Source organism: Rhodobacteraceae bacterium LMO-JJ12, from assembly GCA_021555075.1.
Lineage (GTDB): Bacteria > Pseudomonadota > Alphaproteobacteria > Rhodobacterales > Rhodobacteraceae > JAKGBX01.
Genome location: JAKGBX010000002.1, coordinates 419,623 through 477,293 on the forward strand (window position 1 = coordinate 419,623; position 57,671 = coordinate 477,293).

Sequence of the window (57,671 nt, forward strand, 5' to 3'; positions counted from 1 at the left end):
GCGGGCTGATGCTTTGGACCGAGTTTGATTTACCTTGGCAAATGCAGCGCACAACGCTGGCAGCTCACATGGTGATCTCATTGGTCTTGTTCCCGCTGTTCGTTCTGCCGTTCTGGCTGGGCCATCGTGAAATCCTGGCTCGCTCGAACAAGACTTTCTTGCGCCGCACCGGTGTAATAATCGAATACAGCTTGCTGATGACCACCCTTAGCGGGGTCTATCTGGTGTTTTTTGGCAATCGAGGCAATCTGGCTGGGCAGTTTGCGTATTGGGCGCATTTGCTGCCGGCGCTGCCGATGACCCTTCTTATCCTGCGCCACGCGTTGCGCTGGTCACTGCTCAAAAGCCTCAAATGGGCAACGGCCTTGATGTTGGCCCTGATCGCGCTGACAGGAGCGGGACTGGCTGCTGAGGAAAGCGGATCTTTGGCGGGGCACGAGGGGGTCTTGTTCAGCGCAAACAACGTAGCTGGCTCGGTGTCATGGGTTGACCAAAAGACGGGCACGCGGTTGGGCGAGATGCAGATCGGGGGTGATCTTCGGCGTCTGGCCTTGGGCAAAGATGGGCTGTTGGCCGTGACTGACTCCGCAGGTGGACGTGTCGTCTTTGTCGACTGGAAAAAGCAGGAGATCGTCAAAGATATTGCGGTTGGCTTGCGCCCTGTTGGTATCGTTTATGACCGGCGCAACGATCTGTTCTGGACCGCCTTGTTCGAAGCCCATGAGCTTGTCGCTGTGCATCCTGACAATGGTGTTCTTTACCGGATCCCAAGTGAAGAAACACCTCGGGGATTGGCGCTTTTGTCTGATGGGCGACTGCTGGTCAGCCATGCGATGGTTGGCAAGGTTTCTATCCACGATACAACGACACGTCCGCCGCGCATGATCGCGACGATAGATATGGCCGAGACGCAGGACAAAGACGAATTTGTCTCGCAAGGTGTGCCGCGGCTGTTGGATGATATTGCTGTCAGTCCAGATGAAAGGCAGGCGTGGTTGCCGCATGTCTTGTGGAATTTCGATCATCTGTTTCAATTCCAATCTACGATCTTTCCGGCGATTTCGGTCTTGAGCCTATCGCCGGGACATGAGGCGGAACAGGTCGAACAACGCAAACAGCTTTTTCAACAGATTAACCTAAGGGACCCGGTTCAAACCCGGTTTGACGGATCGCCGAAGACCATCATTGTCTCCAACCCGCTTGATGCTCAGTTTTCCAAGGATGGCACCCGCGTCTATGTGACGATGGCCGGAAGCGAGGATCTTGTTACCTTTGAAAGCAATGGTGTCGGCAATGCCATCCAGATTCTGCGCCACCTGCCAGGCACCAATCCGCGCGGGTTGGTGGTTTCCGAAGAAGAGGCGTTTGTGCAAAATGCAATGAGCCTTGACCTTACGCGGCTCTCTTTGAACGGAGAGCCGAGAGTGGATCAGGCGCGGTTTGCAAATCTGGTGGCAAGCGATCCAATCGCCCCGGCCCTTCGCAGGGGCATGATCTTGTTTCACGCAGGCAACACCGATCACCCGAAAGATTTTCCTATGACCGGGGACTATTGGATGAGTTGTCAGAGTTGTCATGTAGACGGGTTCAACTTTACCAATAGCTACCTGTTTGAGGACACCAAGATTGACAAGTACCGCTATGCGCGGGTGGGCCATGGTAATCTGGGAAGCATGATCGCAGGCAACTTTGTCGGCGATTATATTCAGATCGTTCAAGGCACACAGGGCGGCCTGGGTCATGATGGCGAAGGCTCAGCCCCCTATGTTGATAGTGAAGACCCACCCGCCGAAGTGGCTGAGATGATGGTCGACCTGCATGAATTTGTGACGGCCAAGGGCAACTTGCCGCTTGTTTCCAGCTGGCTTCGCCTCGATGATGATCGCGGCACCGTACACGAGTCAGAATGGACAAATTCGGCTGCTTGTGCCGAATGCCATTCCGACATGTTTGATCAATGGGCCGATAGCCTGCATCGGTTGATGGGGGATTCAAACCCTTATTACAAAGTGACAGAAGACATTGCCGCCGCCGAAGAGGGCGAGGAGTTCAGGACATGGTGCATGGGGTGTCATCACCCTCAGGGCCTGTTGTCCGGTCTGACGGCGACTTCGAATAATGGGCATATGTTCGAACAAGGCGGGACTTCCTTGTTCGACGCTTTAGGCAAAGGTGTGCCTGATCTTGATGAGGGTACCGGGTGCTTATTTTGTCATCGTATTACAAAGCTTGAAAATGCCTTGGGCAAGACCGCTGGAGCAAATGCCAGTTTTACCGTGAACATCAAGGATCGTGAAACCTATGTGTTCGAGAACAGCCAGCAAGAAATTCTGAACTGGCTTGGCAATCACGGTATCAATGCCAAACCTGAGGCCCATGCGACCTCGTATAGTCAGGATTTCTATTCAGACAGCAAGCTTAGCAGTTCATGCCACAATGAATTTGCACCGGGCACGGGTGCCTTGATCGTCGACACCTACAGCGAATGGGAGCGTTCCAGCTATAATGTCCCTGAGAAGCCCGACCAGCACCGCTCATGCATTGACTGTCATATGCATGCGGATGTCTCGCGGATCGGTGAGGATATTCCGGGGGTGTCAACGGATGGCGGCCGAGTGAAAAAGAACGTGGTCACACATCAATTCACCGGTGCAAACTACCGTCTGGTCGGCCTGCGCAACCCTGAATTGGAGCGCATGACCGTCGAGCTTTTGCGTACAGCGGCAAAGCTGGACATCAGCCTGACAGAGGCTGGCAAGCTTAACGCGCGCGTTCGCAATACCGGGGCTGGCCATGCGCTTCCTACAGGGGTTGCGGATTTCCGTCAGGTCTGGCTGGACGTTACGGTGACTGATGCGACGGGGCAGGTGGTTCTGGAAAGCGGGAAGATGGATGAAGCCGGTGTTGTCGATCATGACGCGCGTTTCTTCCGCAAGGTCTTTGGTGACCGATATGGCGATCCGGTCGGTTTCAGGTTCTGGCGCTATGAACGTATGATTGAGGATACGAAAATCCCTGCTAATGGTCACCGCGATGAAGTCTTTGACCTGCCTGCGAATACGACGCTTCCGTTAACCGCAACGGTTAGGTTGATGTTCCGCACCTATCCGCAATTTGTGACTGACTTGGTGCAGGAGCAATACCCCGAACTGCCTGACCCCGAGCCCGTCTTAATGACGCAACAAACCGTCGAACTGCCCCAATAACCCATCGCGAAAGCAGGACATCTTATGAATATCAAATCCACCCTGATCGGACTGGCCCTGACCGTTGCTTCGGTTTTGCCAGCGGGCGCCGAAAGCTACGAAATCGACCAACTGATTGACCTGACAGCACTCACGCCTGAAGATGTCTATCGGTTTTCGCCCAGCTATTTGTGGATCGAACCTGGCGACAGTATCAAATTCTTGAACTCGACCGGAAACCATACCGTGACAGCGATTGAAGGCATGTGGCCAGATGGTGCAGCTCTTGTGAACATCGAACACAAACCTGAAGCGGAGGTCACATTCGAAAAACCCGGGATCTATGGTTTTAGATGCAAAGTACATGGGCGCCATGGGATGTATGCGCTGATTGTGGTGGGGTCACCTGAGCCAAATATCGACAGTTTGGACATGACCGGTATCGGCGGTTTGGGTCAGCGCATCTTCGCAGAACTCCTGCAGAAAATGAATGAGGATGCTAATAGCAAGGGGCAATAGAAACGCTGCATTGAGCGGCTTGCCCGCCGCCCCTTCGACCATTTGCGCTAAGCGCCCTGCGTTAGGCCCACACGACTGCAAAGCTCGATGATGCGGTCTTCGCCACGTAAGCCATCCAAAACGATCCGGATCGTAGCGTCGGAGGAATACTGCTTCCGCGTGGCGCACTTGATGACGTCGACGATCTTCTCGCAGGGCGTCAGTGCCGTGATGCGCTGGGCAGCGCAATGCTCTCCGCATCTGTGAATATTGATTTGTTCGTGTTAGTTCAGGGGGGAGATCATTGCTGATTAAGCACTTGGTTCTAAGGTCGCCCCACCAAATCGCGATTTGTTCAATCTCGTGGCGCTGATTAGTTAAGCAGAGAAGGAATGAGCGGTCTTTGACGACCAATTCGGCCTTTCTTGAAGCAACATTTCTGGTAATTCAGTTTTATGGACATCATTCTGATCACGACGATTATTGCCTCATTGTTCCTGCTTATCGGAGCCGCTGAGCCGCTGGCGAACCGTCTGCGTTTGCCTTATGCCGTGATTATTGCCTGCCTTGGAATTATCGTCGGTGTGGCGGCAACCTTTTTCTTGCGCACTGAACTTACCGATGCGCTCAATCCGGTGGCCGAGGCAATTCTGGCGCTGCCGATACGTTCAAATGTGTTCCTCTACGTTTTTTTGCCGACATTGGTGTTTCAGGTCACGCTTGGGCTGAACTTGCGGCGCATGGTGGATGATTGGGTTCCGATCTTGGTGCTGGCAGTTGTGGCTGTTTTCGTCGCGACATTCGTAATTGGCTATGCGTTGGCGGTGTTCAGTCCGTTGTCACTGGCGGCTGCTCTGCTGGTTGGGGCGATTGTTTCGACCACTGACCCATCGGCCGTTGTCAGCATCTTCCGCTCGATCTCGGCACCACGGAGGTTGGCGCGTATCATCGAGGGCGAAAGCCTGCTAAATGATGCCGCAGCTATCGCCCTAGCGGCACTGTTCATGGAATTCGTCAAGGCGGGGGTTCCCGACCCTTCGGTACAGGGCGCCCTGGCGCGGTTTCCTATGCTGCTCGCGGGCGGTGTATTTGTCGGCTGGTTTGCAGCGCGTATTGCAATCTGGATCATGGCGCTGTTCAGCCGTTACGAACAGGCGGTCATCTCGGTGTCGATTGCCTTGCCTTATCTCGCCTATATAATCGCGGAACAGATCGTAGGCGCATCAGGGGTCATTGCCGTGGTCGTGGCGGCGATGACGTTGCAATTGGTCGGGCCGGGGCGTTTGCCGCCGACGACTTGGCAAAACCTGCGTGAGGTCTGGGACCTTCTAGCGCATTGGTCGGGGGCGCTGATCTTTATCTTGGCGGCGTTGTTGATCCCACGGATGCTGGAAACGGTGCAATTGACCGACCTGGGGTTGATCATGGTGGTGGTTGTCGCTGCGATTGTGGCGCGGGCGATTATTCTCTATGGGTTGTTGCCGTTGCTCACGCTGCTGCGTCTTTCGCCGGTGGTTGAACAGCCATACCGCGTGGCGATTATGTGGGGCGGGCTGCGCGGGGCGGTTACGCTATCGCTGGCGCTGGCTGTCACCGAAAGCTATCTCATTCCGCCTGATGTGAAACGGTTGGTGGGGATCCTTGCCACCGGGTTTACCTTGTTCACGTTGCTGGTACAGGGAACGACGCTGCGCTGGATCATCGGTAGGTTGGGGCTTGATAAACTCTCGCCGCTTGATAACGCGCTCTACAATCAGGTGATCGCAGTCGCGCTGCAAACGGTGCGCGAAGATCTGGCGACGGTGACCGAGAACTATGAACTTACCAAGGAGACCGTGCGCGCTGAGGCAAAACGATTTGGTGAGCGCTTGGAACTTGCGGTCAAATCTGCCGAGGCCAACACCGAAATCCTTGATCGTGACCGCGTTACGCTTGGGCTGATTGCGCTGGCCAGTGCCGAGCGCGACGCCATTCTCGCCCGGTTTCTTGACAGAACCATTTCATCGACCCTGTCCGAGCGGATGCTGTCAGAGGCAGATGGGTTGATCGAAGGAGCGCGGTTTGACGGGCGTAGCGGCTATAAGAATGCGGCCAAACGCAGCATCGGTTTCAGCTTTTGGCTCAGACCCGCAATTTTTCTGCACAACAGGTTACGGTTTTCGATCCCGCTGGCGCGGATCACTGCGGCACGTTTTGGATTGTTGTTGGCGCAGCGGTTGATCCTGCGGGATTTGCACGGGTTTATTGATGGACGTATCCGTCGCATCCACGGGCGGCGGGTTGCCGAATTGCTGCATTCTATGTTGGATCGGCGTATTGAGCGGGTCGAGCAGGCGCTCGAGGGGCTCAGACTGCAATATCCGGGCTATGCCGAGGAAATGGAGCGCCGCTTCATTTATCGCACGGGGTTGCGTCTGGAAGAGCGAGAGTATGATGCATTGCTGGAGGACGGTTTAATCGGCGAAGAGGTCCACAGCGCGCTAATGCTTGATATCGTGGCACGCAGAGATCGCGCGGAGAAGGCGCCGTTGCTGGATCTAATGCTGCAAAAAGTTGAGCTGGTGCGCCAGTTCCCGTTGTTTGCCGATATGGATGAGGCGGTCTTGAACAGACTGTCCCGTTCGCTGGTGACCCGCTACGTCAACCCCGGAGAACGGATCCTGCGCCGCGATAGCATCTCACATAACGTCTATTTCGTAGCGTCCGGTGCTGTCGAGCTTGAGGTGGCCGGGCAGACATGGCGGTTGGGTCGTGGCGAGATGTTTGGTCAGATGGGTGTGCTGATGCGCCGCCCGCAGCGCACTGACGTACACGCCATTGCGCCGTCGACCTTGCTTGTGCTCGACGAAGAACGGTTCTTTCGGCTTCTCAGGAGGAGTGAAACCCTTCAATCCGCCGTGCGCGATAGCGCGGTCCGGCGTGGTATCCCGACGGAGCAGCTTTTTGCCAACATCCAGGCACACGGCAGCTAACGCGATTTGATCAAAGTCACGTGTGTCAGGATCGGGAAATCCGGTGGTACCAGTGGTAGTTTGCCCAAGCACAGCCGCCGCGTGCGAAGCGGATGAGCGACCACGCGATGCGTAGAGCAGGGAAACAGCGCATCTGACCTGACGACTGTGGGGCTTAAGGTCTTTGGCTTACTCTGGGGTGCAGGAATTGAGGAATGTCAGTACTGGCCATTCATCCTGACGCAGAGCCGTCTTTCGCACCCAGCCGTTTCGTTCGCCAAATCGCGCCCGGCACCAGATTCCATCGGATGTCGAAGTGCAGAAGTTCACCTTGAGGCATGCACCAGTCGGCAGCGTGCCAACGACAGGGGCATTCGACCTGGGCTGATCTCGGACGTTGAGGTTGACGATGATACCCACCGATCCGTAAGTGCCACCTTCTTCGGTCATGGCAGGCTTGCGCAGTTCGGCCGGGTCGGCGCATTTCTGTGACATTCCAACATAGATACAGCGGTGGCGTCCGATTGCAGCAGCGATCTTTTGCGTGCTCTCATCGCCCTGCGCGCGTTCGAGGACCAGACCCCGTTCAGTCGCGTCAAGTTCGCCAGTTATACGGTTCTGGCTTCCGCCAAGGGTCGCAACCCGCGTACCGGCAGAATCATAAAATCCCAACTGGCCCTTATGGATATCCCAGCCTTTGACGCCGGCCAGCGGTGTGGAGCAGTTCTTCGTCGTGATGGCGAGTTTGCCACCGGTTTCCGGCGCGGCACTTTCCAACGACATGGCGCAGGTCATCCCGTCGGCACCATATTGCGGATCAAAAGCGAACCACTGACCTGAAAATGCCTTGATGAATGCCGCCTGGTCCTGGGCATGAGCAAAAGAGCCCAGGAGTAGAGTCACAATCGTTGATACCAACAATCTGAATTGCCGCATTATGGTCTTCCTCTCAAAATTTGGAATCAATCCTGTGGGCCGAGAGCGGTTCGGGCGCGCCCAATAACCGTTCCATCCGCCGTAAGGGTCATTTCTATGGTAATGCGCGCCTCGGGCCCGGCCGAAAAACCGGTCTTGGCAACAACATCGCGACTGTTCTGCGAGACCGTGATTTCGCGCGATTGGCGGGTGGCTATAGAACCGGACGTATCGTGTTTATCAATTGTCATCTCCGCCATGACGGTTCCCGGAGCCAACCCCGTGACAACTCCCGTTACGGTCATGCCACTTTCGTTGGGCGTCAGTTCAATCAAAGGAACAGCCATCTGCGCGGTTGCCATGGACGGCAACAATGCGGCTAAGGCAACGGCCCGGAGCATCGGAGGTCTCATCGCGAATCTCCTCCCCGATGCAGCCTATCGCGAGATCTGGGTGATGGTAACGCTGCCAGCGTTCGAGAAAACCTGCGCTGGTGCTACTGAAGTGCCTGATGTGACGCCTAGGTTATTGCCGATCTGATTCCATTGCACTGTCGTGTCCTGACCAGAGACTTGCAACGTGTATTCATTGTCGTTGCCTTTCTGATAAAGCGTGCCGGAATTGTTCGACCCGGTAACTTTGACCGTTCCCTCGTTGCGCTCACCAATCTGGAACAGGGCACCGCTATTGCCGCCCTCGGCGACATCCAACGTGCCGATATTACCGAACCCTTGCTGATCGAGAATAATCGAGGCCGAGCTTCCCCCCATGATCGACGCCAAATTGGTCGGGTCAGTTAGCCCAAGGTCGGAATTGAACTGGTTCAGCTGCACTCTGGCACCATTTCCCCGGAGCGTGATCCTGGCCTCGTTGTCACCACCGATTTGCGTGGCGGGGGTGAGTCCCAAGGACGTGTCGCCAGCGACGATTGAATTATTCGCCTCGGACTGATCGACGAACAGGGTATTGCCTAGCCCGGCGTTTGTGGATTGTTGTTCGATGAAAACGATATTCCCATCTCCGGCACTTGCAGGAACAACGCAGGCTAGGGAAACACACATACCAGCAGCTACGAGCCCGGAAACGCGATTGGTGCTACACGACATAACAATCTCCCTGACTACAATTGTCGTTTCAGATAAACTCTTACCATGAAGTTTGAGAAATGGCCAAAGCATTTCCGGTTCCGTTCTGTGTGAAACTTGCCCGATTGCCATAACCGGCCTGCGCGACGGCTGCGGTGTTCCCAAAACCGGTAATTGCACCACTCAAGAAGTTGCCCTGTCCGGCCTGCAACGCCGAGAACAAGTTGGAATTTCCGTCAATGTCTAGCACGATTTCGTTGTCGAGACCGGTTTGCGAGACGATACCGGGGCGCCCAAACCCGGAAAACATGACTGGATCGCCCCACAGGTCACCCAGGCCACCGTTGTGATCCCCCAGAATTCTCAGTTGCAGAGAGTTGCCAAACGAATCTGACGAACCGCTTAATACCGGTGTTTCGATAAGAATATTGTTTTCTATTCCCGAATTCACAAGTTGCAAATCATTGCTGAATTCCGGATTGGCGTGAGCCGATGTTGCACCAACGAGTATAAACGCAGCCAACCCTTTGGCGGCTAAACGATGAAAGCCACTAATATGCCTGTTTGCCATTCTTCTGCCCTCTTTGATTTGGCGGAAGTAATTGAGCCTCCGCGCCAATCAAGGTGAGGGAAAGGAATGGCGAAAGTGTGAACTGGAAAAGATAATTCCGGGCCGCTTTCTTGACGTGGCCTGGGCAGGTGGCGAATTAACCCAGTGTCTCTCCGGGCTCTGCCGATGGTGGCGGCGATGCGGCTGCAGGAGCCTGCTGTTGGTTACCCGAGGGTGACAGCCGCCGTTCGCGCGTTTGGGGGCGTGAACGCACGCGAGGCCGGGTTACGACCACTGCGGCGGCGCTTTTTGTGTCAGGGCGTGCCACGCGTGTCGCGTTGGCTGGAATGACCCCGTCGTATTTTTCCGCCCGGTAGCGGGCAACCAGAGAGTTGCCTGCGGCCTTGTCCGCAAACGACCAGACGCCCAGTTCGCTGCCTTCGATCACCAATGCCAGAACGGCCTTTTCGATGGCTTGCTGAACGGCAATATATTTTCCCTCATTGGCACTATACCCGGCTTCCATCTCAAGCAGTTTGTCCAGTTCGATATACCGGAAGATGCTGCCTTGCAGGACCGATGAGGCAATGGATTTCTGGGTTGTCACGCTGGTCAGTACTTCGCCGGTTTCCGTCGACACTGCACGCAAGGAGACTGTGACCGTATCCAGCTTCCATTCGGTATTGCTGCCGATGCCCAAGAACCGCGCGCCAAAGCCGCCCGTCTGCTGGTTAGAATCATAACCGACGATCCCACCCTGAAGGACGATTCCGGAATGGCTTAGCGGCCCAAGGGCATTAGGATTGATCTGGTTTTCGCCACGATAAAGACGGCGCATTTCCGTGACGATTTGCCGTTCGCGGATCAAATCTTCAAGGCCGGAACGGTCCAAGACTGAGAACCAACGTCTCTCACCGGCATCCTGCAACGCCTTGATAAGCATAGACGATCCACCTTGAGTGACGGCGCGCGAAAGGGATTGCACAGTATCGCGTTCCTTGAACTGGCCTGTCAGGTCGGGGAAATCATAGACTGCAACCTTGATGCGGGCGGAGGGCGGCGGCAGTTCGCGCAGCGCTCTGTTTTGGGTTGTCATGTCAATGATGGTCGGATTGGCCGTTTCGAGGAACTTTACTCCCATGTCGGCACAGCCGACCAGAAATAAGGTCGCCATGACCGGTACGATACGGCGAAACACGCCAGACTTTGCCCTGAATCTATTGCCCATACTGCCTGTCTACCTCTGCCCGTTTTCGCGCCTGTTATGCGTCGAATAATTTCTGTCAGCTACCACTTGTCACCAATTGTGGCACGACAATTTCGGTTACCGTTCCGTCCAGCGAATCAACGATGACGAGTCGGATGGTATCGAGCGTGCGTTCAAACGAAACCGTTGTGGTGCCGAAGGTCACATTGCCTGATTCTTGTGGATTGGTGCCGAAGATCGCCTCGGTCACCTGGCCTGCGAGAGCCGATAGAAGTCGCCCTTCAAGCTGGCGGACGAACAATTCGGCGTCGGAACTGCCGCTATCGCCGCCCGAGTCGCTGCCGGTCGAGCCAAAGCCTTGGTTGGCATCTCTGGCGGTTGCATCGCGCTGCGCGTTTGCCAGCCCCAACAGATGCGACGAGTTCAGGGGATTGCCGCCAAAGGACGGGTTGGTCGGCGTGTAGACAAGGTCACGCGCGTACACGGGCGCTGAAAGCACCCCGAATAATAGCGTAGCGGCTATGTATCTGACCATCATGTTGTCCTCCTGCCGAATTGATATGCGGCTGAATTGTGTCGAAGCAATACGTTTAACGCCCAGTATCGCAATTGGAAAAGGAAAGAATAGGGCAACTATGAAGAAAACACCCGACGGAAGCGATTTTTTCTGAACCTGTTGTCTTGACACAACTGATAGCGATCATTTGCGGCATTAGGGATACTCATTCGGGGTACTAAGGTGGACCCGTCTAAAAAACCTATTTTGTGTTCGGTTTTTGCGCGTTTTTGCGCGTGGCCTTGTTTTGATTCGGCGCCCCCGGAATCGAAGCAAACCCGCTTTTGGTGACTTATGGGATGAAAACTACCGGATAGCGAGAGTTGTTTTTGGGAGTTTCAGAGTCTGGTTTCTGCTGGGCCGCAGCACAATAGATTGAAAATATTAATGAATAGTTACTGTTTGCTGTCGCGAAACAGTCCATTTTGTGTCCTGAATGTGATGTTCGTTGCAAATTGCGTTCATTTAGTGGAAAATTTGCGAGATCGTAGTCTGCTGCTTTGATGTCTCGGGAAGGGGCGTGGCTGTAAGTCCAAGATCGTTTGTTGATTTCCGGGGGAGTGAGCGACACCGGAGGTTGCCTTGATTTGCTGCTCGAGTCTTTAAGAGAGGGAAATGATTTCATGAAGAATGTCTATTCAGCGCTGATTGCCACCACGGCGCTTGGTCTTTCGATGTCGATGGCTCAGGCCGGAGACAACAATGCGGCCTATCTCAACCAGGATGGCGCCGACAACAGTGCCTCGATCGACCAGTCTGGGTATTCGAACGATGCAGGGGATTCCTCGCGCATAATGCTGCAGGATGGCGACGACAACTCCATCAGCATCCTTCAAAACAATCCCGACAGCACTAAAGGTGGGGCCGAGATTGGCACGGGTGGCAACTACGGTCAGCATAATGATGGCGTCGACCAGTTGGGTAACCGCAACGTACTCAGCGTGAACCAGAAGTATGGTTCGGGAATCTACGAAGTTCAGCAGGATTCGATCGGTGCCGCCTCGACGCCGACCCTGACCACGAACTCTGTGAATGCGACCCAGCAGGGCAATATGCGGGTGAACCAAATCCATCAGACCTACACCGGCGACGGCACGACTGATGCGGGCAACTCGATCACGATCTCGCAGATCGGGGGCCAGTTTCAGCTTAGCTATGTGGGCGACAGCAACGGTTTTCAATTCCTCGACCGGGGTCTGTTCCAGACCGGTTCGGGCAACAGCATGGACATTACGCAAACAGGCCCAGGCCACGCGTTGATCCGTGGCATACAGACCGGCAAGGGTAACACCGCGACCACCACACAGACCGGTGCGGGCAACCGCATTAACACGATTGACCAGAACTCGCTGTCAGGCGCCACCGGCAACACCGCCAGAATTGTTCAGAGCGGAGCGAATAACGGCGTCGGGGGCCTTTCTTCGGGCAGCTTTGCTGAGATGTCAGGTGCAGATTCGTCGGTCGTCCGTCAGGTTGGCGGCGGCAACGATGTCGACTATGCGGCCTTCGGTAATGGCAATCAGTTCGGGTTCGACCAGAACGGTACGGACAATACGGTCGGTCTCATCACGGTGACTGGCGACGACAACGAGCTGGGTGTCAAACAGGACGGTACGGCAAACGTTTTGGACCTCGGCGTGATTACCGGGGACCGCAACAACGTTGGCGTCCGTCAGGATGGCACCAACCATGCCCAGATTACTCTGACCAACTTCAGCGATGACAACCAGGTCTGGGTCGATCAGATCGGTGCTAATACCGCCGCCAAAATCACCATAGACGGTGATTCCAATCTTGCCCGGCTCGAGCAGAACGGCACCAATAGCGCTGACATTAATATCACCGGCGATTTCAACAACAACTCCGGCACGACCAATTGGGATGGCGTCGCGGCGAACGTTCTGGGCCTGGCCTCGGTGGGGCTGATGTCGCAGACCGGCATGGGGAACAGCCTGACGGTCACCGTAACCAGCAGCCATAACCTCTGGGCCACCGAACAGACCGGCCCGGACAATACGATCCTGGCTTCGGTCGGCGGCGGCGACGGCAATCGGTTTGCGGTGAAGCAAGTCAGCACCACATTGGGCAACCACGCCACCGTCACGCAAAACGGCAACGGCAACAACGCCGGCGTCAGCCAGTAATTGGGAAACATGGGTGGCGAGGCTGTCGGCGTGGCGGCCTCGTCGGGGGAAATTGTAAGGCCTGCGTAGAAACATTGGAATCCGCACGGTCTTCAACCATTTGGAGCAGAACCACATGACTATTACCAGATCAATCCTGACCGCCACTACGGCACTTACCCTCAGCATGAGCGCGGCCTATGCCGGAGAGAACAATGCCGCCTACCTCGATCAGACAGGAGCCGGTAACAGCGCTTCGATCGACCAGACGGGTGGGAATAGCAACCAGGCTGGCCGGGCAGCGCAGGACGTGACCCAGAACGGTGACAACAACGACATCACCATCCTTCAGATGAACAACGAGAACCGGATGGGTGTCTCGTCGAACGGGTCGAGCGGTGCGGTGATTCAAACCGGATCACAGAACGTTCTGGATGCACAACAGGATGGATACCGAAACGGAACGAACTCTGTGCTTCAGACTTCGGTCGCAGGCTTGGGTGGCACAGCAAACTCTGCGACGATCAAACAGTTGGGTAATTATGGCGGCATCGGCACGGTAGAACAAAGCAGCGCTGTCGCGTCGACCTCGGTCATGAACACTGCGACGCTGACCCAGCAGGGCGGTAACAGTATTAAGATCGGCACCGTGGATCAGGAATTCACCGGCGCGAGCGGAGATGCCGGAAACGTTGTAACGATCTTTCAGAACGGCCCGACAAACAACGTCGGCACGGCAAGTCAGGTCGGTTTTGCAAACAACATTGATATTTCCCAATCGGGAGGCAGGACGAACAAAGTCGCGTCCGCCGAACAGGTAGGCTCGGACAACGATGCCTTGTTGTCTTTCACCGGAGACTATAACGGCAATCTCGGGATCACTGCCGGCAGCCTGGCAGCAGCGTCGGGTGCTGGGTCCAGCGCCGTCTGGCAGTCGGGCGTTGGCAACTACGTCGATTTCGCCGCGACCGGGGACAGCAACCAGTTTGGATTTTACCAAAACGGCAACTCCAACAGCGTCGGGCTGATCACCATCACCGGCGACAGCAACGAGTTGGGTGTTTGGCAGGATGGAACAAGTAACATCCTGGATCTGGGTGTGATTGCGGGGAACAGCAACGACGTCGGCGTCCGTCAGGACGGAACCAACTATGCCTGGATCAACCTCACCAACATGAGCGACAGCAACGATGTCTGGGTCGATCAGACCGGCACAAACGTGTTGGCCACCGTGGATATCGACGGCGACAGCAATGATATCCAGCTGCGTCAGGGGTATGATGGCGTCTCTGGCGGCAGCAACTCGGCCGATATCGACATCGTCGGCAATTCCAACTTTGCCGACCTGCGTCAGTGGGGAGGCAACATGGCCACATTGAACATCGCGGGCGATAATAATAACAACACCAGTCTGGCAAGCTGGGGCGGCGTTGCGGCTTCGACCTCGGGTCTGACCACTGTCGGGCTGATGGAACAGACCGGTTTCGGCAATGACCTGACTGTGAGCGTGAACGGCAGCGACAATTTGTTCGCCACCAACCAGAGCGGGACGAACAACGTCATCCTGGCCACGGTCACGGGCAGCATGAACCAGTTCGGTGTCGCGCAGAGCGGAGCCAGCAGCATGGCCAACGTCACGCAAAACGGCAACGGCAACAACGCCGGCGTCAGCCAGTAATTGGGAAACATGGGTGGCGAGGCTGTCGGCGTGGCGGCCTCGTCGGGGGAAATTGTAAGGCCTGCCAAATGTCATTGGAAATGGCACGGTCTTTAATCTTTGGGAGTAACACTACATGACTATTACGAGATCAATTCTGAGCGCCACAACGGCCCTGACCCTCAGCATGGGCGCGGCTTATGCTGACCCAAACACTCTTTTCCTTGATCAGGACGGTGATAATAACTCGGCCGTGATTGAGCAGGATATCGTCGGCTTTTATGGCGATGACGCCGGTGGCAATGACTTTGGCACCGCATCGAACCACGCTTTGCAGCAGGGCGACGGGAACGACATGAGCTTCAAGAACGGTACCAAGAACTACCATTCGAACCTCAGCGCGGGTGATAACGATGTGCTGGAAGCCAAGCAGCTCGGCGATAATAACAAGATGTATATCGAGAATAACAGCTACGGTTCCTCGGGCGATACCGCTTCGTCAGGCAATACAATCGAAAGTGCCATTCAGGATGGTGACAACAACTATGTGAATTTCGTGCGCCAGAATGCGGATAATGGCACAGTCGAAACGGCGTATCAGGAAGGCAACAGGAACTTCCTTCGCATCGTACAGCTGCATGGCAATGGCAACAGTGTTGGCACGGCGAGCCAAATTGGTTCGAACAACGGCTTCAACCAATACAACAATACGCGCCAGGGCATCTATATTAGGCAAGGTGGCGTAAGCCCGAGCGTGCTTGGCAACAACAACCGCGTGGACGAAGCGTCGATTGTCGGATCGAACAATGGTTCCATTCCTGACCAACCTGGCATCTATATTGAACAATTTGGTTCGGACAACGGTTTGAATTCTTCCACCGCTCAGATTTTCGGCTCCTACAACCAAATCCGTGTCATGGAGGCCGGAGACGGCAACAACTTCAGCGTTGTTCAGGGTAACTCTGCCGCTGCTGGCTCGGAAAATATTGCCAATCTGGATCAAACCGGAAACTACAACGATGCTGCGATTACACAGGATGGTTCCCGTAACTATGTAACTGCCCGTCAGTATGGTGACAGCAACCTGCTTACGGCGACCTTTGTCGGCAACGATAATGGTGTCGGCACGATGGACGGTGTGGCCGGTGCGCTGGCGGATCTGAGCGCTACTGACGATCTGTTCCAAGGCAATATCTTCCAGGATTCGACCACCGGGGCCTCGGGTAACACGATCAGCTATGTGGTCAACGGCAACAACAATCTATTTGCCTTTGCACAAATCGGCGGCGCCAATTCAATCGACGGTAAGGTCGGCACGGCAGGCTCGTCAAACGGCAACCAGGTTGCCGTGCTGCAGAACGGGTCGGGCAATGGCACGACCTTTACCCAGAACGGTGGCGGCAACAACAACCTAGCCGTTTCGCAATAATGCCAAAAGCCGGGACCGCACGATGCTGTTCCGGCAACTTGGCGTAAACAGAAAATTGACTGACAAACCAAAGGTGGAACTATTTATATGACCTATTTCAAAACGGCCTTCGCAGCCACAACGGCCCTGACCCTCAGCATGGGCGCAGCTTATGCCGACAGCAACACGCTGTTTCTCGACCAGACTGGTTCTGATAACGACGCCACTATCCATCAGTCCGGCACGGCCAGCCACCCATCCGCCGGAGGCAATGACATTGGTCTCAGCGGGGCACCTGTCCTTCAGAACGGTGATGGCAACTTTTTGAGCTACACCAACAGCGGATATGCAAGCGGCAGCGACAACGACATCGTCAAGCTGGAGCAAAATGGCGACGAAAACTGGTTCCAAGCGAGGGATAGCAACCAAGCCACGGGCAACAGAATCAATGACGTTCAGCAGGACGGCAATATCAACCAGGCCCTCGTCGTGCGGGCAGGAGAGACGGGTTCGGTTGTCGAGCAGATTGTCATGGACGGCAACTCGAACGTTCTCGTCATCGACCAGGGCAAGGCCGCAACGGGTGGCGGTAGCAACACAGTCACGCTGGCCAAGATTGTCGGTAGCGGCAATGGCAACACGAATACCACCGCAGCCTACCGCGGCGCCTATGGGAATGTGGCTGGCGTTTACGTTGTTCAAAAGGGTTCAACTGGCAACCCCGCCATAGGCAACATGGTGCAAGAAGCCAGCATTGAGGGCAACGATAACCGCAATTTCTCTGGTTGGGGCGGCAATGCAGTTTCCGTCATTCAGAACGGGAGCTACAACGGTACTGGCTTCTCGATCGCGCGCATGATCGGGTCTGATGGCAACAAGATTGCGGTCCAACAAACAGGCGACGGCAACAACTTTGCCGTTTACCAGGGCACCGTTACCTCTGATACCGGCAACGTCGCACTTGTCGATCAGATCGGCGACGGCAATGGCGTTACGATTGACCAGGATGGCAGCTATAACTCGACGACCGCCAGCTTCACCGGCAATGACAACGGCGTTGGAACGATGAACGGCGTGGCTGGAAACCTCGAAAGCTCAAGCCTATTCCTGTCGCAGGGCAACATCTTCCAGGATTCGTCCTTGGCACTGTCGGGCAACACAGTCAGCTATGCCGTCACCGGCAACAGCAACCTGTTCGCCTTCGCCCAGATTGGCGGCGGCAACACGATTGATGGTCAGGTCGGCACGATCGGCTCGTCAAACGGCAACCAGGTTGCTGTGCTGCAGAACGGGTCGGGCAATGGCACGACCTTTACCCAGAACGGTGGCGGCAATAACAATCTGGCCGTTTCGCAATAAGGCGAACCCGCCCGAAAACGAATTGCCGGGGCCACATGCGGCCCCGGCATCTTTGTAGATTTACATAAACTGGACCTGTGCCATGTCGCGATTTATCACTTCGACCGCAATTTTCCTCACGGCCGGAATTTTGGCAGGTCCGGCAATCGGGGCGGACGATGACAACCTTGTCTTCATCGACCAGATAGGTGCCGACAACAGCGGCGCGATCAATCAGGTTGGCATTCTGAACCAGATCGGCACGGAAGCAGACCCGGCACTGCAAAACGGGTATTACAACAGTCTGATTGTGGATCAGACAGGTGATGGCAATCGTATCGGCACGCAGGGCGCAGGGTTGAACCAGAACGGCCAGTCGGCGACACCGAGCGTGTTTAACGCCATCACGATTGAGCAGAATAGTCACCGCAACGTTGTGGGCGAAGTGCAGCAATCGGCGCTGGGCGCGATTCCTGATGGTGCCAACCGTTTGGATATTTTACAGCACGTCGGCGATGAGAACACTATCGGCACGGTGCTTCAGGAACAGTCTGACGGAATGCCAGGCCAGATCGCCACCCTGATCCAGACCGGCGAAGGCAACGTTATTGCCCGCGTGGAACAGAAATCGCTGACCCCTGCCAATAATGGTGAAAACCGTATCCGCGCCGAATTCATCGGCACGGGCAACGGTAGCATTGGTCTGAGCGGTTTTGCTCTGGACGCCGGGGCTGCCTCAAGCGAGTTGGTTCAAACCATTGGCGTCGATAATCTCGGGGCGAATGGCAATGATATGGATCTTTTGGTGACCGGCGATTTCAACCGTTTCGGCGTCTTCCAAGGCGGTCGGCTGAATTCGGTTGGCCAGATTACGATTCAAGGTAACCTGAACCAGATCGGCATCCGCCAGGAAGGGCTGGAAAATGACCTTACCAGTTCGCTGATCAATGGTGACGGCAATAACATTGGCGTCGATCAATGGGGCACCAACACGGCTTATCTCGATATGCCCGGACCCGGTGACGACAATCAGATCTACGCGCTTCAGTATGGAACCAACGATCTAAGAATTATGGTCGATGGGGATCGCAACGAGGCCGTTGTGACCCAGCATTATAACAACGGGATGGGCGGAAGCAACGATGCCGAGGTGAATATCACCGGCGTGGACAATCTTGTCAATCTTGCGCAAAACGGCAGCAATACCGCTGTTATCAATTATGTTGGTGATCGTAACAACAAGACGGATTTCGACTGGGCACCGCTTGTTGCGACCGGACTCGATGTGGGGACATTCACGCAGACGGGCACGAACAACAACATTCAGACCGAAACGATCGGTAATGATAACATGATGGCGGTCCGACAGAATGACAGCGGCAATATCATGACCGCTTTCATCATGGGCGATAACAACCAAGCCGCCGTGATACAGACCGGTAGCGACAATACGGCTTGGCTTAGTCAAAATGGTAATGGCAACCGCGCGCTGATTGTACAATAGGCGACATTTTCGGGACCGTTATCAAGAACACCGAAACTTCGAGCGGCTTCGTTGTAGTTTCCCGCCGAGTTGAGGAGTGCCTACGCGCTGCGCAGGCCAAGTTATCACGTTGCCCAGCCAGATCAGCAGCTATCCGTCTCTATTCAGCACCGCGTCTGGGCGGCAGCCGTTCAACGTGCGGCGTCTTTGTAGCTTGCTTGCGTAGTGCCGGTTCCGGGGGATAGCCGAAGGTTTCAAGATCGACCGCATAAAGAGACTGGATCCGTCGCAGTGTCAGCGGGGTTATGAAATTTTCGTAGCCGAAACTATATTCGGAAATTTCATGGCCCGGTACATCGACCAATGACCCACCATACCGTTCGTCTGCGATCTGGGTCTTGTTCATCTGGCGCGAATGATAGCGCATACCAAGATCTGCTGCCAACGCGCCCAGCTCGCTGTCCAGCGCCTCGACGTGGATGATATCGTCATAGTGCAGCCCTTCATCCAACAGAAAGCCGGGTACCTGGGTCTCCCAATGTCCGTTGACGGGCAATCGGGGTTTGAGGCGCTGATCATGTAGGGCTGCGACAGTGTCGAGAAATTGGGCAAAGGTCATGATGTTTCGCTCGGTCTCAAGCCCGCGTTCGGTGCAGTAGAGATCGTGCAGTTCCTGGGCAAAGGGTTCCAGATCATCACGCATCATGAGCGATCGGCCGCGATAGACACAGAATTTGTTGAGATAGGCGCTGATACTTCGTGTCACCGGGTGGCGCGCAAGGATCACCGAACGATATCGCTTCTTGCGCATCACCTCAAGGCACTGCTTGTAGGATTGGCTATTGAGGTGGAAGTAGCGCTTGTTCTCGGGTGGGACTTCTATGTTGTCTGCCAGAAACCGGAACAGGCTGGTGCAGGCCGCTTTCTGCGACCAGAAAAACACAGTCTTTTTAGGGATATGAATGTAGCCGCGCCAGCCCATCGGGATCTCCGGAAACCATCTTTTTTGCCCTCTACAGCATCTCGTGTTTTATGTGAAGCAACATGTATCGCTGCGCGTTCGAACAATTGGTGAGCGCCAATGCGGTGCGAGGTGCATCGACCCGAAAACCCTTAGATAGGCATTACGCAGGGTGACAATGCTTGGGGGATCATGAGTTGATGATTTCGCGATAATGGCGCCGCAGCATCAAAAGGCCCGCAGCAAAGGTGACGAGTGCGACACTGAACACATAGAGCGGCGAGACATAGCTGGCATCATAAGTGGAATAGACGCCGCTCCGGGCCTCGCCGACCAAGTGGACCAGAGGGTTCCACCACAGCCAGTCGCGATAGGGGAGCGGGATGGTGTCAAAGAGGAAGAAGATGCAAGATATGATAAACAGCGGTCGGTTCAAGATGGCCCAGGTGACTTCCCAAATGGGGTACATCGACAGCAGATAGCAATTCATCGTCCCAATCCCCAACCCTAGGGCAAAGGCCATGGTAAAGGCGAACGCCAGTGCCGGCAGGTCTAGAATGACCTGCAGGTCGAATGCAATTATGATGCCCGACAACACGACCACGGCAATCATGATTTCCGTTATCACGTTCATCAGGAAACGACCAAGGATTGCATCGACAAAGGTGACGCCTGGGTAAAACAGCAATGAGCGAGAAAACCGCAAGGAAACAGATACTTTCTGTGCGGTGGTCGAATAGGCCATGAAAGGAAGAATGCCCGACGCAAAAAACAGCGGGAAATTGGTGCCGATTGCAGGCGATCGGAAAGCAAAGGAAAAAACAATGGTCATCATGGCGATGCCGCCTGCGGGCTCCAGTACCGCCCAGACATATCCCAAGGCCGAGCGTCCATAAGTGGTCGACATCTCGCGCAAGAGCAGGGCTATCACGGTGCGTATCGTGCCAGTCCGGCGGGGTATGGCTGGATTTGATTGTTTCATTCTGTGCTCTGGCGTAGCATCGCCGGGTTTGTTAGGAAACTGCAAATATCGGCAGTCCTACCGCAGAAGAAAGATTTTGTCTTGAACGATGTGCCTCAAAGCCCGGCATCGAAGGATGCAGCAGCGTCATTGAAGGGGCAGCCCGAAGGGAAAGCCAAAACCAAAGCTGTCCGCCCCCCTGTAAAAGCAGCCCGCATAAAAACTCGCCATGTGCTGCTGTTCTTGTTTTTTGTGATCTGGGTTATTGCTCCCGTGGGCATAAGCGCTTGGTATCTTTATACGGTTGCCGATGATCAATATGCCAGCCATGTTGGGTTTTCAGTGCGTACCGAAGAAGTCGGCTCGGCTATCGAATTACTGGGCGGGATCACCGAACTTTCGGGGTCGAGCTCTTCTGATACTGATATCCTTTATGAATTCATCCAGAGTCAGCAACTGGTGCGGTTGTTAAGCCAGAAATTGGATCTGGTGCGAATGTATTCTAATCCGGATGACCCCGTGTTCGGCTTGGGCGAAGATGTGCGCATCGAGGCGTTGGCCGACTACTGGAACCGAATGGTCAAGGTGTTCTACGACCGCTCCAGCGGGCTGATCGAGGTGCGGGTGTTGGCGTTTGATCCGCATGATGCCAAAACTATCGCCAAAACACTGTTTGATGAAAGCAGTCGGATGATCAACGAGTTGTCAGCCATCGCGCGGGCCGACGCCATGGGGTATGCCGAAGAAGAGTTGGCTCGTGCGGTAGCGCGGCTCAAGGAGGCGCGTCAGGCCAAGACCGCCTTTCAGAACCGAACCCAGATCGTTGATCCATCGGCCGATATTCAAGGCCAGATGGGCGTTCTGGGGTCGTTGCAGCAGCAATTGGCCGCCACCAGTATTGATTTGCAGGAGCAATTGTTGCAGGGAGCTGATCCGAGTAACCCTCTGGTGCAGAAGGCCCGCCGCCGTATTGAGGCAATCAATGTGCTGATCGATCAGGAGCGCGACAAGTTTGGTAGCACAAGCAGAGTGGCAGACAACGATGTTGCCTACTCCGATTTGCTGGCCGAATACGAAGCTCTTCAGGTGGACCTGGAGTTCACCCAAAAAAGTTATCTTTCGGCGCAAGCCGCGCGCGATGCTGCGTTTGCCGAAGCATCACGCAAATCGCGCTATCTGGCGATGTATGTGGAACCGACACTGGCAGAAACGCCAGAGTATCCACGGCGTCTCATGCTGATCTGTTTGTTGGCAGGGTTGGCGTTCATAACTTGGGCCATTTTGGTGATGATCTATTATTCGCTGCGCGATCGGCGCTGAGCGGCAGGATCAGGACAGATGATCGAGCTACGCAACGTCTGTAAAACCTTCGTGCTGAAAGGGCGGCGCCAAGTTGTGGCCGACGACATCACAGCCGTCTTTCCTGACCGCAAGGCAGTGGCCATCCTGGGCCGCAACGGGGCGGGGAAATCCACTCTTCTGAAAATGCTGGCTGGCACCTTGCACCCCGATTCAGGCGAAATTGTCTCGACCGGACATATCTCGTGGCCAGTGGGGTTTGCTGGCAGTTTCCATCCCGAGCTCAGCGGTTTGCAGAACACGCGTTTCATTGCCCGTGTCTATGGTGTCGATACCGAGGAATTGGCGGATTTTGTGGCCGATTTTGCCGAGTTGGGACAGCATTTTAAGCTGCCGATCCGCTCCTACTCATCGGGCATGAAGTCGCGACTGGCGTTCGGCGTTTCTATGGGGATCAAATTCGACACTTACCTGGTGGACGAGGTCACAGCCGTTGGCGATGCCACGTTCAAAAAGAAGAGCGAGGCACTGTTCACACAGCGTCTTAGCGAAAGCTCGGCGGTGATGGTGACGCATACGATGGGACAGGTGCGTCGGTTGTGCAATTACGTGGGCGTATTGCACAGGGGCAAGCTGCATTTCTATGACGATGTCGAAGAGGGCATCGCCTTTCACCAGAAAATCATGGACCGAAACGAAAGATAAGAACCCCTTGGGGGCATTTCTGGGCTGAAACCGAAGCGCCCGCCCGGAAGTGTTATATTCCGATTTGGCGCGTCTGACCGCGCGCTATGCGGCAACCACAGTTAAAGAGGTTTGCAGTTTTCCTGATTCACCGGCGTCGGTTGTCAAAGGCAAATTCTTCCAGCAGAGCGGTATTTTGCGGCGCAAACTGTGCCTCAAGCCATGCGGTGCGTTCAGCCGTTTTGCCTTCGTCGGGAATATCAACATTGTGAAAGGCATCGCGAAACATCTGTTTGATATCCGACTCCGATACTTCAGGCGAGCGAATTGCTGCGGCAATCCGGTCGCAATCGGCCATTCGCAGCGACCGGTTGACCCGGTTGTCGTCGACAACCCAATTTAACTTATCAGCCAGCGGCGCACCCAGAAGCCGGGTCATGACGGTACGAATGTTTCGGTGCCCATCAAGGGTCATGGGAACAGAGGGAAATCGGGACTGCCACTGGCGCAGGTAGGCGGCGGGTTTCATGGTGTCGATGCGGCGTTGCGCAAAAGTTTTGAAATCGCGCCCGCCATAGGGTTTGCGTTCGGCCAGAAAAGTATGGAAAAACTGCTTCATGAACTGCGAGTAATCGCCATAAATGAATTCGCTGAACGGACGCAGAAAGCAGATTAACTGTACGGTAATTCCTTCCTCGCGTGCCAGCTCCGCTAGCGCGTCACCGCGTTTGGCCTGTGAATAGAGATCTTCGTGGCTCAGGATTACCGTGCCGATACCGCCTGTGAACCAGCGCGTAAGCGTCGCGCGGTTGACGTCGTCAAGATCTGCGGCATTGCCAGGATGCCCATCGCCGGGATCGGGGTAACGCATCTGATGCGCCTCAAGCAGATCGCGGTTCTGCAACAAAACCTGTTGCAAGTAGGTCGAGCCGCATTTCGGCGATCCGATATGCAGTAAAATCCGGCGCGTCATGCGGCATCCTTGTGTCGTGACAACGTTTGTGCCAGCTTTTCGGACAGCCGGTCGAGCATGGTGTTCTGGTCCAGCCCTAATTGGTCGATGTCGATCCTGCGGTCTGCCTGTAGCACGGGCGGCATGGCCCAGACCCGACGAAGGGCGGCAGTGATTTCAGGCACGGAAGCGGGAACCGACGCGATGGCAGGGCTAAGTAGAGACAGATTTTTGGGCCCAAAACTATTGGTCACGACCCGCACGCCCGAAGCCGCCATTTCAATCGGTGGGTGGCTGGGGTGGGGTGAATACATCAGTGAAAGTCCGACATCAACACTACGCAGATAGGCCGGGTATTCTTCCCAAGGCAGCTTGCCGAGACTAGTCAGTTGCAGACCGCCGGGCAGTTCAACCGGCGCATGTGATAAGCCGATCGAGACCAGCTCGATGTCCTGCGGACCAAGCCCTTCGGCTTTGACAAAGCCAGCCAGTGCCTCGATCGCGCTGGGGTACATGTTGCGCGCTACCTCGGGTCGGCCATAGAGCGCCAGACGCCGTGGCCCTGCCGCGCGCAATGGGCGCGGGGCGTCAGCATAACGGGCAATGTCGATGGACGGATGAAAGGCCAGCGCGTCCTCATTGGCAAAACCAAAGCTCTGTGCAGCGAAATAGTTACGCAGAAGGGTAGTATTGAAGATCGGTTCAAAATCGAAATCATAGCTGGCCATGGCGTCAGCGAATTCTGATCCCCAAGGATAAAAATTAGGTTCGAAATCCTGAACCAGATAGAAAAAGCGGCTTTGTTCCAGGCGGTGTTCGAGGATCAGCTTCTGGGCGATGTGAGCAGTCCACCATGCGGTGGCGAGAAAAACATCACCGCGGTGCGCGGACAGGGTGGGGCTATGGATGCCACAATGCAGGCTTACGCGCGCTGCGGTCTCGATAGGGACCCCGGATGGCAGGCGGCGCAACAGGAACGCGCGCGAGGCGCCGGGAGAGGACATCGGCAGATCAGTGCATATAAAGCGCACCCGAAAACCGCGTGCGGCCAACCCCAGCCCTATGTCAAATGCGGTGACAATTCCGGCAAAGACCTCGGTCGGGTTCAAGGTGGGCACAAGCACCGTCAGGGCCGGTGCCGACGCGCTGAAATTCGGGGTCCAACGCGGGGTCTTGCGCAGATCAACAAGCGCGGTGTGGTCAAGTGGCTTTTCTTCGCGAGGATCGCTCAGGCGGGGCATCCGGGGAGGCATCCCCGGCGACAGCGAATAAAGCCGGGCATCAAAGCCGTCGAGTGCGGAGCGGCGCATGGGGCCAAAGGCCTGGCTCAGAGACCAGACCGAGCGCCCGATGCTGACGACAGCGAAACCGGCGGCGATCCTGGCGAGCCCGAAATGGCCAGTGATGGCCAGACGCAGCATGTCGATGAAGTGCATGACACCGCCGCTGCCTCGACGCAGATAGGGCCAGAGTGAGCGGGTGCGCATACTGTTACGCGCCAGATGACCCTCGTCGATCATGTCGAGCAGCCGGGTGTGCAGCGATTGCGCCAGATAGCGTGCCAAAGCATAGCTGGCTGCTTCGCGGCGGATCCACATTGCATCGGGACGGCGGCGGCGCAACCCGCGCAGCCAGCCCCCCTGGCGATCGATGGCCCCCATCACATTGCCGCCGTGTTGACGATAATCAACCAGCGGCGTTTCTATCAGATGCACGCCACCGGTAGCCTGAGCAATCAGCCCAAGCCACAGGTCATGATAGAAATGCACTCCGCTTTGCTGCGGGAAGGGTAGGGCCATGCGCACCACATCAGCGCGCATCAGAACCGTCATGCCGGTGATGTTGTTGCGATACAGAAGCCCGCGCAGGCCCGGTCGGCGCTGACGACGTTCAAAACGGAACATTGATCGCTGGATTTCGGTGCTGCCGTCCGCTGCCACCAACCGCGCATCGCTGTGCACCAGTTGTGCGCCGCTGCTCTCTAGGGCGGCAATACCAGTAGCGAGTCGGTCAGGATGCCAAATGTCATCTTGATCGCAAAGTGCGATCAGCGGCATTGGTTGTGCACCCTGTTGCGCGTCGATCATGGCCATGACCTCGGTCAGCCCGGACTCGAAGGCACGCACAGCGTCAAGCTCCTGATCGCTGGGAACCATCTCGAGCTTGAGGTCCAACGCATCCGCTGTTTCGCGCACCAGAGGTCCTGACACGATGTCTGCGATAACAGCTACCAGATGCAATGTGCAGCCGCGCTGTGCCGCCAGCGAGGCCAGCTGCGCCGTCAGATGGGCCGGATCGGGCCGGAATACGGCGATGACCACGAATACATCTGGGGACGCTTGTATGCTTGAAGGGGACAATGTGGCGGTGTTCATCAGTGTATTGGGAATTGCTTTACATCAGATCGCAGGCAGGTATGGCCGGTTGTATCCGATCTGTACCGCCTGTTGTGGTCGTCGCTATCGTCATCTGAATGTGTCCCTGCGGTAAAAGCGTATCACAATACGACATTATGTGTCTGATGGCACTGAAAGAGTCGTGATCGTTGCCTGCTGATAAAGCTTTTGCTCGCGCGGTTCAACTCATGTGGGGACGCTTCGCGCGAAACGCCCGGACCCGCCTTGCCAATCTATGTCTCAATTGCCCAGAAGGCCTTCCAAATACTTACCATAGTCATTCTTTTTGAACTTCTCTGCGCGGTCGTGTAATTGCGCGTCGGTGATCCAACCTTTTGCATGGGCGATTTCGTCGGGGCTGCCGGCCTGCTGGCCCTGACGCTTCTCCAGAGTGCGTACGAAATTACCCGCATCCAGCAGGCTGCCGTGGGTGCCGGTATCGAGCCATGCAAAACCGCGCCCCAGGCGTTCGACTGACAGCGTCCCTTCCTTCAGATACATCTCCAGAAGGCACGTGATCTCCAACTCGCCGCGCGCGCTGGGCACGACGTTGTGAGCGCGTGCAGAAGCCGAACCATCAAGGAAGTAAAGCCCGGTCACGGCATGGTTTGATGGCGGGTTCTTCGGCTTTTCGATGATCGAAACAGCGCGGTCCTGATCGTCGAAAGCCACCACGCCATAGCGTTCAGGATCAGACACACGGTAGCCAAATACGGTGCCACCGGTTTCTCGCGCGTCGGCGGCGGCCAGCATTTCGGGCAGGCCATGGCCGTAAAAGATGTTGTCGCCCAGCACCAGCGCTGATGGGGCGCCATCCAGAAAATCTTCGGCTAGGATAAACGCCTGCGCCAAACCGTCGGGGTTGGGCTGGGGGATGTAGGTGAGGGTGATGCCCCACTGGCTGCCGTCGCCCAAGGTGCGGATGAACTGGTCCTGATCCTGCGGCGTGGTGATTACCGCAATCTCGCGGATGCCGGCCAGCATCAGCACGCTGAGCGGATAATACACCATGGGCTTGTCATAAACCGGCAGCAGTTGTTTCGACACGCCGATGGTGACCGGATAAAGGCGCGTGCCCGAACCGCCAGCCAGAATGATGCCCTTGCGCTGTTTCATGGTTTTAGTGCTCCAAGCTCGGTCAGAATTTCGTGCAGGCCTGTGTGCCAGTCGGGGCGTGCAAGGCCAAAGGTCATTTCAGTAAGGCTGTTGTCCAGCCGCGAATTCAGCGGGCGCCGGGCCCGGGTCGGATAGTCTGTGCTGGGGATATCGGCCACTTCGCAGCGGATATCAGCCATTTCAAATATCGCACGGGCAAAATCAGCCCAGCTTACATCGGGGCTACCGGACAGGTGATAGGTACCCGATTTTGCCGGGTCCGCGAGCAATTGTTGGGCGGCAGAGACGCAGGTGGCGGCGATATCGGCGGCGGGTGTTGGCCCGCCAATTTGGTCGGCCACGACAGTCAGCTGGTCGCGTTCAGCCCCAAGCCGCAGCATGGTTTTGACAAAATTGCTGCCGTGCGCCGACACCACCCACGAGGTTCGTAAGATTGTATGCGGGCCACCTGCTGTGCGTATTGCGTCTTCGCCCGAAAGCTTGGTCCGGCCATAGACACCCAGCGGACCGGTGGGGTGATTGACGCCGAACGGCGCATTGCCACTGCCGTCAAAGACATAATCGGTCGAAATGTGTACAAAAGGCAGGTCGCGCGCAGCGGCGGCGCGCGCCATCGCGCCGGGCGCCGCATCATTGACAAGGGCGGCGTTCGCCTCGTCGTCTTCGGCGCGGTCAACGGCCGTATAGGCGGCGGCGTTGATGACCGCATCGGCATCGGTGGCAGCGACCAGAGCAGCGCAGGCCGCAGGATTGGTCAGATCGGCTTTATCACGGCCAAGAGCTTCGATTTTTACGCCTGTCTGGCGCTGCAACTCGGTGGCGACCTGACCGGAGCGCCCAAAAACCAGCAGCTTCATGATGTCATCTCCTGGCGAAACCCTGCTGCGGTAAGGCCCTTACGCGCGAACCAACAGCGCTCGTTGTCAAGATACCACTCCGCGTTGCGGCATCGACCTTCTGCTATTGCAACCGTAGGCCACCAGCCCAGTTTGGTGCCTAAATGGGTGGAGCCGATGAAGCCAGTCATAAGCATTCTCATGCCGCAGGTTCCGAGGGTAACATGTCTTGGAGTCGGTCGGAGAAAAGACTGGCAACATCGGCAAGAAGCGATGACGCGGATTTCTTGTTGCGAAGCGCGGGTGTCGCATCGCCAAAGCCCCAGTCAATGGCGATGTCGGGATCGTTGAAGCTTCGGTGATTACCGTGTCGCGGTCGGTCCTTAACCAAGACGCCTTTAAGGGCGGAGAGGGAAGTAATGCTCATGCGGTCCGCCTTGAGGCCAAGTATACTGGAACGGGCATATTTTATGTTGTTGATCGCCCAATGGAAAGCCTTTGTCAGGGGTCGTCGGAAACGCTTCCCGCCGTCATGATCAGGAAAACCCTGACTGGTCGGATGGCGGATTCCAACGATAGTCTTTCTGATGTCAGTCTGGAAGCGCGCGGCAGCGGCAAAAGGATGGTCATCGTAAATGAAAAGGTGCCGGGGCGGCGCGTGAGCGCCCAGCAATATCTGGCAACGTGGCAAGCGGACCTCTGGCTTTCTGGGCGCGCTTAGTCTGCACCGAACAAATCGCGGGTGAACACCTTGTCGGCAACATCATCAAGTTCAGGAACCATCCGGTTGGTAACGATGATATCCACTGTGTTTTTGAAACGCTCAAAGTCACGCTCGACCGGCGAGCGGTAGAAATGGCTGTCTTTCAGCTCTGGCTCATAGACTGTCACCGGAATGCCTTTGGCCTTGATCCGCTTCATGATGCCCTGGATTGAACTGTCGCGGAAATTGTCCGATCCGGCCTTCATGGTCAGCCGGTAGATGCCGACATGGGTCGGGTTTGTGGCAAGGATGCGCTCGGCGACGAAATCCTTGCGAGTTGTATTGGCGTCGACCACCGCCCGGATTAGATTTTGCGGCACCTTGCTGTAATTCGCCAGCAACTGTTTGGTGTCTTTGGGCAGGCAATAGCCGCCATAGCCGAATGAGGGATTGTTATAGTGCTGACCAATACGGGGATCGTGGCAAACGCCCTCGATGATCTGCCGTGAATCGAGATCAAGCGCCATGGCATAGCTATCGAGTTCATTGAAATAGGCAACACGCAGGGCGAGATAAGTATTAGCAAAAAGCTTGACGGCTTCGGCTTCCTTGGCGCTCAGAAAAAGCACCGGAACTTCCTCGTCCAGCGCAGCCTCACGCAGAAGCTCGGCAAAGGTTGCGGCAGCATCGGTTCTGCCGCCGACCACGATCCGCGAGGGGTGCAGATTATCATACAGCGCCCGACCTTCGCGCAGAAACTCGGGGGAAAAGACAATTTTGCTGCTCCCGATCTCGGTGCGAAGCTTTTCGGTAAAGCCGACCGGAATCGTGGATTTGATGACGACCGTTGCATCGGGGGCATGTTTTTTTGCCGCCTGAGCCATGTCTTCGACCGAGCGCGTGTCGAACATGTTGGTCGCGGAATCATACGAGGTTGGCGTTGCTATCACGATGAATTCGGCATCTGCCATCGCCGACGCAACATCCGTCGTGGCACTCAGATCCAGAGTGCGGTTGGCAAGGAACTCTTCGATCTCAGAGTCCTGAATTGGTGAGCGGCGGGCATTGAGCATCTCAACCCGGCGGGAATCTACATCCAGAGCGACGACCTGATTGCGCTGAGACAGCAGCACGGCGAGCGACAGACCCACATATCCAATACCGACAACACAGATTTTCATAGGAACTCCAGGCCCGAGACGCGCAGGTTATCGTGCAGTTTGAAGATTGGCCAGCCCTCGCACAGCACTGCAAAAGGCAAGTGAATCCGGGCAACCCATCCTGCCATTTCCCAATGAAAAAACACGACCTGCGGCAACGCCAGCGTGCGGATCGCTTGACCTGTGCGATGGCTCCGCGTTCCGACGTGTATTGTTCGACTGCCAACGAAGTCTTTTAGACTGCGTCCAACGATGTTGCCCGACTTGCGATCAGGGTGATTCCAGCTCAGCGGGCGGTTTATTTGGACCAGTGCATGCCAATGGGTTGCCCCGTGATCTAGCAGTATTAATTGGATACGACGCGCGAGGTCTGGGCGAAGGCACAAGAGCGGGTGATTTGTTTCGAGCGCTGAACAAAGCCGCCGTTCCCCAAAACCCGCAAGGGTTCAAATCGTGTAGAACGAACAGAGCGGGGCCGGTGCTCTTATAACCGTCCTGCTGCTGCTGCCAGCCACAGGGCCAGCGTGCTTAAGGGGCTCTGACGATAGAGTCCGAGCCTGCGGATGCCATTAACCCGCGCCGGTATTGCACGCATGCGGATGGCTGCAAACTGTTCCAACAACGCTCGGTTTTCCACCGTCAACCGGTGCGCCGAACAGCGCAGTGCAGCAAGGTTGGTGTCATTCCAGTCTCTGAAATGGCCGCTGAGTAGCATCCCTATCCGCCTTAGGCGGGCGCGGTGCCCCATGTTGGCTCCGATCTGATTGACCCCATGCTGTCGGTAAAGCAGCGATGGCGTGTCATCATGGACCAAAGCGCCACCCGCACCCGAAATCAGTTGATAGATCCACCAGTCATGCACAACAGGCCGCGTGGTTTCCTGCGCGGCTTGCATCACCAGCCGAGCTGCCGCGGCGTTGAGCAGGATGGTATTGCCGGAGGCCACATTCTGAACCAGAGCGTTGCGAAATCCCAAAGGTCGGGGCCGAGCTGCCGACAGCGATCGCGTGCTCAGGGTTTCATCGGTGATCCACGTCCGGCTGCAATAAAGCGCGGGTTGGTCGGGATCCTGGATCTGCAATGCCGCAATGCCGCGTTCCAGACGTGTCGGTAGCCAGACGTCGTCCTGATCGCTGAATGCAATCCAGCTGTCCGCTGGCGCATGATCGGCTGCGGCACAGATCAGCGACATGAAGTTTGCCGTGCCGCCCTGCCCCGGCCCGTTCAGGCAGGTTATGTTGGGCATGTCCTTTGCCGCTTGTGTAAGAATATCTCGGCTGGCATCCGTAGATCCATCATCACTGATCAACAGGTTCCAGTTGGAATGGCTTTGCGCGGCGATACTTGACAATTGTGCTTCAAGAAATCTGGCCCCATTATAGACCGCCATCAGGATCATGACATGCGGTGGGGGCGGCGTGGCTGGGTTCACTCTCAGACTCTCCGATAATACAGGTATCCGGGATACTGCATTGGCCGACAACTTGAAAGACCGCAGGGCGACGGAACAACAGAGGCGCGCAGGATACGATGCCTGTCGACGCGGTCCTGTCCGAGTTTCTCGGCGGACTTTAGCGGTGGCATCCGGTCCTCAGCAGTAGACAAAATGATGCAAACGGAAAATCCCGGCAATTCGTAATCGGGCGGACTTGAAGAAAATCCAATTCAAGGGCCGCAGACCCGACACATTCCAGAACCGCAAAAAAACCACCTGGCACCTCTTTCTAGTTTTGGGATGCAAATGGTGAGGTTTTGGGGATGTCGATTTTGCAACATGTTGGGACGTGGTTTGGGGACAGTTTTGATCTGCCAACCACCACAGTCTCTATTCGCGGGGTGAGCGTTGGTTCAGGCACGGCATTTGAGATCAGCGATTTCACCTTTTTATCCACTGATATTGTCTCGGTTTCAGCGGAAAACGCGCCACAAAGCCTGTCATCAACCTGGCACGTGGCCGATGACCGCATTGGCATTTCAGTCGGCAGTGTTTCGGGTAGCTTGCCGGGCAATGCGATGGCAAACGCCTTGGCCGCCTGGGACGCAGGTGAGCGGTCTGCGGAATTGTCGTTCCTCGCTCAGGATGCAGCGCCGTCGCAGTCAGTTTGCATTATGGCGGCGCGGGTGGACGGCGCGGAATTGCTGTTCGTGGCAGGGAAGGGCGGGGCGGGCGTGACCGGTGTTGCGCTCACAGATGGTGTGCTGACGGAACCGCAGGTCTTCGGTGCGCAAAGTGATCTCTATACCAGTGATATTTCAGATATGGCGGTGGTCGAGCGGGCGGGAAGCACCTTTCTCTATGCAGGTTCCGCCAGCGATCATGGCGTCGCCGGTTTTGCAGTTGCCTCAGATGGTACGCTGACGGCAATGCAAGGGTTGGGGATGCAGCAAAGCCTGCCGGTCAATTCCGTGACGGGGCTGGAAACGGTGCGTGTCGCAGATCGGGATTTTCTTATCGTCGCGGCTTCAGGCAGTTCCAGTCTGTCGGTGATGTCCATCTCCGATACCGGGGGGCTGACGGTTACTGACCACCTGATCGACGATTTGACAACACGCTTTCAGGGGGTTGCTGAGATCGAGACCGTATCGGTCGCCGGGCATGCGTTTGTCCTGGCTGCGGGGATGGATGACGGGCTCGGCCTGTTTCGGTTAACCGCCGAAGGCCGACTGGTACACCTCGATACCATCGCAGACAGTAACGCATATTCGCTTGCGGATCTTTCGGGATTGGGGGCGCTTGCCCGCGATGGTGGGATTGATGTGTTGACGACCTCGGCCTCCGAAGCGGGTCTTAACCACTTTAGGGTCGAGTTCGGCGCCCCTGGCATGGTGGCTGTTGGGGCTGGCGGCGATCTGTCAGGGTCAGACGACGACGATCTGCTTTCGCTGGGAACAGCGGCGGGGAGGCTTTTGGGCGGTGCGGGAGATGACATTCTTAGTGACGGTGCCGGACAGGACAGTCTGCGCGGTGGGGCCGGCGCGGATATTTTTGTCTTACGTGCAGATGGCGTGCCAGATATGATCGAAGACTTGCAGGTTGGGCAGGATCTGGTCGATCTGTCGGGATGGTCCATGCTCTATTCCGCAGAGCAGATTGATCTGGAGACCACGGATTGGGGTGCGGTGCTGAGGTTCGGAAACGAGGAACTTATACTGCGTACCGACAATGAAACCCCGATTGTGGAGGAAGACCTGGCAATAGTGCTGGGTCCTTTCCTGAACCATGTAACGGTCACTTTTGGTCCATTGCTGATCAGCGAAGCCGTGTCCGAAGAAGACCCTTACGTGCCGCCCGCCCCGCCCTCCTTACCCGACCCTGAAGTTGACCCACAACCAGACCCTTATGACGAAGTTTCGGGGTCTGATGGTGAGATGATTGTCGGCACTTCGGGTAATGACACTCTGATAGGTGGGGCGGATGATGACATGCTGCTGGGGGACGATGGCAACGATGTGCTGTACGGCGGCGGTGGCAATGACATGATCGCCGCCGCCGCTGGACATGACAGGCTTTACGGTGGCGACGGCAATGATTTCATGGGCGGAGGTCCCGGCAATGACACGATGGAAGGTGGCCCTGGTCGCGATTCCATGGGCGGTGGTCTGGGTGATGATTCAATGGTAGGCGGCACGGGCAATGATTTGCTCAGTGGCGGCCCCGGTGACGACTTTCTGGACGGCGGCGAAGGTGATGACATGCTGGCGGGCAGTTTTGGCAATGACACGGTCGAAGGCGGCGGTGGCGCTGACAACATTGGCGGTGGCCCCGGGCGTGATGATCTGCGCGGCGGCGATGGCAACGACAGTCTGGGCGGTGGCGAAGGTAACGACACGGTTCATGGCGGACCGGGGAAGGATTTTCTGGCTGGCGGCGGGCGGAACGATATCTTGTCAGGCGAGGATGGGGCCGACACACTAAATGGTGGCGCGGGTGACGATACCCTGTATGGCGGCAGCGGTGCCGATCTGTTCGTGTTCAATGAGATAAAAGGCGGCGAATATGACGTGATCGCCGATTTCACTCCCGGCGTGGATACAATTCGAATGCATGACATTATGGGGAGTAATCAGGCGGCTCGCTTCACCGCATTAGTGTTCGATGTAGTCGAGCAGGGGGTGGAACTGAGTTATCAGGGTCATACGATCTTGCTACTGGATCTGGCGCCGGGTGACATGGATAGGGCGGATTTTCTGCTATTTTGAGTGTGGGCTTGCCGTTCCCCGCGAGGCCTTTTCGTCTGGCGCCCAGCGTAGAGACATGAGGTGTTCAAGATCGCGAACTATCGCGCGCGAACCTCTCGGACGCCCACAGTGTGAAAGATCAAGGTCACCCGCAAGGCTGGATCAATAGTCAACTGCCGTGAAGTTTCTGGCGGGAGGAGGCTTCAGGGTTTTTGGCGTAGCCGTGCGAGGAACCCGGGGGAGGGATAACCATCGGGCACCAATCCGCGATCCTTCTGATAGGCGCGCACAGCGTTGACGGTGAGTGGTCCGATTTTGCCGTCGAGCTTTTCTGGATCAAAGCCGCGCGCTTTGAGCAGTTTTTGCATCTCAAGCCGTTCTGGAAGGGTAAGTGCGCGATCTTCTCGCGGCCAAGTGGCTTGGATAGGCGGACCGCCTGCGAGCCTGTCGGCGAGATGACCCACGCCGATAACATAGGCGTCGGCGGTGTTATAGCTTTCGATCACCTCAAAGTTGTGAAAGATCAGGAACGCGGCGCCTTTGGCGCCACCGGGCAGAAGTACGGCGGCGGGGCCATGATCAGGAACCGGCGCACCGTTGGTGTCGGTGACACCAAGGCGGGCCCATTCTGAGGGCAGTTTCTCGTAGTCGCGCCGTGCGAGCATGTAGTTGAAGTTATCGGGTAGGCGTATTTCTACGCCCCATGGCAGACCGGTTTGCCAGCCATTGGCCTTGAGGTAATTTGCCGCTGAAGCCAGCGCGTCAGCCGGGTTATCGCCCCATATATCGCGTTTGCCATCACCGGTATGATCCACCGCATGGGCGTGCCATGACGACGGCATGAATTGGGTATGACCCATCGCGCCTGCCCAGCTTCCGCGCATGTTTGAAGGGCGGGTATCGCCCGCTGCGAGGATTTTCAGCGCTGCCAGCAACTCGCCCTCAAAGAATTCACCACGCCGACCATCAAAGGCCAATGTGGCCAGCGCCTCGATCGTGGGGATTGAGCCGCGAAAGGAGCCATAGGCGCTCTCAAGTCCCCAGATCGCCGCGACAATCTCTTTCTCGACGCCGTAGCGGGTTTCTATGTCAGCGAGCATCTGAGCATGTTTTGCCAGCGCCTTTTTGCCCGCAGCGACGCGCGCCACAGAGGCAGCGCTGTCGAGGTAAACCCAGACGGTCTTGGTAAACTCGTTTTGGCTGCGGTCTTTGTCGATCACGTCGCTGTTGTAGTGAATACCGTCAAAGGCCTTGTCGAGCACGATTGACGGAATGCCTTGGGCGTTGGCACGTGTGCGAAAGCCGCGCAGCCAGTTTCGGAAGGCGGCGGGTTTGGGCGAAGTGATGGTGCTCGCCGGGCGGATCATGGGGCGTGCTGAACGCTCGGGCGCGTTTGCGAACGCGGGAGTTGCAGTGAGAATGCCTGCAAGAACAAGGGAGAAACCGATGCGCATTTTGCTCGTGCCCTTAGATCGGAATTGGCCCCTTGGCGGGGTTTGCACCGATGATAGGGCGGAACGGTGATTGGGAAAAGGGCGCATTGATGCGCGCCCTTTGGCTCAGCGCCGTGTGCGTTTGACCTTGGCTTTGGTCTTGGCGCTTTTTTTCTTGGCTCGGGCGAGGTTGCGTTTGGCCTGTTTGCCGCGATATCCGCCCTTACCGCCGCCACCTTGTGGCAGTTTCTTGCCTTCAAGAGAGATCAGTTCGAGCGCAAGTCCGCCGGTGACCGGCGCGGCTTCGGCCAGACGCACGACCACACGGTCGCCAAGGGCGATTTCAGTGCCGGTATCGGCGCCGGTCAGCAGTCCCCGGTCCGCATCGAAGTGGAAATATTCGCGCCCGAGATTGCGCATCGGGATCAGCCCGTCTGCGCCGGTTTCATCCAGTCGGACGAACACGCCAAATCGTGCAATACCCGAAATGCGGCCTGCAAAATCGCTACCGACGCGTTCGGACAGGAAAGCGGCGAGATAGCGGTCATTGGTGTCGCGCTCGGCCATCATCGAGCGGCGCTCGGTTTCGGAAATATGCGCGGCGGTGGGTTCTAGTGAGGCGATATCATCGGTGGTGAGGCCGTCGTCGCCCCATTTATGCGCCGAAATCAGCGCGCGATGCACGATCAGGTCAGAGTAGCGTCGGATCGGCGATGTGAAATGCGCGTAGGCCTGCAGCGCGAGCCCGAAATGGGCGAAATTCGACGGGCTGTAATAGGCCTGGGTCATGGATCGCAGGGTGGCGAGGTTGATCAGTTCGTCGTGATCCGTGCCTTCGGCGGCCGCCAAAAGCGCGTTGAGATGGGCGGTTTTGAGCACCTGCCCTTTGGCCAGCGTCAGCCCGGCGGATTCTGCCGTATCACGAAGTGCGTCGAGCTTTTCAACGGGAGGTTCTTCGTGGACGCGAAAGAGCAGAGGAGTCTTGCGCGAAATCAGGTCTTCGGCGGCGGCGACATTGGCGAGGATCATGAATTCCTCGACTAACCGGTGAGCATCTAGGCGATCTATAAAGTTGACGCTTTCAACCACGCCCTCTTCCGAGAGCTGAATCTTGCGCTCGGGAAGGTCGAGATCAAGCGGCTGGCGGCGGTTCCGCGCTTGGGTGAGCGCCTCGTAGGCGGCATAGAGCGGGCGGATCACCTCGTCCATCAGAGGCGCGACCTTGTCGTTGGTATCACCGTCCATCGCCGCCTGCACCTCGCGATAATTCAGCGAGGCGACCGAGCGCATGAGGCCGCGCACAAAACGGTGGCTGCGCTTTTCACCATGGGCGTCGATCTGAATACGCACCGCGATACAGGCGCGTTTGACGCCTTCGTGCAGGCTACACAAATCGCCCGAAAGCCGGTCGGGCAGCATCGGCACGACGCGGTCGGGGAAATAGCTGGAATTGCCGCGCTTGCGCGCCTCTTGGTCAAGCGCGGTACCTGAACGCACGTAATGCGCGACATCAGCAATAGCGACCCAGATGATATGGCCGCCCTCGTTCTTGGGGTCATCATCGGCATGGGCCCAACAAGCATCGTCATGATCGCGTGCATCTGCCGGATCAATGGTGATCAAGGGCAGGTCGGTCATGTCTTCGCGCGTGCCCAGAGTGGCCGGCTGCATCGCGTCGGCTTCGGCGATCACCTCGTCGGGGAAGTCATGGGGAATGCCGTGTTGATGGATGGCGATGAGCGAGACGGCCTTGGGCTGGCTCGGGTCGCCCAACCGGTTGACGATGCGCGCGCGTGGTAGGCCCATGCGCCCCTTGGGGCCGGATTGTTCGGCCTCGACCAATTCGCCCTCTTTGGCACCACCCAGATCGGCCTTGCCCACCAGCCATTCTTTGCCCAGCCCCTTGTCGATGGGTTGAATGCGCCCGCCTTCGGGTGTCATGCGCACGATCCCCAAAACGAGATGGGGGTTGGTGCCGATGCGTCGGATCAGACGGGCCTCATAGGCAAATTCGCCTGTGGTCTCGGTGAGGTGGGCCAGAATGCGGTCGCCTTCGCCCAAGGCCGGGTCAGAAGCGCGTGGGATGATCAGAATGCGCGGCTCTTCCGCCTCGCCCTGCCATTCCATCGGTCGGGCAGTCAGATCGCCATCAGCGGTCGCCGCGGTGACTTGCAGCACAGACACAGGGGGCAATTTGTCCGGGTCGCGATAGGTTTTCTTGCGTTTGGCAAGATGGCCCTCGGCCTCAAGCTCTTTGAGCAGGCGTTTGAGGTCAATCCGCGCTGCGCCTTTGATACCAAAGGCACGCGAGATATCACGTTTGGACGTTTCGGTCGGGTGATCGGAAATCCATTGCAGGATTTCCTCTTTTGAAGGCATCTGGCTCATGACTTCGGCGTATCACGGCGAGTGGGTGCTGCCAATGGCGCCCGAGCGCAGTGCATTCCTTTATAAATCCGCCGCGCGATCCACATCTGAAAGCTGGTCAATCAGAACATGGGAGCGCCCATTCAGCGAGGCGAGGCTGTCCGACAGGGTGTGCGCAGAAGACCAGCGGGTATTGCGAAAAAGCCCGGCAGGTGCGCGCGACGGGTGGCGCAGACCGGTCAGCCAGAACCCGCCATCCGCGGCCGGGCCAAAGACGAATTCCGCAGCGCCAAGAGCAGAAAACGCGCGTGCGACATGGCGGGAGCGTAGGCCCGGAATATCACCACCGACGAGACAGACAGGTCCGGGGTGAGGCAGCCGCAAAAGCCGCGCCATGCGTGCGCCCAGATCGCCGTGTCCCTGCGTTATGCGGGGTAGATGCATGGGCCAGTGCGATGCGAGCACAGCAGTATCGGGTGCGATGGCCAGAACGGTTTGCCAGCGCGGATCGTCGACTTCGCGCAACAGACGGGTCACCTGATGGCGAAACCACCACGCTGCGGGCACCATCCCGATATCGCGCCCCAATCGGGTTTTCACCCGACCCGCCACGGGCGCCTTGAGCATGACGATGAGGCGCGGTTTAGCCAAAGTAATCCTTCAGAATGCGCGAATAGATCGCTTTTAGCTGAACTATCTGCTCGGTTGGAACGCGCTCATCGACCTGATGCATGGTTTTGCCAACAAGGCCAAATTCGACCACCGGGCAGTGGTCTTTGACGAAACGCGCATCTGAAGTGCCACCCGAGGTTGACAACTCGGGTCGGCGGCCGGTTTCGGCCTCTACCGCAGTCGCTACCAGGTCAGAAAGCGGGCCGGGGGGAGTAAGGAAGCTTTCACCGGAGATCGTCACCCAAAGATCAATGCCGACACCAAACTCGGCAGCCACGATATCGGCCTCTTCTTCCAGCCACTTTGAGAGGGACGCGCCAGAATGGGTGTCGTTGAAGCGGATGTTGACGGTGCTGGAACAGGTTGCCGGGATCACGTTGGTCGCCGGGTTGCCGGTGTCGATAGTGACTACCGCAAGCGTCGAGGCGTCGAAATGTTCGGTGCCCTCATCCAGCGTATGAGAGGCCAGCCGATCCATCAATCGCGCCATTGCCGGAAGCGGGTTTTTTGCACGGTGGGGATAGGCGGAATGGCCTTGAATGCCGGTAACGCGGAACTTTGCGTTCATCGAGCCACGCCGCCCGATCTTCATCATTTCGCCCATCTCGGAAGGGCAGGTGGGTTCGCCGACGAGACAGGCCGACATTGCTTCGCCTTCGGATTGCATCCAATCCAGAAGGGCGGTGGTGCCGTCGATAGCATCGCCCTCTTCGTCACCGGTGATGGCAAGGATGATCGCGCCGTCGGGCGGGCTTTGGCGAACGAAATCAACCGCTGCAGCGGCAAAGGCTGCGACGCCTGATTTCATATCCGTTGCGCCACGCCCCCAAAGCACACCATCTTCGAGAACGCCTGAAAAGGGGCCGTGGCGCCAAGTTGCCTCGTCGCCGGGTGGAACAACGTCGGTATGACCGTTGAAACCAAAAGTCTTTTCCGCGCCCTTTTTGCCCCAACGGGCAAAGAGATTGGCCACGGCGCCACGATCAACACGGGTGCAGGCAAATCCGGCTTCGGTCAGTATTTCGTCAAGCAACACCAACGCGCCACCTTCGGCAGGTGTAACCGAGGCGCATCGAATGAGGTTCTGGGTTAGATGAACGGGATCGAGCGAGGCTGTCATTGGGGTTTCTCATGTCATTGATGGCAGAATTCCCCAAGCCCTAGCGGAGAATGTGCTGCGGCGCAAACCAGCGATGCCTTCTTGTGATTGTTGCTGCCATGCCGCGCCGCGTGGCGATGAAATAATCAGGCTTAACATCGCGTGGTCGGGCGTGGTAACCTTTTGGCAATAAACACCCGAGGCAGGGTTCTATCTGAGGGCGAAAACGCCCCGCACGAGCAGTGAAGCGTAAGAAGCGCTATGACAAAGCAGGGGCAGGCTCCCGGCTTTTGATGTGCATGTGCCGTGTCTCACCAAAAAGCGAGGGGTGAGCAGGCAATGGTTTCGGCATCGGAACTTCCGATTAACACGAGTGCATCGGCTACGCAGATGGCACAGACCATTTTTGGTGATGGTGTAACGGTGGTGAGCGCATCCTATACAGGCGACTATCGCTCGTCAGGCACCTATTCGAATGGCGATACAATCTCGCCCGGCGTCACGCCGGGGGATACCGGTATCATCCTGTCGACCGGATATGCGGAGGATTTCACCAATTACTGGGGGTCTTCGAACCACTCGAACAGCACGTCAACCAACACCCGTGGTGTAAACAACAATTCGGACTTCAACGCCGCCGCAGGAGCGCGCACCTATGACGCCTCTTGGCTGGATGTGGATTTCATTCCCGACAATGACACGATGACGATGCAGTTCGTCTTCTCTTCGGATGAATTTCCAGAATTTGCCAATTCATCCTATCAGGATTTTGTTGGAGTCTGGGTCAATGGTGTGCAGGTTGAAATGGCGGTAGGATCGGCCAACCCGGGCAACCTTGTCGGCGGTATCAACCAGAACCTTTATGTCGACAACACCAACGACGACTATAACACTGAGATGGATGGGTTCACCGTTACCATGACGCTGAATTTCCCTGTCACGGTGGGGGTGGTGAACTCGATCCGCATCGGGATCGCCGATGTTGGCGACACTAACTACGATTCCAACCTTCTGATTGCTGGCGATTCGGTGCAGACTGTAATCATTGCAAATGACGACATCCTGCATCTGCCGGGCACGTCCACCAAGACCATCGACGTCTTGAACAACGATTTTGTCGCAAGCGGCGGCACCCTGACCATCACCCATATCAACGGTAACGCAGTGGCCGTAGGCAGCACAATCTCGCTGGCCACCGGGCAGACCGTGATGCTGAATGCCGACGGCTCGTTCACCGTGGTCGGCGACGGCAATGACGAGTATTTCAACTTTACCTACACCGTGTCGGACGGCACCAACGAAGACACCGGCTTTGTTCTGGTCGACAGTGTTCCCTGTTTTGTCGCCGGTACCCTGATCGAAACAGCGGATGGTCCGCGCAAGGTTGAGCGGCTCGAAGCCGGTGATCAGGTGTTGACCCAGGATCATGGCATGCAGCCGCTGCGGTGGCTCGGGCGACGCCGGGTCGCGGCGAAAGGTGATTTTGCGCCGATCTATATTGCGCCGGGCACATTCGGCGAGCATGGCGCGGTGGCGGTTTCGCCGCTGCATCGCATATTGTTGCGCGACAGCCTGGCCGAGCTTCTGTTTGGCGAGCGCGAAGTGCTGGTGGCGGCGAAAGATCTTGTCAACGATACCAGCGTGCGGCCCATCGAAGGCGGGTATGTAGATTATGTTCATCTGTTGTTTGATGATCATCAGGTGGTTTTTACCGAAGGCTTGGCAACTGAAAGTTTCCTGCCCGGTCCACAGGTCAAAAACAGCTTGGAAGCCGAGATGATCAACGAGATCTGCACGCTTTTCCCCGAAATCGACCCAGAAACCGGCGAGGGTTATGGCCCGGCGGCCCGACGCACGCTCAAAGGTTTTGAAGCGCGGCTCTGGGCGGTGAAAGCCAAGGTGGCATAGGAGAGCGGCGCGCAAGATGGCCTGGATTGCAATATCGGATGCGACGGAAAGTCGGTTTTGCCCCGAAGGGCTTGGGCCGCAGGATCCTGCAGAGTCGTCTCGGCTCAATGATGGCGTATTGCCACAAGGCAGTCTGATGGTGGAAACGCGCCTGTCGCCGGATGGGCGGGTGCAAACGCTCTTGTCCTTTGAACGGCTCTATCCGCGCCCTTACAAGTTTTCCATTCAGGCGGTTCCCGGCGGTGGGTTGGTTTTGGTGATCGCAGATGGTGACAGTGTTTTCCATACCGCGCTGCATCATGACAGCCAGGATCGCGCCGACATCCTGCGCATCACTTATTCCTGGGATGTGGCACGCGGTTGGGGTCGGCTTGCGATCGAGCGACCGGAATACGACCGGGTTGCCGCGGTTGAACTGACACATGCGCCACCTTTGCAATTGGAAGATATCCGCGTGATTTCGACAGATGCGCGGCGGCGGCATCTCGACATGGATGTGCTGTTCTTTGCCGTCTCCGACCGGGTGGAACCGATTGGGCCGATGCCAAGCCTGACCGGTGACGTTCCGCTCCTGTGTCAGGGGCGGTATGAAATGGCAAGCAAGCTGAGGCGCGGTGATATCGTCGAGACTCTGGAATCGGGCCTATCGCCCGTTTTGCAGGTGGTCAGGCGTACGGTTCCGGCCTTTGGATCATTCCGGCCCGTGCGATTGCGCGCGCCGTACTTCGGCCTGTTGCGTGATGTGACCGTGGCCCCCGATCAGCGCCTTGTCGTGGGTGGTTCCGAGGTTGAATACACCTTCGGTCGCGAGGCAGTTCTGGTGCCCGCCCGGCATTTGGTCAATGGGATTTCAGCGATTGCCGTGTCAGGTATGGTGACGATGACGTACGTGCAGGTGATCCTGCCGCGCCACGATTCGATTATTGCGGCGGGATGTCCGCTGGAAAGCCTTTTTGTTGGGCGGATCCGACGCAAGCCCGCGCAGTTGGGTGCCTCGCTGCTGGCGCCTTTCCAGCGCGCACTCTTGCCCGAACATGCGCGCTCAGCCTATCTGATGGTGAAACCGTTCGAGGCGATCACGCTGATGCAGCGCCGCGCCGCCTGATCAGCCTTAGAACGGCGCCTTGGCATAGAATCGCATACCGCGACCACCATCGGGATGACGCAGGCGCAGCTCTTGAGCATGCAGCATCATGCGCGGAAATTCATCGGCATCGTCGGAATAAAACGGATCGCCCAGAATCGCGTGACCAAGCGCCATCATATGCACACGCAATTGGTGACTGCGTCCTGTCTTTGGCATCAGCTTTACGCGGCTCTCACTCGTTTGCGTTTTGAGCACCTTGTAGTCGGTGAGCGCCTGTTTTCCGGTTTCATGACAGACCATTTGACGCGGGCGATTGGGCCAATCGACGATCAGCGGAAGATCGATGGTGCCTTCCGGCTGGGTCATCTGGCCATGAACCCTTGCGACATAGGTTTTCTTTGTTTGCCGTTTTTCGAATTGCAGGCCGAGGTGGCGCTGGGCGTGGGGCGAGGCGGCGAAGATCATCACGCCCGAGGTGTCGCGATCAAGCCTATGCACCAGAAGCGCGGTGGGAAACGCAGCCTTTACCCGAGATAGCAGGCAATCGGCAAGATGGTCGCCCTTGCCCGGCACGGAAAGAAGACCCGCGGGTTTGAGCACAGCGATCAATTCATGATCTTCGTGAAGAATCTCGAGAGGGTCGGTGGGGGGGGCGTAGCTGTCATTCATCCTCGCGGTCTAGCGCGGCGACGGCGCCCCGGCAACCCGACGTCAGGCTTGCGAACTTGACGTGATCACAGGCAGATTGTTCCAAGAGAAGGAGAATGCCATGCACCCAACGATCGTAAAAATGCAAGAGGTTGTAGCCTCAGGTGATGACAAGAGGATCATCGAGCTTCTGTCGCCCGATGTCGTTTTCCTGCCACCGACCTATTGGGCCAGTTGGCGCGGAGCGGAGCCGGTAGCAGCGGTCTTGGGGCATGTCGGACAGGTATTTTCCGATTTCACCTATCGTCGTGTGATGGGCGAGGGCAATGACTGGGCGTTGGAATTTCAATGCAAAGTTGGGGAGTTCGATGCTGTTGGTGTCGATCTGATTACACTGGGCGCGGACGGGTTGATCGAGACGTTTGAGGTGGTGATGCGTCCGCTGAAAACCATTAGTGCGCTGCGTGACGAGATGATGGCGCGCATCGGGCGCGACCCGCGGTTTCTCGAATATCGCAAAGCGCTGGGCTGACTCGGCGCCAATTCTGTTTCTTGGCAAGAGCAATCACTGACATGCCTCTGTCGCGGATGTGCCGCCTGCCACTCTGGCGCAACGGGTAATAACCCTGACTGGCAACCGAGGCGCGAAGTGAGGCGTGATCCTTTAGTTCGGCGGCAAGACCTTTCCGGGATTGAGAATCCCATTGGGATCGAGAGCGGCCTTGATCGCCCGCATGGCGGCCATCGCTTGGGCGTTCTTGCGTCGCGCCATTGAGGGCAGCTTTGACGTGCCAATACCGTGTTCGGCGGAAAAGCTGCCGCCAAGTTCGAGCACGATCTCTTCGACGGCTTCCATGATATAGTCAACGCGCGCGGGGTCCTGGCTTTTCGGCCAGACCGCATAGTGCACGTTGCCATCGCCGAGATGCGAAACCACCATGGCGCGCGCGCCCGGGTCAACTTGTTGCAGCATCGCGTTGGCGCGGGACAGAAAGGTATCGACCTTGTCGAGCGGCACGGCGATGTCGTTGTTCTGAACGGGTTGGTGCGACAGCGAAACCTCTGCGGCGGCCTCGCGACGCGCCCACATCTCACGGCGCTGGGTCTCGTTCTGGGCCACTACGGCATCAATTACGTCGCCCGTCTCGAACATCCCGCTCAGAACGGATTCGAAATAGCTTACGATTGGCGGCTGGCCGTCCGGGCCCGGATCGGCGTCGCGCGGGGCGGTGGCACCGACCTCGACGAGTATATTGATCTCGTGGGGCGCCTCGAACGGCTCGCGTGCACCCTTGATCATTTCAAGATGGCGCTCGATATAGGCGCGCGGCATGTATTCAAATGCCTCGACCGCACCGCCAGTAGCCTGTTGTAGTCTGTTGAGCAGTGACAGCGCCTGATCGAGCGCAGGTACGGCGACCATCGCAGTTGCATAGGCGCGCGGTTTCGGCACCAGTTTCAGCACGGCGGCGGTGATGACCCCGAGCGTACCTTCGGCACCGATCAGCAGATGTTTGAGGTTGTAGCCGGAATTATCCTTATGCAGTTCTGACATCAGGTCCATTACTTCACCCGTCGGCAGGACCACTTCGATTCCGAGCACCAGATCACGTGTATTGCCATAGCGCAGCACGTTCGAGCCGCCTGCATTGGTGGCGAGATTGCCGCCGATCATCGCCGAGCCTTGCGCCCCGAAGGTGAGCGGGAACATCAGCCCGTGTTCTTCTGCCGTGGAGCGCAGATTGGCCAACACCACGCCAGCTTCGACAACGGCGATGCGGGCCTCTGGGCGGATTTCGCGGATCGCGTTCATTCGCTCGAGCGAGAGCATGATTGCCCCCTCGGCGCGCGCCCCTCCGGCCAGACCAGTGTTACCCGAGATAGGCACAACTGGCGTGCCGGTCTCATTGGCCAGTGTCACAATCTGTGACACTTCATGGGTGTTGGCGGGGCGCACCACAGCAAGCGGTGTCCAATGATAGGATTGGGTGAAATCATGGGAATAGCGCGCCATGTCTGTGCCACGCAAAACGTGCACATCGCCAACTATGGCTTTGAGTTTGTTGATCATGGAGTGTCTCCCTTGCGTGCAAGATTGGGGCGGGGCGAGACGGAAGACAAGGGGGGAGGATGGGCCGGAGATACCCCCGGCCCAACTCTATTCAGGCCGCGCGGCTGGCGTTGATAAAACGGGCCAAGTGGAAATCCTGATCGCCCCACTCATGGTCGATCAGGATGAGGCGCTTGGCAAAATGGCCGAGATCGAATTCCCAGGTCATGCCGATACCGCCATGCATCTGGATTGATTCCTCGGCTACCAGACGACCGATACGGCCGATCGAATACTTGGTAGCGGCCAGCACGCGGTCGCGCTCGGGCTGTGGCTTTTCCAGCGCTGCGGCAGCATTGATCACTGCTGAGCGTGCCTGTTCGATCTCGAGCAGCATTTCCGCCATGCGGTGTTGTAGCGCCTGAAACTTGCCGATTGGTACGCCGAATTGCTTGCGCTGGCGCAGATAGTCGATGGTCATTTCGCGGATCGTCGCCATGATGCCAAGTGCCTCGGCCGAAAGCGCGACGATGGCGCGTCCCGAGGCAGCATCAAGTGCGGAAGCCCCATCTTCGACCAGCATCTCGCCGGGCGCGCCATCGAGTGTGATCTCGCAGGCCTGGCCACCATCCACCGTGTTGTATTCGCGAAGCTCGATCGCGTCGGGCGCGACGAGAAAGAGCGAAATACCCGCGTCGGTGCGCGCAGAGACGATGAATCCGGCACAGCCTGAGGCATATTTCACCACCGATTTGGTGCCGCTTAGGGCATAGCCATCGCCGGATTTGACCGCTTTGGTTTCGACTTCGGTGAGGTCATAGAATGCCTGAGGCTCTTCGGCGGCAAGCGCGTAGCGCGCTGAACCGGCGATGATCTCTTCTACAGCATCCATCTTGCCTGCGGCTGCAAGGATCGGGCCGGGGACTAGTGCGTTGTCGAGCGCTGGTTCGTTGACCAGTCGCTTGCCAAGTTCCTCGAAAACTACGGCGATATCGAAGCCTTCGCCGCCGAAACCGCCCTGATCTTCGGGAAACAGCGCTGCAATTACGCCCAGTTCAGCCAGACCTTCATAATGCGCAGGTTGAAAGCCGGGTGCGGCGTTGCCCGCTTCGACACGCGGCGCTAACGGATATTTGTCACGCAAATAGCGCTCGATCGTGTCGGCGAGCATCCGGCGGGTATCGGTGTGGGTGAAATCCATCTTGTTTGTCCCCTTCAGAGCCCTGTTATCATTTTGGTGATGATGTTTTTCTGAATTTCATTCGAGCCGCCATAGATCGTCGTCTTGCGGTGATTGAAATAGACGCCGGTGGCATTATTGAAACCTTCGGGAGCAACGTGCGGACCGTTGTAACCAGGCTCGTCAACTTCCGGCGTCAGCGCCGTCGCAGAGCGACCGAGCGCGCGGCGGGTGAGATCGGTCAGTTCCTGCTCGATTTCGGTGCCGAGAATTTTCAGCATCGAGCTTTCGGGCCCCGGAACGCCACCGGCTTCTGCTTCGGCCAGAACCCGCAGGTTGGTAATCTCCATGTTCATCAGGTCGATCTCGACCCGCGCCATACGGGCCGCGAAGAGCGGATCTTCGGAGAGTGGTTTGCCGCCGCGTTTCTGCGAACGCGCCAGCGCCTTCAGGCGGTCCAGCTCCTGATTGGACTTGCCGACACCGGCGATGTTGGTGCGCTCGTGGGTCAAGAGATACTTGGCGTAGGTCCAGCCTTTGTTTTCTTCACCGACGAGATTCTCGGCGGGCACCTTCACGTCGGTGAAGAACACCTCGTTGACCTCGTGACCGCCATCAATGGTGCGGATCGGGCGCACTTCGATGCCGGGGCTCTTCATGTCGATCAACAGGAACGAAATGCCTTCCTGCGGCTTGCCCTCTTTCGATGTGCGCACCAGGCAGAAGATCCAGTCGGCATATTGGCCCAGCGTGGTCCAGGTTTTCTGACCGTTGACGACATAGTGATCGCCGCTGCGCACTGCCGCGGTCTTGAGCGAGGCGAGATCAGAGCCCGCACCCGGCTCGGAATAGCCCTGGCACCACCAATCGGTGCCGTCGCACATCCGTGGCAGATAATGGTCCTGCTGTTCCTTGGAGCCGAATTTCATCAGCACCGGCGCCAGCATCTTGAGCCCGAAGGGCAGGATGCGAGGGGCGCAGGCGCGGGCCATTTCATCCTCGAAGATAAACTGCTTCACCGGGCCCCACCCAGCGCCGCCGAATTCGGTGGGCCAGCCATAGGTGAGCCAGCCCTTGTCGTTCAAGATAACCTGCCAACGCACCATGTCGTCTTTGGTGAGGGGCGCGTCATTGCGGGTTTTGGTGGCAAGATCCTCGGGAAGGTTATCGGCCAGCCAGTTCCGCACTTCGGTGCGGAAATCCTGTTCTTCCGGAGTAAAATTCAGGTCCATGATAGGGTCTCCTCAGCCAGCGGCGCGTTTGTTGAGGTCATCGAAGGTTTCGCCCTTCTCGACCATATCCACGAGCAATTGTGCCGGTTTCCAGAACTTGGGGTTTTCTTTTTCGAACTCACGCAGATCGGCCAGCACATTGTCCAGCCCATACATATCGGCGTATTTCATCGGCCCGCCGCGATAGCGCGGGAAGCCGTAGCCAAAGAGGAACGTCACGTCGATATCGGAAGGTTTGAGCGCGATGCCCTCTTCCAGCACCTTGGCGCCTTCATTGATCATCGCGGCGAGGTAACGGCGGATGATCTCTTCCTCCGTGAAGTCGCGCGGCGTGATGCCAAGATCGGCGCGTGCATCGGTGATGATTTTCTCGACCTCGGGGTTGGGGGTGCCGCGGCGGTCGCCTTTGGCGTAGACATACCAGCCCTTGCCGGTCTTTTGACCGAACCAGCCCTGTTCGCAAATCCGGTCGGCGATGGTGCCATTGTAGCGATCATCATTGGCGCGTTTGGCGGCGTTGTTCTTGCGGTTGGCCCATCCGATATCAAGCCCGGCAAGATCGCCCATGGCGTGGATGCCCATGGGATAGCCGAAGTTGACCAGGGCTGCGTCGATCGCATAGGGCGATGCGCCATCTTCGACCATATAGGCCGCCGAGGTGGCGTATTTGCCAAGGATGCGGTTGCCGATGAAACCGTCGCAAAGACCAGCGCGCACCGGCACCTTCTTCATTTTCTTGGCCAAATCAAAGCCCGTGGCGATCGCATCATCTGCTGCTTTCGAAGGAATCACGATTTCCAACAACCGCATGATATTGGCGGGCGAGAAAAAATGCAGGCCGATCACATCCTGTGGGCGTGAGGTGGCCGAGGCGATCTCGTCGATATTGAGATATGAGGTGTTGGAGGCGAGAACAGCGCCGGGTTTGGCGATCTTGTCGAGCGTGCCGAACACCTCCTTCTTCACATCCATGTTCTCGAACACCGCTTCGATGATGAGGTCGGCATCCGACAAATCGTCATAGGAGGTGGAAGGGGTATAGCGCGCCAAGATGGCGGCCTTTTGCGCTTCGGTCTTGCGGCCCTTTTCCACGTCACGGGCATAGACCTTTTCGACGTTCTGAATGCCGCGCTGGATGCTTTCGTCATCGCGCTCTACCATGGTGACGGAGAGGCCAGCATTAAGCGCGGCAACGGCGATACCCGCACCCATGGTGCCGCCACCGATGACTCCGATCGTTTCCAGCGGGCGCGGATTCGCGCGGCCGTTTTCGGGCACCTTGGCAGAGGCGCGCTCGGCGAAAAAGGCATGGTTGAGGCCCTGTTGCTGCGGCGTGCCGAGGCAGGACATGAAGGTGTCTTTTTCGAAGATCGACGCTTCTTTTAGCGAATGATTGAGCGAATATTCCATCGACTCTACCATCTTGGCCGGAGCGAAGAGACCGCGGGCTTTCTTGACGATCCCGTCGCGGGCGGCTTGCAGGGCTGCGGCGTTTTCTGCGTCTGACCCAAGCCCGTCGCTGCGTTCCGAGCTCTTGCGCGGGCCCTTGCCCTCGGCGATCAGTTCGCGCGCGTAGCTCTTGGCGTCGTCAAGCAGGTCTGTCTCGGCCAGACGGTCGATGATGCCGAGCGAGAGCGCCTCCTGGGCGCCGACCTGGCGGCCGCTGACCATGATATCGAGCGCTGCAGCGATACCAGCGACGCGGGGCAGGCGGATGGTGCCACCGGCGCCGGGCATGACGCCGATCAGAACTTCGGGCAGGCCGACCCGGCCCTTGGGATCGGCGATGCGATAATGTGCGCCGAGCGAAATTTCCAAGCCACCGCCGAGTGCTGTGCCATGGATCGCAGCAATAACCGGCTTTGTGCATTCTTCGATGCGGGTGCAGACCTCGAACAACGCGGGCGGTTGCGGTGCCTGGCCGAATTCGCGAATATCAGCCCCGGCGGGAAAGGTGCGGCCTGCGCCAATTATGATCGCGGCCTTGACGTCAGCGTCGGCATCAATCTGCGCCATCGCGTCAAAAAGCCCTTTGCGCACCGCAGTGCCAAGCGCGTTGACCGGCGGATTGTTGACGGTAACGATGGCAATATCGCCGTCGCGCGTGAGAGTGACCTGATCGCTCATATTTCGAATTCCCTGATTTCCTCCGGTGTCGGGCAATCCCGACACGCGCCCTACTATGCCTGTTGCGGTGCCGTCGGGGCAACAGCGGTGGTGAATGAATCACCTTCCCCTCGCCAGATTTGACGCGGCGTTACAGCAACGGGGATTGGGGGGAGGGTGAGTTTCAATCCTACCTTAAAACGGTTCTACCTAAACCTGAGGTATGGTGAGGTATGGTCAAGTTGAAACGCCGCGCAAGAGATCAATGTTGCGGGTGTTTTCTGGCAAACCCGTGATTCTGATTTATCTTGAAACGCTTTAGTCGGCGAGACCGGGTTCATCGAGCAGGTGGCGGCCCTGACGATCTTCGACCTCGATCACCCAAAGATCGGGATCGAAGCTGCGTTGCTTGGCGATGGAGCGGTCGACATCTTCTTCGGGACCGTCGGAAAGTACATCCCATTTGCGCGCACCGCTCATCAGATCGAAGGCGCGGTGGAAGGACCGGGCATTGCCATCAAGCGTGTTGAGCTTGACCAGAACGGCGCCGGCGGTGTCATCGCCATGGGCAGTGACAAAAGCCGGGATATCATGGAGCCGCAGGCGCGCAAGATAGGCGTGAATCCAGAAATTTGCGGTGAGGCGTGTCATTTTGATTTGGCGGGAGGGCAGCCCCTCAGACCACAGAGAAAGCTGGGGGGCCAGCCCCCCAGACCCCCCGGGATATTTTGGGCAAGATGAAAGTGTGGATCAGTTGCCATCTTTGAAATCAAGGCCCATTTCGGAGTAGCGCTCGCTTTCTTCCAGCCAGTTGGGGCGGACCTTTACTTGCAGGAAGAGGTGGATTTTGCGGCCGAGGAATTCTTCCAGCTCTTGGCGCGCGAGCGTCGAAATCGCCTTGATGGTTTCGCCTTTCTTGCCCAGCACGATGCCTTTGTGGCCGTCGCGCATGACGTAGATGATCTGGTCTATGCGTGCGGTGCCATCGTCGCGTTCTTCCCAACTCTCGGTTTCGACCGTAAGTTGGTAGGGAAGTTCCTGATGCAGGCGCAGGGTGAGCTTTTCACGGGTGATTTCGGCGGCGATCATGCGCATGGGCAGATCGGCAATCTGATCTTCGGGGTAGAGCCACGGGCCCTCGGGAAGCCGTGTGGCGAGCCAAGTGCGCAAAGCCTTTACACCATGGCCTTTTTCGGCGGAGATCATGAAGGTTTCGGCAAACGGGAAGCGTTCATTCATCTCTTTGGTGAGGCTGAGAAGGTTGGGCGCTTCGACCTTGTCGATCTTGTTGATGGCCAGCGCGATGGTGCGCCCCTTGGGCATTTCAGCCAGGCCTTCGAGGATTTTCTCGACCCCTTCGGTGATGCCGCGATGTGCCTCGATCAGCAACACGACGATATCGGCATCCGCAGCGCCGCCCCATGCGGCGGCGACCATGGCGCGATCGAGTCGGCGGCGCGGACGAAAGAGGCCCGGGGTGTCGACGAAGACGAGCTGTGCCTCGCCTTCGAGCGCGACGCCGCGGATGCGCGCACGGGTGGTTTGCACCTTGTGGGTGACGATGGAAACCTTGGCGCCCACCATTTGGTTGGTGAGGGTCGATTTGCCCGCGTTGGGCTCTCCGATCAGGGCGACAAAGCCGCAGCGAGTGGTCATGGGTGGGTTCCGTGAGCTGTGATCCACGCGCAATAGTGGATTTGTGACGGTGTTACCAGCGGGGATTGCGGATGGCTATGAAAATAAGGCGTGGGTGGCTGATCAGTCGCGTTCGACCCGGTCCAGAAGTGCCTTGGCTGCGGCCTGTTCCGCCTGACGTTTGGAGGCCGCTGTGGCTTCGGCCGATTGGCCGCTGTCGAGCCGAGCTTCGATGGTGAACGCGGGGGCGTGATCGGGGCCGGTGCGGGCGGTTTCGATGTAGGATGGCGGCTTTAATCCGCGCGCTTGGGCCCATTCCTGAAGGGCGGTCTTGGGGTCGCGGGCGTCGGCGTCGACGGTTGAGATACGTGCGCTCCAGAGCCGCAAAATCAGGTCGCGCGCCGTTTCAAACCCGGCGTCGAGATAGACCGCGGCAATCACCGCCTCCATGGCATCGCCCAACAGCGCCTTCTTGCGCCGCCCGCCAGACATCATCTCGGAGCGGCCTATTTTCAAAACCACGCCCAGATCGATTTCGCGGGCGATATCGGCGCAGGTTTCCTTGCGCACGAGCGCGTTGAAGCGCGGCGCAAGCGTGCCTTCGGACGCCGAAGGATCGTGTTCGAGCACCGCTTCGGCCATGGTCAGGCCGAGCACGCGGTCGCCCAGAAACTCCAGCCGCTGATTGTCATCGCGCGTTGGTGACGAGATCGAGGCATGTGTAAGCGCGCGGATTAGCAATTCCGGTTTGGTGAACTTATGCCCCAGCCGGGTTTCGAATTCCTTAAGCTCGCGTGCTAGCTTCATAAGACGCACTTCCCGCCGCGAAGGGAGGCGTGAATCCGGCCCCTTGCGAGGGGGGTGGTGAGGCTATGTCCCTTGCGGAAGACCAAGTTACTCGATCGCCTTGAAATACCGATCCGAGCGCCAGGTCCAGAAATAGAGCATTGAGCGTCCGGCAGAGGAGAACATGATCCGGTCGGCGCGGCCGATCAGGTCTTCGAACTTGACGGTGCCGACGCCACCGGCGGTCTGGGCAAAGCGGCTGTCGGTCGAATTGTCACGGTTGTCGCCCATGAAAAAATACTCGCCTTCAGGCACGGTGAACACACTTGTATTGTCTGCACCCGAGAGGCCGATGTTCAGGATCGAGTGTCGGGTGCCGCCGGGCAGGGTTTCGTAAAGTCTTGATTTTTCACATATTCCGCCATTTCCCAGGGTGCCGTTTTCGCAACGTGGTCGGTTGCCTTCGGGGCCTTGGGGGGCCATGGGCTCAACGAAGGTGCCGCCGTCTTCGAGTTTGACTGGTTCGCCGTTGATATGCAGCACGCTGTTTTTCATCTGAACCTTGTCGCCGGGCAGGCCGATCAGGCGCTTGATGAAGTCGGTGCCATTTACAGGGTGGCGGAAGACCACGACATCGCCGCGCTGAGGTTCGCCGGCCCAGATGCGAGTGTTGTCGGAACGCATCCAGCCGCAGATGTTCTTGGCGTCGACATCGACGCCTAAACTCGGGATGCGGATCGAGGGGCAGGAAGCGTAGGAATAGCCGTAAGCCATTTTATTCACAAACAAAAAATCGCCGATCAACAGCGTGTCTTTCATTGAACCGGAGGGTATCCAGAAGGGTTGAAAGAACAGCGTACGGAAGATACCGGCGATCAGCAGCGCATAGACGACCGTCTTGATCGTCTCGATGACGGCGCCGAAAAAGCTGCCTTGTTCGCTCATGGCCCGATGCTCCCTGCCTGTGTGCCTTGGCGCTTCATGCGGCGCGGCGGCGGGGGTGTCAAGGTTTGCTCGCCCGGTCAGAGGTTAACGGCACCGCACGGCACAAATCAGGGGGGTGATTTGCGTATGACTTGCGGCTGACATCCGGCTGCCGTGCAAAATAGGAAGGTTAACGGCCCGGTAAGGTTAATGCGGTGTGCGGTGGGTGGCGAATGAGAGGGGAGACTCCGGTGCTGTGCGGCTGGGTTTTCCATGGCCGTCAGGCTCAATGATGATGGTGCTAAAAATTCGGCACTCATTAGCCTCGTTGCTGCCACACTCGACCTGCAAGTTGTGGTGAAAATCTTCAGAGGTCATCTTCAGAGGTCATCATGGAATTGCTGCAGCAGTTTTTCTCGTCAGTGCTCATGAACTTTACGAGTCTTCAATCACGATTGGCGGCTTTTTACCTGTTGCTCACGGTATTGATCGTCGCGGTTCTGTGGCTTGCGCGCGGGCGACCAACGAGTTTTGTGGCGTATTTGCTGCCCAAGGAAGTGTACCTTCACAAATCGAACCTCGTCGATATCAAGATATTCCTTTTCAATTCCCTTCTTTCCGCGTCCGGGTTGTTTGCTGCGGTAACCATGACGCCGCTGATGACGACGAAGGTGCTGAACGGGTTATTGACGTTAACCGGCGCGTCGATTGCGCCTGTGGAGCTCACCTTTGGCAAGCTGGCCTTGGCTACGCTCATCATGATCCTGACGCTGGATTTTTGTAAATATTGGGCGCACCGGCTACATCACGAAGCGGCGATCCTGTGGCCTTTCCATGCGTTGCACCACTCTGCCGAGATCATGACACCGCTCACCGCCAACAGGAATCATCCGGTGTTCATAGTCCTGCGCTTGTTGATTTACACCGTTGTGGTTGGAATCGTGCAGGCGCTGGTGCTTTTCCTGCTTATGGGCAAGATCGAGATTCTAACCATTGGCGCGGTGAACGCGGGGTATTTCATGTTCAACGCGCTTGGTTCCAATTTGCGGCACAGCCATGTTTGGCTCAGCTATGGGCGGGTTCTTGAGCATGTGTTCATTTCCCCCGCGCAGCACCACATACACCATTCAATTGAGCGCAAGCATTTCAATAAGAACTATGGCGAGGTTTTCGCGATCTGGGATCTGATGTTCGGAACCCTTTACGTGCCGAAGAACTATGAAGCGCTTACTTATGGTCTGGTCAGCAATAGTGGCAAACCGATTGAACAGCCTTATCCGAACCTGCGATCCGCTCTCTTGCACCCGTTTGCTGACAGTTGGCGGGCTTTGTGGAAGGGGACTTCGCGTGACCCTCGCAGGGCAAGCATCCCTGAGGAGCAGTCGGCATCATGACGCGCGGGCTGTCCATTTGGCTGGATGCGCTGCGGGTCTGGGCGACGATTGTTGTCGTCATTTCCCATGTCGCCTATCCAAGGTTTACGCGCGGGGATTACATCTTTGTCCGTGAACTCAATTTGGGAAGCGACAGTGTCATCGTCTTTTTCGTGATATCCGGGATGGTCATTGCCTATGCCGCCGGACGCGACAAAACTCTTTCGACCTACGCCTTCAACCGCTTGACCCGCTTGCTGACAGTGCTTGTGCCGGCGCTTTTGCTGACGTTCATTTTTGACCAGATTGGCAAGTCGATCGGGCCAGAGGCCTATGGTCGCTTTTACAATCCCGCATCGCTTGGCGAACTGTTGGCGCGCGGTATGACCATGTCAAATGAATGGGGCCTCTTCGAACGTGTGCGCTTGGGGACCAATGGGCCCTTGTGGTCACTCAGCTATGAGGCTGCTTTCTACGTGATCTTTGCAGCGGCCTTCTTCTTGTCGGGTGCGCGCAGGGTTGCCGCCGTGCTTCTGATCTCTTGGGCCGTAGGTCCGCGCGTTCTTTTGCTGATGCCCGCCTGGTTGATGGGCGTTTGGCTTTGGAACTGGGTTGCTGCAAACGGGCCTGATCGCTTGTCTATCGGCAGAGCGCGGCTGTTTGCATGGGGAGGTCCGGCATTCTACGTGATGTGTCTGTGGTTGGGTGTTCCGGACATTCTGGCGGCGCAAACGGGCGCTTTTCTGGAACCACAGAACTATCGTGTTGTGCTTGGCTTTTCGGATGAGTTTTTGTGGAACGGGATGATTGGCGCGATGACCGCAGTTCATATCATGGGAATGGCGCGGCTGTTGAACGCCTATCAAACCAACCATCGGCGTATCCGCTGGTGGGCAGGTGCAAGCTTTTCCATCTACGTGACGCATTATCCCGCGCTTCATCTGATTGATGCCGTTTTCCCCGCAGAAACGCTTGCACGGGATGGTTTGTTGCTTGTGGGGTCTATTCTGGTCGGGTTGGGATTTGCGTATATCTTTGAGCGCCGCATAGCAGGGTTTCGCGAATGCGTTCGTGCGCTGTTTGCTGGGCTACGCTCGGGGCGCGAAGCAAAGCCGATCTTTTAAAGCCAGCATCGCAGCGGTCGTTGCCTGAGCCACACAAGCATCGATAGCTTGGGGGCAGGCGCGCGGCCCAGCAATATTGCGGCCAACTGGCATCAAACCTGCGCCTTGGATCAAAGGCAAAGCGTCTTAATGTGCGGATCGTGGCGGGGTGGTGGCGGCGGTATCAACCGGGCGGGCTTCGATCAGAACGAATGCCTGCGCCCAAGGGTGATCGTCGGTCAGGGTAACGTGAATGATGGCCTCGTGCCCCGGCGGGGTCATTTCGGCCAGCCGTTCTTTGGCCCAGCCGGTAACATGCATGACCGGCTGACCGGTGTGCAGATTGCTGACGGCCATGTCCTTCCACGAGATGCCCATGCGCAGGCCGGTTCCCAAAGCTTTCGAGCAAGCCTCTTTGGCGGCCCAGCGTTTGGCGTAGGTGCCGGGCGTGTCGGCGCGGCGTTCGGCCTTGGCCTGTTCTATCGGTGTGAACACGCGGTTGCGAAAGCGGTCGCCGAAACGTTCGAGTGTTCCCGCGATGCGGTCGATATTTGCCAGATCAGTGCCGATACCGAGGATCATGCGCGGGCTTCGTCCATCAGGCGGCGCATTTCGTGGATTGCGGGGGTGAGGCCGAGAAAGATCGCCTCGGCAATCAGGAAGTGGCCAATGTTGAGCTCCATCACCTCGGGGAAGGCGGCGACGGGTTTGACCGTCTCGAAGGTGAGGCCGTGGCCGGCGTGGACTTCGAGCCCGAGGGAATGGGCGAGCGCGGACATCTCGCGCAGGGCGGTGAGTTCTTCGTCGCGGGCCTTGAGATTGCCCTCGTAGTGCAGATCGCAATAGGCGCCGGTGTGCAGTTCGATCACTTGCGCGCCGATGCGCGCGGCGGCTTCGATCTGGGCACGGTCGGCACCAATGAACAGCGACACGCGACAGCCTGCGTCGCGCAGGGGGGCGATGAAGCGGGCGAGGCGGGTTTCGTCGCGGGCCACGTCGAGGCCGCCTTCGGTGGTGCGCTCTTCACGCTTTTCAGGCACGATGCAGACCGCGTGCGGCACATGGCGCAGGGCGATTTTCTGCATTTCGTCTGTGGCGGCCATCTCAAAATTGAGCGGCACGGTGAGACCCGCCATCAATTCATCAATGTCAGCGTCGCGGATATGACGGCGGTCTTCGCGCAGATGCGCCGTGATGCCATCGGCCCCGGCTTTTTCCGCTAATTTGGCGGCGCGCAGGGGCGAAGGGTAGGCCGAACCGCGTGCGTTGCGCACCGTGGCGACATGATCAATGTTCACACCAAGGCGGAGTTTGCCCGAAGCTGTCATTTTCTTGATTCCCGAATTCTCATTTCGCCAAAAGGCTAATGGCTTTTGAGAACGGGGGACAGGGGCAATCCCTGGGGTGCGCGCGACACATCAAGGTCGTGGGCCGTTTTAGACAAACGCGTGAGCGAAGTTTATCTTTGAACGCTTTGGGCGGTCAGTCTTTGAGTTTGGCCTTGTCCTTGGCCTTGGCGGCGGCGCGTTTGGACTTGATCGCGTCGAACTTGGCTTTGATCCGGCCTGTGCGGCGTTTTTGATAGGCCTGAATCAGCGGAACGGCGAGGTAATAGCAAACCGTTGCGGTGACAATTCCGGGAAGAATGCCGCCGATCATGTAAGGAAAGAACACTTCGTCATAAAAGACCGAGAGACCGCTCCAATCTGGAGTGTCATGCGTGAACATGGACATGAAGTTGTGCCACAGATCATGCCCGGCATCTGAAAACTTGCCGCCGAGCGAGCGTTCGACATGTTCGGGATCAAACTCGGTCCCTAAGAGCCAGTGGCCGGTTGAGAGCGCGACCACGGCAATCGGCACAT

47 protein-coding genes (2 of these 47 only partly in view) are annotated in these 57,671 nt (G+C 57.3%); 16 read left to right on the forward strand and 31 right to left on the reverse strand.

Translation table 11 applies throughout. The features are described from left to right. From LZG00_14060 to LZG00_14070, 3 genes are all read left to right on the forward strand, one after another. A protein-coding gene (locus LZG00_14060) for a hypothetical protein (protein MCF3595115.1) crosses the window boundary here: on the forward strand, nt 1-3,206 show its 3' portion. It extends 118 nt beyond the left edge of the window; the window shows 3,206 of its 3,324 coding nt (coding positions 119-3,324); its start codon lies off the left edge, out of view; the stop codon is at nt 3,204-3,206. A gap of 24 nt (nt 3,207-3,230) precedes the next feature. After that, nucleotides 3,231-3,704 (forward strand): plastocyanin/azurin family copper-binding protein, encoded by a 474-nt coding sequence (locus tag LZG00_14065; protein MCF3595116.1) that lies wholly within the window; start codon nt 3,231-3,233, stop codon nt 3,702-3,704. Between the two features lie 434 nt (nt 3,705-4,138). Continuing rightward, nucleotides 4,139-6,655, forward strand: coding sequence for a cation:proton antiporter (locus LZG00_14070; GenBank protein ID MCF3595117.1), 2,517 nt, complete (start codon nt 4,139-4,141; stop codon nt 6,653-6,655). A gap of 168 nt (nt 6,656-6,823) precedes the next feature. Here LZG00_14070 and LZG00_14075 read toward each other — a convergent pair whose 3' ends face one another. The 6 genes from LZG00_14075 to LZG00_14100 form a co-directional block, all read right to left on the reverse strand. After that, nucleotides 6,824-7,570, reverse strand: coding sequence for an SH3 domain-containing protein (locus LZG00_14075; GenBank protein MCF3595118.1), 747 nt, complete (start codon nt 7,568-7,570; stop codon nt 6,824-6,826). 26 nt (nt 7,571-7,596) lie between these two features. After that, nucleotides 7,597-7,962 (reverse strand): hypothetical protein, encoded by a 366-nt coding sequence (locus tag LZG00_14080; protein ID MCF3595119.1) that lies wholly within the window; start codon nt 7,960-7,962, stop codon nt 7,597-7,599. 24 nt (nt 7,963-7,986) lie between these two features. Beyond that, nucleotides 7,987-8,655, reverse strand: coding sequence for a hypothetical protein (locus LZG00_14085; GenBank protein ID MCF3595120.1), 669 nt, complete (start codon nt 8,653-8,655; stop codon nt 7,987-7,989). 40 nt (nt 8,656-8,695) lie between these two features. Next, a complete protein-coding gene (locus LZG00_14090; protein MCF3595121.1) occupies nt 8,696-9,205 on the reverse strand; it encodes a hypothetical protein in 510 nt (169 codons plus the stop codon). A 136-nt stretch (nt 9,206-9,341) separates the two neighbouring features. Further along, on the reverse strand, nt 9,342-10,412 hold the full coding sequence (locus tag LZG00_14095) for a hypothetical protein (GenBank protein MCF3595122.1): 1,071 nt from the start codon (nt 10,410-10,412) through the stop codon (nt 9,342-9,344). Nucleotides 10,413-10,467: 55 nt separating this feature from the next. Continuing rightward, on the reverse strand, nt 10,468-10,929 hold the full coding sequence (locus LZG00_14100) for a curli assembly protein CsgF (GenBank protein ID MCF3595123.1): 462 nt from the start codon (nt 10,927-10,929) through the stop codon (nt 10,468-10,470). 641 nt (nt 10,930-11,570) lie between these two features. Between LZG00_14100 and LZG00_14105 the strand changes: the two genes are divergently transcribed. The 5 genes from LZG00_14105 to LZG00_14125 all read left to right on the forward strand — a co-directional run bounded on the left by LZG00_14105 (nt 11,571) and on the right by LZG00_14125 (nt 18,977). Then, nucleotides 11,571-13,091 carry a hypothetical protein gene (locus LZG00_14105; GenBank protein MCF3595124.1) on the forward strand — a complete coding sequence of 507 codons (1,521 nt, stop codon included), beginning with the start codon at nt 11,571-11,573 and terminating at the stop codon, nt 13,089-13,091. Between the two features lie 115 nt (nt 13,092-13,206). After that, a complete protein-coding gene (locus LZG00_14110) occupies nt 13,207-14,748 on the forward strand; it encodes a hypothetical protein (protein MCF3595125.1) in 1,542 nt (513 codons plus the stop codon). 115 nt (nt 14,749-14,863) lie between these two features. Beyond that, nucleotides 14,864-16,156 carry a hypothetical protein gene (locus tag LZG00_14115; GenBank protein MCF3595126.1) on the forward strand — a complete coding sequence of 431 codons (1,293 nt, stop codon included), beginning with the start codon at nt 14,864-14,866 and terminating at the stop codon, nt 16,154-16,156. A gap of 87 nt (nt 16,157-16,243) precedes the next feature. After that, nucleotides 16,244-17,494 (forward strand): hypothetical protein, encoded by a 1,251-nt coding sequence (locus tag LZG00_14120; GenBank protein MCF3595127.1) that lies wholly within the window; start codon nt 16,244-16,246, stop codon nt 17,492-17,494. Between the two features lie 82 nt (nt 17,495-17,576). After that, nucleotides 17,577-18,977, forward strand: a complete 1,401-nt coding sequence (locus LZG00_14125; GenBank protein MCF3595128.1) for a hypothetical protein — start codon at nt 17,577-17,579, stop codon at nt 18,975-18,977. Nucleotides 18,978-19,116: 139 nt separating this feature from the next. On the opposite strand, the gene LZG00_14130 is transcribed toward LZG00_14125, so the two are convergent. Further along, nucleotides 19,117-19,938, reverse strand: a complete 822-nt coding sequence (locus tag LZG00_14130; GenBank protein ID MCF3595129.1) for a sulfotransferase family protein — start codon at nt 19,936-19,938, stop codon at nt 19,117-19,119. 169 nt (nt 19,939-20,107) lie between these two features. Continuing rightward, complete coding sequence (locus LZG00_14135) at nt 20,108-20,899, reverse strand: ABC transporter permease (protein MCF3595130.1); 792 nt, start codon at nt 20,897-20,899, stop codon at nt 20,108-20,110. 252 nt (nt 20,900-21,151) lie between these two features. Here LZG00_14135 and LZG00_14140 point away from each other — a divergent pair, with 252 nt between their 5' ends. Beyond that, on the forward strand, nt 21,152-22,198 hold the full coding sequence (locus LZG00_14140) for a sugar transporter (GenBank protein ID MCF3595131.1): 1,047 nt from the start codon (nt 21,152-21,154) through the stop codon (nt 22,196-22,198). 18 nt (nt 22,199-22,216) lie between these two features. Next, on the forward strand, nt 22,217-22,882 hold the full coding sequence (locus tag LZG00_14145) for an ABC transporter ATP-binding protein (protein MCF3595132.1): 666 nt from the start codon (nt 22,217-22,219) through the stop codon (nt 22,880-22,882). Between the two features lie 127 nt (nt 22,883-23,009). On the opposite strand, the gene LZG00_14150 is transcribed toward LZG00_14145, so the two are convergent. The 7 genes from LZG00_14150 to LZG00_14180 form a co-directional block, all read right to left on the reverse strand. Beyond that, entirely contained in the window at nt 23,010-23,834 is an 825-nt protein-coding gene (locus LZG00_14150) for a hypothetical protein (protein MCF3595133.1), read from the reverse strand. Then, nucleotides 23,831-26,134 carry a glycosyl transferase family 1 gene (locus LZG00_14155; protein MCF3595134.1) on the reverse strand — a complete coding sequence of 768 codons (2,304 nt, stop codon included), beginning with the start codon at nt 26,132-26,134 and terminating at the stop codon, nt 23,831-23,833. The genes LZG00_14150 and LZG00_14155 overlap by 4 nt, the downstream gene beginning before the upstream one ends. Before the next feature lie 315 nt (nt 26,135-26,449). Further along, nucleotides 26,450-27,325, reverse strand: coding sequence for a glucose-1-phosphate thymidylyltransferase RfbA (rfbA, locus tag LZG00_14160; GenBank protein ID MCF3595135.1), 876 nt, complete (start codon nt 27,323-27,325; stop codon nt 26,450-26,452). After that, complete coding sequence (gene rfbD / locus LZG00_14165) at nt 27,322-28,182, reverse strand: dTDP-4-dehydrorhamnose reductase (protein MCF3595136.1); 861 nt, start codon at nt 28,180-28,182, stop codon at nt 27,322-27,324. The genes rfbA and rfbD overlap by 4 nt, the downstream gene beginning before the upstream one ends. Nucleotides 28,183-28,360: 178 nt before the next feature. Next, the gene (locus tag LZG00_14170; protein MCF3595137.1) at nt 28,361-28,588 is read right to left on the reverse strand and encodes a hypothetical protein; all 228 of its coding nucleotides are present in this window, start codon (nt 28,586-28,588) and stop codon (nt 28,361-28,363) included. A 290-nt stretch (nt 28,589-28,878) separates the two neighbouring features. Next, the gene (locus tag LZG00_14175; GenBank protein ID MCF3595138.1) at nt 28,879-30,045 is read right to left on the reverse strand and encodes a nucleotide sugar dehydrogenase; all 1,167 of its coding nucleotides are present in this window, start codon (nt 30,043-30,045) and stop codon (nt 28,879-28,881) included. Nucleotides 30,046-30,508: 463 nt separating this feature from the next. Further along, nucleotides 30,509-31,456, reverse strand: coding sequence for a glycosyltransferase family 2 protein (locus LZG00_14180; GenBank protein MCF3595139.1), 948 nt, complete (start codon nt 31,454-31,456; stop codon nt 30,509-30,511). Nucleotides 31,457-31,782: 326 nt separating this feature from the next. On the opposite strand from LZG00_14180, the gene LZG00_14185 reads away from it, so the two are divergent. Further along, a complete protein-coding gene (locus LZG00_14185; GenBank protein ID MCF3595140.1) occupies nt 31,783-34,224 on the forward strand; it encodes a hypothetical protein in 2,442 nt (813 codons plus the stop codon). Nucleotides 34,225-34,406: 182 nt separating this feature from the next. Here LZG00_14185 and LZG00_14190 read toward each other — a convergent pair whose 3' ends face one another. From LZG00_14190 to dapE, 4 genes are all read right to left on the reverse strand, one after another. Next, complete coding sequence (locus tag LZG00_14190; protein ID MCF3595141.1) at nt 34,407-35,570, reverse strand: lytic murein transglycosylase; 1,164 nt, start codon at nt 35,568-35,570, stop codon at nt 34,407-34,409. A gap of 192 nt (nt 35,571-35,762) precedes the next feature. Next, complete coding sequence (rnr, locus tag LZG00_14195; protein ID MCF3595142.1) at nt 35,763-38,024, reverse strand: ribonuclease R; 2,262 nt, start codon at nt 38,022-38,024, stop codon at nt 35,763-35,765. Nucleotides 38,025-38,084: 60 nt separating this feature from the next. Continuing rightward, nucleotides 38,085-38,630 (reverse strand): DUF2064 domain-containing protein, encoded by a 546-nt coding sequence (locus LZG00_14200; protein MCF3595143.1) that lies wholly within the window; start codon nt 38,628-38,630, stop codon nt 38,085-38,087. A 16-nt stretch (nt 38,631-38,646) separates the two neighbouring features. Continuing rightward, a complete protein-coding gene (dapE, locus tag LZG00_14205; GenBank protein MCF3595144.1) occupies nt 38,647-39,795 on the reverse strand; it encodes a succinyl-diaminopimelate desuccinylase in 1,149 nt (382 codons plus the stop codon). Nucleotides 39,796-40,113: 318 nt separating this feature from the next. On the opposite strand from dapE, the gene LZG00_14210 reads away from it, so the two are divergent. Then, complete coding sequence (locus LZG00_14210; GenBank protein MCF3595145.1) at nt 40,114-41,682, forward strand: Hint domain-containing protein; 1,569 nt, start codon at nt 40,114-40,116, stop codon at nt 41,680-41,682. Between the two features lie 16 nt (nt 41,683-41,698). Then, on the forward strand, nt 41,699-42,787 hold the full coding sequence (locus tag LZG00_14215; GenBank protein ID MCF3595146.1) for a Hint domain-containing protein: 1,089 nt from the start codon (nt 41,699-41,701) through the stop codon (nt 42,785-42,787). Nucleotides 42,788-42,793: 6 nt separating this feature from the next. Here the strand turns inward: LZG00_14215 and LZG00_14220 are convergent, their stop codons facing one another. After that, nucleotides 42,794-43,438 carry an RluA family pseudouridine synthase gene (locus LZG00_14220; GenBank protein MCF3595147.1) on the reverse strand — a complete coding sequence of 215 codons (645 nt, stop codon included), beginning with the start codon at nt 43,436-43,438 and terminating at the stop codon, nt 42,794-42,796. Between the two features lie 100 nt (nt 43,439-43,538). Here LZG00_14220 and LZG00_14225 point away from each other — a divergent pair, with 100 nt between their 5' ends. After that, nucleotides 43,539-43,949 (forward strand): nuclear transport factor 2 family protein, encoded by a 411-nt coding sequence (locus LZG00_14225; GenBank protein ID MCF3595148.1) that lies wholly within the window; start codon nt 43,539-43,541, stop codon nt 43,947-43,949. Nucleotides 43,950-44,081: 132 nt separating this feature from the next. Here the strand turns inward: LZG00_14225 and LZG00_14230 are convergent, their stop codons facing one another. The 8 genes from LZG00_14230 to lepB form a co-directional block, all read right to left on the reverse strand. Beyond that, nucleotides 44,082-45,488 carry an FAD-binding oxidoreductase gene (locus LZG00_14230; protein ID MCF3595149.1) on the reverse strand — a complete coding sequence of 469 codons (1,407 nt, stop codon included), beginning with the start codon at nt 45,486-45,488 and terminating at the stop codon, nt 44,082-44,084. Between the two features lie 91 nt (nt 45,489-45,579). After that, nucleotides 45,580-46,668 carry an acyl-CoA dehydrogenase family protein gene (locus LZG00_14235; GenBank protein ID MCF3595150.1) on the reverse strand — a complete coding sequence of 363 codons (1,089 nt, stop codon included), beginning with the start codon at nt 46,666-46,668 and terminating at the stop codon, nt 45,580-45,582. 14 nt (nt 46,669-46,682) lie between these two features. Further along, nucleotides 46,683-47,879, reverse strand: coding sequence for an acyl-CoA dehydrogenase family protein (locus LZG00_14240; protein MCF3595151.1), 1,197 nt, complete (start codon nt 47,877-47,879; stop codon nt 46,683-46,685). Between the two features lie 12 nt (nt 47,880-47,891). Continuing rightward, nucleotides 47,892-50,006, reverse strand: a complete 2,115-nt coding sequence (locus LZG00_14245; protein ID MCF3595152.1) for a 3-hydroxyacyl-CoA dehydrogenase NAD-binding domain-containing protein — start codon at nt 50,004-50,006, stop codon at nt 47,892-47,894. 297 nt (nt 50,007-50,303) lie between these two features. After that, nucleotides 50,304-50,636 carry a DUF1491 family protein gene (locus LZG00_14250; protein ID MCF3595153.1) on the reverse strand — a complete coding sequence of 111 codons (333 nt, stop codon included), beginning with the start codon at nt 50,634-50,636 and terminating at the stop codon, nt 50,304-50,306. 99 nt (nt 50,637-50,735) lie between these two features. Then, nucleotides 50,736-51,641, reverse strand: a complete 906-nt coding sequence (gene era / locus LZG00_14255) for a GTPase Era (protein ID MCF3595154.1) — start codon at nt 51,639-51,641, stop codon at nt 50,736-50,738. 102 nt (nt 51,642-51,743) lie between these two features. Then, nucleotides 51,744-52,427 (reverse strand): ribonuclease III, encoded by a 684-nt coding sequence (gene rnc, locus LZG00_14260; GenBank protein MCF3595155.1) that lies wholly within the window; start codon nt 52,425-52,427, stop codon nt 51,744-51,746. Nucleotides 52,428-52,514: 87 nt separating this feature from the next. Then, the gene (lepB, locus tag LZG00_14265) at nt 52,515-53,351 is read right to left on the reverse strand and encodes a signal peptidase I (protein MCF3595156.1); all 837 of its coding nucleotides are present in this window, start codon (nt 53,349-53,351) and stop codon (nt 52,515-52,517) included. A gap of 371 nt (nt 53,352-53,722) precedes the next feature. Here lepB and LZG00_14270 point away from each other — a divergent pair, with 371 nt between their 5' ends. Together LZG00_14270 and LZG00_14275 are read left to right on the forward strand one after the other, a co-directional pair. Next, nucleotides 53,723-54,724 carry a sterol desaturase family protein gene (locus LZG00_14270; protein ID MCF3595157.1) on the forward strand — a complete coding sequence of 334 codons (1,002 nt, stop codon included), beginning with the start codon at nt 53,723-53,725 and terminating at the stop codon, nt 54,722-54,724. Further along, the gene (locus LZG00_14275; GenBank protein ID MCF3595158.1) at nt 54,721-55,827 is read left to right on the forward strand and encodes an acyltransferase; all 1,107 of its coding nucleotides are present in this window, start codon (nt 54,721-54,723) and stop codon (nt 55,825-55,827) included. The genes LZG00_14270 and LZG00_14275 overlap by 4 nt, the downstream gene beginning before the upstream one ends. 126 nt (nt 55,828-55,953) lie before the next feature. Here LZG00_14275 and acpS read toward each other — a convergent pair whose 3' ends face one another. From acpS to LZG00_14290, 3 genes are all read right to left on the reverse strand, one after another. Then, entirely contained in the window at nt 55,954-56,388 is a 435-nt protein-coding gene (acpS, locus tag LZG00_14280; protein ID MCF3595159.1) for a holo-ACP synthase, read from the reverse strand. Further along, nucleotides 56,385-57,134, reverse strand: a complete 750-nt coding sequence (locus LZG00_14285; GenBank protein ID MCF3595160.1) for a pyridoxine 5'-phosphate synthase — start codon at nt 57,132-57,134, stop codon at nt 56,385-56,387. Before LZG00_14285 ends, acpS begins: the two co-directional genes overlap by 4 nt. Before the next feature lie 154 nt (nt 57,135-57,288). Then, nucleotides 57,289-57,671: the 3' portion of a DUF2062 domain-containing protein gene (locus LZG00_14290; GenBank protein ID MCF3595161.1), read on the reverse strand. It continues 283 nt past the right edge of the window; the window shows 383 of its 666 coding nt (coding positions 284-666); its start codon lies off the right edge, out of view — the gene reads right to left on this strand; the stop codon is at nt 57,289-57,291.

Bases quoted from the DNA above. Each gene is read 5' to 3' on its own strand.
- LZG00_14065 (MCF3595116.1), top strand. From the start codon at position 3,231: ATGAATATCAAATCCACCCTGATCGGACTGGCCCTGACCGTTGCTTCG.
- LZG00_14070 (MCF3595117.1), top strand. From the start codon at position 4,139: ATGGACATCATTCTGATCACGACGATTATTGCCTCATTGTTCCTGCTT.
- LZG00_14075 (MCF3595118.1), bottom strand. From the start codon at position 7,570: ATGCGGCAATTCAGATTGTTGGTATCAACGATTGTGACTCTACTCCTG.
- LZG00_14080 (MCF3595119.1), bottom strand. From the start codon at position 7,962: ATGAGACCTCCGATGCTCCGGGCCGTTGCCTTAGCCGCATTGTTGCCG.
- LZG00_14085 (MCF3595120.1), bottom strand. From the start codon at position 8,655: ATGTCGTGTAGCACCAATCGCGTTTCCGGGCTCGTAGCTGCTGGTATG.
- LZG00_14090 (MCF3595121.1), bottom strand. From the start codon at position 9,205: ATGGCAAACAGGCATATTAGTGGCTTTCATCGTTTAGCCGCCAAAGGG.
- LZG00_14095 (MCF3595122.1), bottom strand. From the start codon at position 10,412: ATGGGCAATAGATTCAGGGCAAAGTCTGGCGTGTTTCGCCGTATCGTA.
- LZG00_14100 (MCF3595123.1), bottom strand. From the start codon at position 10,929: ATGATGGTCAGATACATAGCCGCTACGCTATTATTCGGGGTGCTTTCA.
- LZG00_14105 (MCF3595124.1), top strand. From the start codon at position 11,571: ATGAAGAATGTCTATTCAGCGCTGATTGCCACCACGGCGCTTGGTCTT.
- LZG00_14110 (MCF3595125.1), top strand. From the start codon at position 13,207: ATGACTATTACCAGATCAATCCTGACCGCCACTACGGCACTTACCCTC.
- LZG00_14115 (MCF3595126.1), top strand. From the start codon at position 14,864: ATGACTATTACGAGATCAATTCTGAGCGCCACAACGGCCCTGACCCTC.
- LZG00_14120 (MCF3595127.1), top strand. From the start codon at position 16,244: ATGACCTATTTCAAAACGGCCTTCGCAGCCACAACGGCCCTGACCCTC.
- LZG00_14125 (MCF3595128.1), top strand. From the start codon at position 17,577: ATGTCGCGATTTATCACTTCGACCGCAATTTTCCTCACGGCCGGAATT.
- LZG00_14130 (MCF3595129.1), bottom strand. From the start codon at position 19,938: ATGGGCTGGCGCGGCTACATTCATATCCCTAAAAAGACTGTGTTTTTC.
- LZG00_14135 (MCF3595130.1), bottom strand. From the start codon at position 20,899: ATGAAACAATCAAATCCAGCCATACCCCGCCGGACTGGCACGATACGC.
- LZG00_14145 (MCF3595132.1), top strand. From the start codon at position 22,217: ATGATCGAGCTACGCAACGTCTGTAAAACCTTCGTGCTGAAAGGGCGG.
- LZG00_14150 (MCF3595133.1), bottom strand. From the start codon at position 23,834: ATGACGCGCCGGATTTTACTGCATATCGGATCGCCGAAATGCGGCTCG.
- rfbA (MCF3595135.1), bottom strand. From the start codon at position 27,325: ATGAAACAGCGCAAGGGCATCATTCTGGCTGGCGGTTCGGGCACGCGC.
- rfbD (MCF3595136.1), bottom strand. From the start codon at position 28,182: ATGAAGCTGCTGGTTTTTGGGCGCTCCGGTCAGGTCGCCACCGAGTTG.
- LZG00_14170 (MCF3595137.1), bottom strand. From the start codon at position 28,588: ATGAGCATTACTTCCCTCTCCGCCCTTAAAGGCGTCTTGGTTAAGGAC.
- LZG00_14175 (MCF3595138.1), bottom strand. From the start codon at position 30,045: ATGAAAATCTGTGTTGTCGGTATTGGATATGTGGGTCTGTCGCTCGCC.
- LZG00_14185 (MCF3595140.1), top strand. From the start codon at position 31,783: ATGTCGATTTTGCAACATGTTGGGACGTGGTTTGGGGACAGTTTTGAT.
- LZG00_14190 (MCF3595141.1), bottom strand. From the start codon at position 35,570: ATGATCCGCCCGGCGAGCACCATCACTTCGCCCAAACCCGCCGCCTTC.
- rnr (MCF3595142.1), bottom strand. From the start codon at position 38,024: ATGAGCCAGATGCCTTCAAAAGAGGAAATCCTGCAATGGATTTCCGAT.
- LZG00_14200 (MCF3595143.1), bottom strand. From the start codon at position 38,630: ATGCTCAAGGCGCCCGTGGCGGGTCGGGTGAAAACCCGATTGGGGCGC.
- dapE (MCF3595144.1), bottom strand. From the start codon at position 39,795: ATGACAGCCTCGCTCGATCCCGTTCATCTAACCCAGAACCTCATTCGA.
- LZG00_14210 (MCF3595145.1), top strand. From the start codon at position 40,114: ATGGTTTCGGCATCGGAACTTCCGATTAACACGAGTGCATCGGCTACG.
- LZG00_14215 (MCF3595146.1), top strand. From the start codon at position 41,699: ATGGCCTGGATTGCAATATCGGATGCGACGGAAAGTCGGTTTTGCCCC.
- LZG00_14220 (MCF3595147.1), bottom strand. From the start codon at position 43,438: ATGAATGACAGCTACGCCCCCCCCACCGACCCTCTCGAGATTCTTCAC.
- LZG00_14225 (MCF3595148.1), top strand. From the start codon at position 43,539: ATGCACCCAACGATCGTAAAAATGCAAGAGGTTGTAGCCTCAGGTGAT.
- LZG00_14230 (MCF3595149.1), bottom strand. From the start codon at position 45,488: ATGATCAACAAACTCAAAGCCATAGTTGGCGATGTGCACGTTTTGCGT.
- LZG00_14235 (MCF3595150.1), bottom strand. From the start codon at position 46,668: ATGGATTTCACCCACACCGATACCCGCCGGATGCTCGCCGACACGATC.
- LZG00_14240 (MCF3595151.1), bottom strand. From the start codon at position 47,879: ATGGACCTGAATTTTACTCCGGAAGAACAGGATTTCCGCACCGAAGTG.
- LZG00_14245 (MCF3595152.1), bottom strand. From the start codon at position 50,006: ATGAGCGATCAGGTCACTCTCACGCGCGACGGCGATATTGCCATCGTT.
- LZG00_14250 (MCF3595153.1), bottom strand. From the start codon at position 50,636: ATGACACGCCTCACCGCAAATTTCTGGATTCACGCCTATCTTGCGCGC.
- era (MCF3595154.1), bottom strand. From the start codon at position 51,641: ATGACCACTCGCTGCGGCTTTGTCGCCCTGATCGGAGAGCCCAACGCG.
- rnc (MCF3595155.1), bottom strand. From the start codon at position 52,427: ATGAAGCTAGCACGCGAGCTTAAGGAATTCGAAACCCGGCTGGGGCAT.
- lepB (MCF3595156.1), bottom strand. From the start codon at position 53,351: ATGAGCGAACAAGGCAGCTTTTTCGGCGCCGTCATCGAGACGATCAAG.
- LZG00_14270 (MCF3595157.1), top strand. From the start codon at position 53,723: ATGGAATTGCTGCAGCAGTTTTTCTCGTCAGTGCTCATGAACTTTACG.
- LZG00_14275 (MCF3595158.1), top strand. From the start codon at position 54,721: ATGACGCGCGGGCTGTCCATTTGGCTGGATGCGCTGCGGGTCTGGGCG.
- acpS (MCF3595159.1), bottom strand. From the start codon at position 56,388: ATGATCCTCGGTATCGGCACTGATCTGGCAAATATCGACCGCATCGCG.
- LZG00_14285 (MCF3595160.1), bottom strand. From the start codon at position 57,134: ATGACAGCTTCGGGCAAACTCCGCCTTGGTGTGAACATTGATCATGTC.